The organism is Streptomyces sp. NPDC012794 (assembly GCF_042901085.1).
In the GTDB taxonomy this organism is placed as follows: Bacteria; Actinomycetota; Actinomycetes; order Streptomycetales; family Streptomycetaceae; genus Streptomyces.
The window spans coordinates 57,672-111,853 of the sequence record NZ_JBIBCI010000001.1 but is presented as its reverse complement, the minus strand read 5'-3'; the positions used below and the strand labels follow the sequence as shown (position 1 = coordinate 111,853).

General features: G+C 72.7%; 53 protein-coding genes and 3 pseudogenes (2 of these 56 cut by a window edge). 27 read left to right on the top strand and 29 right to left on the bottom strand.

Annotated features, from left to right (window positions below; translation table 11 throughout):
- The 3 genes in view from ACFY7H_RS00525 to ACFY7H_RS00515 are tightly spaced (each overlapping or abutting the next) and all read right to left on the bottom strand, a layout consistent with a single transcriptional unit that may run on beyond the window.
- Positions 1 to 598: the 5' portion of an iron-containing alcohol dehydrogenase family protein gene (locus tag ACFY7H_RS00525; protein WP_388930976.1), read on the bottom strand. It extends 464 nt beyond the left edge of the window; 598 of the gene's 1,062 nt are visible here — the first part of the coding sequence; its start codon is at positions 596 to 598; its stop codon lies off the left edge, out of view.
- The gene (locus tag ACFY7H_RS00520) at positions 586 to 1,338 is read right to left on the bottom strand and encodes a sugar phosphate nucleotidyltransferase (RefSeq protein ID WP_388930972.1); all 753 of its coding nucleotides are present in this window, start codon (positions 1,336 to 1,338) and stop codon (positions 586 to 588) included. The genes ACFY7H_RS00525 and ACFY7H_RS00520 overlap by 13 nt, the downstream gene beginning before the upstream one ends.
- Positions 1,335 to 3,110 carry a DUF5941 domain-containing protein gene (locus tag ACFY7H_RS00515; RefSeq protein ID WP_388932213.1) on the bottom strand — a complete coding sequence of 592 codons (1,776 nt, stop codon included), beginning with the start codon at positions 3,108 to 3,110 and terminating at the stop codon, positions 1,335 to 1,337. Before ACFY7H_RS00515 ends, ACFY7H_RS00520 begins: the two co-directional genes overlap by 4 nt.
- A gap of 374 nt (positions 3,111 to 3,484) precedes the next feature.
- Here ACFY7H_RS00515 and ACFY7H_RS00510 point away from each other — a divergent pair, with 374 nt between their 5' ends.
- Both ACFY7H_RS00510 and idi read left to right on the top strand, forming a co-directional pair.
- A complete protein-coding gene (locus ACFY7H_RS00510) occupies positions 3,485 to 4,798 on the top strand; it encodes a methyltransferase domain-containing protein (protein WP_388930970.1) in 1,314 nt (437 codons plus the stop codon).
- A gap of 127 nt (positions 4,799 to 4,925) precedes the next feature.
- Positions 4,926 to 5,528: an isopentenyl-diphosphate Delta-isomerase gene (idi, locus tag ACFY7H_RS00505; RefSeq protein ID WP_388930967.1), complete on the top strand. Its 603-nt coding sequence runs from the start codon at positions 4,926 to 4,928 to the stop codon at positions 5,526 to 5,528.
- A gap of 61 nt (positions 5,529 to 5,589) precedes the next feature.
- Here idi and ACFY7H_RS00500 read toward each other — a convergent pair whose 3' ends face one another.
- Entirely contained in the window at positions 5,590 to 6,123 is a 534-nt protein-coding gene (locus ACFY7H_RS00500; RefSeq protein WP_388930964.1) for an ATP-binding protein, read from the bottom strand.
- A 94-nt stretch (positions 6,124 to 6,217) separates the two neighbouring features.
- On the bottom strand, positions 6,218 to 6,853 hold the full coding sequence (locus ACFY7H_RS00495; RefSeq protein ID WP_388930961.1) for an HdeD family acid-resistance protein: 636 nt from the start codon (positions 6,851 to 6,853) through the stop codon (positions 6,218 to 6,220).
- 81 nt (positions 6,854 to 6,934) lie between these two features.
- On the opposite strand from ACFY7H_RS00495, the gene ACFY7H_RS00490 reads away from it, so the two are divergent.
- Positions 6,935 to 7,684: an enoyl-CoA hydratase/isomerase family protein gene (locus tag ACFY7H_RS00490; RefSeq protein ID WP_388930958.1), complete on the top strand. Its 750-nt coding sequence runs from the start codon at positions 6,935 to 6,937 to the stop codon at positions 7,682 to 7,684.
- Here the strand turns inward: ACFY7H_RS00490 and ACFY7H_RS00485 are convergent.
- Together ACFY7H_RS00485 and ACFY7H_RS00480 are read right to left on the bottom strand one after the other, a co-directional pair.
- Positions 7,659 to 8,297, bottom strand: a complete 639-nt coding sequence (locus ACFY7H_RS00485; RefSeq protein WP_388930955.1) for a DJ-1/PfpI family protein — start codon at positions 8,295 to 8,297, stop codon at positions 7,659 to 7,661. The two genes, ACFY7H_RS00490 and ACFY7H_RS00485, sit on opposite strands and share 26 nt — an antisense overlap.
- A gap of 203 nt (positions 8,298 to 8,500) precedes the next feature.
- Positions 8,501 to 9,466, bottom strand: coding sequence for a GlxA family transcriptional regulator (locus ACFY7H_RS00480; RefSeq protein ID WP_388930952.1), 966 nt, complete (start codon positions 9,464 to 9,466; stop codon positions 8,501 to 8,503).
- Positions 9,467 to 9,550: 84 nt separating this feature from the next.
- On the opposite strand from ACFY7H_RS00480, the gene ACFY7H_RS00475 reads away from it, so the two are divergent.
- A complete protein-coding gene (locus ACFY7H_RS00475; RefSeq protein WP_388930949.1) occupies positions 9,551 to 10,849 on the top strand; it encodes an SLC13 family permease in 1,299 nt (432 codons plus the stop codon).
- A 58-nt stretch (positions 10,850 to 10,907) separates the two neighbouring features.
- Positions 10,908 to 12,545 (top strand): ABC-F family ATP-binding cassette domain-containing protein, encoded by a 1,638-nt coding sequence (locus ACFY7H_RS00470; protein ID WP_388930947.1) that lies wholly within the window; start codon positions 10,908 to 10,910, stop codon positions 12,543 to 12,545.
- A gap of 24 nt (positions 12,546 to 12,569) precedes the next feature.
- Here the strand turns inward: ACFY7H_RS00470 and ACFY7H_RS00465 are convergent, their stop codons facing one another.
- From ACFY7H_RS00465 to ACFY7H_RS00440, 6 genes are all read right to left on the bottom strand, one after another.
- On the bottom strand, positions 12,570 to 12,809 hold the full coding sequence (locus tag ACFY7H_RS00465) for a hypothetical protein (protein ID WP_388930944.1): 240 nt from the start codon (positions 12,807 to 12,809) through the stop codon (positions 12,570 to 12,572).
- Positions 12,810 to 12,888: 79 nt separating this feature from the next.
- On the bottom strand, positions 12,889 to 13,671 hold the full coding sequence (locus ACFY7H_RS00460) for an SDR family NAD(P)-dependent oxidoreductase (protein WP_388930941.1): 783 nt from the start codon (positions 13,669 to 13,671) through the stop codon (positions 12,889 to 12,891).
- A 22-nt stretch (positions 13,672 to 13,693) separates the two neighbouring features.
- Positions 13,694 to 14,890: an MAB_1171c family putative transporter gene (locus tag ACFY7H_RS00455; RefSeq protein ID WP_388930939.1), complete on the bottom strand. Its 1,197-nt coding sequence runs from the start codon at positions 14,888 to 14,890 to the stop codon at positions 13,694 to 13,696.
- A complete protein-coding gene (locus tag ACFY7H_RS00450) occupies positions 14,880 to 15,386 on the bottom strand; it encodes a hypothetical protein (RefSeq protein ID WP_388930936.1) in 507 nt (168 codons plus the stop codon). The genes ACFY7H_RS00455 and ACFY7H_RS00450 overlap by 11 nt, the downstream gene beginning before the upstream one ends.
- A 461-nt stretch (positions 15,387 to 15,847) precedes the next feature.
- Positions 15,848 to 18,328, bottom strand: a complete 2,481-nt coding sequence (locus tag ACFY7H_RS00445; protein WP_388930932.1) for a Tex family protein — start codon at positions 18,326 to 18,328, stop codon at positions 15,848 to 15,850.
- 82 nt (positions 18,329 to 18,410) lie between these two features.
- Positions 18,411 to 19,274, bottom strand: coding sequence for a hypothetical protein (locus ACFY7H_RS00440; protein WP_388930930.1), 864 nt, complete (start codon positions 19,272 to 19,274; stop codon positions 18,411 to 18,413).
- 337 nt (positions 19,275 to 19,611) lie between these two features.
- Here ACFY7H_RS00440 and ACFY7H_RS00435 point away from each other — a divergent pair, with 337 nt between their 5' ends.
- Complete coding sequence (locus ACFY7H_RS00435) at positions 19,612 to 21,114, top strand: M1 family metallopeptidase (protein ID WP_388930928.1); 1,503 nt, start codon at positions 19,612 to 19,614, stop codon at positions 21,112 to 21,114.
- 34 nt (positions 21,115 to 21,148) lie between these two features.
- On the opposite strand, the gene ACFY7H_RS00430 is transcribed toward ACFY7H_RS00435, so the two are convergent.
- Positions 21,149 to 22,024, bottom strand: a complete 876-nt coding sequence (locus tag ACFY7H_RS00430; RefSeq protein ID WP_388930926.1) for an oxygenase MpaB family protein — start codon at positions 22,022 to 22,024, stop codon at positions 21,149 to 21,151.
- A 129-nt stretch (positions 22,025 to 22,153) separates the two neighbouring features.
- On the opposite strand from ACFY7H_RS00430, the gene sph reads away from it, so the two are divergent.
- Together sph and ACFY7H_RS00420 are read left to right on the top strand one after the other, a co-directional pair.
- Positions 22,154 to 23,146, top strand: a complete 993-nt coding sequence (gene sph, locus ACFY7H_RS00425) for a sphingomyelin phosphodiesterase (RefSeq protein WP_388932212.1) — start codon at positions 22,154 to 22,156, stop codon at positions 23,144 to 23,146.
- A gap of 335 nt (positions 23,147 to 23,481) precedes the next feature.
- Positions 23,482 to 23,931 carry a spore-associated protein gene (locus ACFY7H_RS00420; protein ID WP_388930924.1) on the top strand — a complete coding sequence of 150 codons (450 nt, stop codon included), beginning with the start codon at positions 23,482 to 23,484 and terminating at the stop codon, positions 23,929 to 23,931.
- A gap of 142 nt (positions 23,932 to 24,073) precedes the next feature.
- On the opposite strand, the gene ACFY7H_RS00415 is transcribed toward ACFY7H_RS00420, so the two are convergent.
- A complete protein-coding gene (locus tag ACFY7H_RS00415) occupies positions 24,074 to 25,897 on the bottom strand; it encodes an AMP-dependent synthetase/ligase (RefSeq protein ID WP_388930920.1) in 1,824 nt (607 codons plus the stop codon).
- Positions 25,898 to 25,981: 84 nt separating this feature from the next.
- Here ACFY7H_RS00415 and ACFY7H_RS00410 point away from each other — a divergent pair, with 84 nt between their 5' ends.
- Entirely contained in the window at positions 25,982 to 26,710 is a 729-nt protein-coding gene (locus ACFY7H_RS00410) for a MerR family transcriptional regulator (RefSeq protein WP_388930917.1), read from the top strand.
- A gap of 10 nt (positions 26,711 to 26,720) precedes the next feature.
- Positions 26,721 to 27,407: a 1,4-alpha-glucan branching protein gene (locus ACFY7H_RS00405; RefSeq protein ID WP_388930915.1), complete on the top strand. Its 687-nt coding sequence runs from the start codon at positions 26,721 to 26,723 to the stop codon at positions 27,405 to 27,407.
- 95 nt (positions 27,408 to 27,502) lie between these two features.
- On the opposite strand, the gene ACFY7H_RS00400 is transcribed toward ACFY7H_RS00405, so the two are convergent.
- The 6 genes from ACFY7H_RS00400 to ACFY7H_RS00375 form a co-directional block, all read right to left on the bottom strand.
- Positions 27,503 to 29,674 carry a 3-hydroxyacyl-CoA dehydrogenase NAD-binding domain-containing protein gene (locus ACFY7H_RS00400; RefSeq protein WP_388930912.1) on the bottom strand — a complete coding sequence of 724 codons (2,172 nt, stop codon included), beginning with the start codon at positions 29,672 to 29,674 and terminating at the stop codon, positions 27,503 to 27,505.
- A gap of 44 nt (positions 29,675 to 29,718) precedes the next feature.
- Positions 29,719 to 30,933: an acetyl-CoA C-acetyltransferase gene (locus ACFY7H_RS00395; protein ID WP_388930909.1), complete on the bottom strand. Its 1,215-nt coding sequence runs from the start codon at positions 30,931 to 30,933 to the stop codon at positions 29,719 to 29,721.
- A gap of 107 nt (positions 30,934 to 31,040) precedes the next feature.
- Entirely contained in the window at positions 31,041 to 32,183 is a 1,143-nt protein-coding gene (locus tag ACFY7H_RS00390; RefSeq protein ID WP_388930906.1) for an acyl-CoA dehydrogenase family protein, read from the bottom strand.
- A gap of 9 nt (positions 32,184 to 32,192) precedes the next feature.
- Positions 32,193 to 33,218 (bottom strand): LLM class F420-dependent oxidoreductase, encoded by a 1,026-nt coding sequence (locus ACFY7H_RS00385; RefSeq protein WP_388930903.1) that lies wholly within the window; start codon positions 33,216 to 33,218, stop codon positions 32,193 to 32,195.
- Positions 33,218 to 34,345, bottom strand: a complete 1,128-nt coding sequence (locus ACFY7H_RS00380) for a CaiB/BaiF CoA transferase family protein (protein ID WP_388930900.1) — start codon at positions 34,343 to 34,345, stop codon at positions 33,218 to 33,220. Before ACFY7H_RS00380 ends, ACFY7H_RS00385 begins: the two co-directional genes overlap by 1 nt.
- 258 nt (positions 34,346 to 34,603) lie before the next feature.
- Positions 34,604 to 34,996: an MmcQ/YjbR family DNA-binding protein gene (locus ACFY7H_RS00375; protein WP_388932209.1), complete on the bottom strand. Its 393-nt coding sequence runs from the start codon at positions 34,994 to 34,996 to the stop codon at positions 34,604 to 34,606.
- A 95-nt stretch (positions 34,997 to 35,091) separates the two neighbouring features.
- Here ACFY7H_RS00375 and ACFY7H_RS00370 point away from each other — a divergent pair, with 95 nt between their 5' ends.
- Complete coding sequence (locus ACFY7H_RS00370; RefSeq protein WP_388930897.1) at positions 35,092 to 36,306, top strand: saccharopine dehydrogenase family protein; 1,215 nt, start codon at positions 35,092 to 35,094, stop codon at positions 36,304 to 36,306.
- A gap of 279 nt (positions 36,307 to 36,585) precedes the next feature.
- The gene (locus ACFY7H_RS00365) at positions 36,586 to 37,086 is read left to right on the top strand and encodes a hypothetical protein (RefSeq protein ID WP_388930895.1); all 501 of its coding nucleotides are present in this window, start codon (positions 36,586 to 36,588) and stop codon (positions 37,084 to 37,086) included.
- A 157-nt stretch (positions 37,087 to 37,243) separates the two neighbouring features.
- On the opposite strand, the gene ACFY7H_RS00360 is transcribed toward ACFY7H_RS00365, so the two are convergent.
- Positions 37,244 to 37,933 (bottom strand): endonuclease V, encoded by a 690-nt coding sequence (locus ACFY7H_RS00360; RefSeq protein WP_388930892.1) that lies wholly within the window; start codon positions 37,931 to 37,933, stop codon positions 37,244 to 37,246.
- A gap of 25 nt (positions 37,934 to 37,958) precedes the next feature.
- On the opposite strand from ACFY7H_RS00360, the gene ACFY7H_RS00355 reads away from it, so the two are divergent.
- Positions 37,959 to 38,258, top strand: coding sequence for a YciI family protein (locus ACFY7H_RS00355; RefSeq protein ID WP_388930891.1), 300 nt, complete (start codon positions 37,959 to 37,961; stop codon positions 38,256 to 38,258).
- A 6-nt stretch (positions 38,259 to 38,264) separates the two neighbouring features.
- Here the strand turns inward: ACFY7H_RS00355 and ACFY7H_RS00350 are convergent, their stop codons facing one another.
- Positions 38,265 to 39,356 carry a WD40/YVTN/BNR-like repeat-containing protein gene (locus tag ACFY7H_RS00350; protein ID WP_388932207.1) on the bottom strand — a complete coding sequence of 364 codons (1,092 nt, stop codon included), beginning with the start codon at positions 39,354 to 39,356 and terminating at the stop codon, positions 38,265 to 38,267.
- A gap of 343 nt (positions 39,357 to 39,699) precedes the next feature.
- Between ACFY7H_RS00350 and ACFY7H_RS00345 the strand changes: the two genes are divergently transcribed.
- The 3 genes from ACFY7H_RS00345 to ACFY7H_RS00335 all read left to right on the top strand — a co-directional run bounded on the left by ACFY7H_RS00345 (position 39,700) and on the right by ACFY7H_RS00335 (position 43,210).
- Positions 39,700 to 40,116, top strand: coding sequence for an SsgA family sporulation/cell division regulator (locus ACFY7H_RS00345; RefSeq protein ID WP_388930890.1), 417 nt, complete (start codon positions 39,700 to 39,702; stop codon positions 40,114 to 40,116).
- 189 nt (positions 40,117 to 40,305) lie between these two features.
- Entirely contained in the window at positions 40,306 to 41,943 is a 1,638-nt protein-coding gene (locus ACFY7H_RS00340; protein ID WP_388930888.1) for an ABC-F family ATP-binding cassette domain-containing protein, read from the top strand.
- A gap of 295 nt (positions 41,944 to 42,238) precedes the next feature.
- Positions 42,239 to 43,210 carry an acyl-ACP desaturase gene (locus tag ACFY7H_RS00335; protein WP_388930886.1) on the top strand — a complete coding sequence of 324 codons (972 nt, stop codon included), beginning with the start codon at positions 42,239 to 42,241 and terminating at the stop codon, positions 43,208 to 43,210.
- A gap of 142 nt (positions 43,211 to 43,352) precedes the next feature.
- On the opposite strand, the gene ACFY7H_RS00330 is transcribed toward ACFY7H_RS00335, so the two are convergent.
- Together ACFY7H_RS00330 and ACFY7H_RS00325 are read right to left on the bottom strand one after the other, a co-directional pair.
- Positions 43,353 to 43,589 carry a WhiB family transcriptional regulator gene (locus tag ACFY7H_RS00330; protein ID WP_388930883.1) on the bottom strand — a complete coding sequence of 79 codons (237 nt, stop codon included), beginning with the start codon at positions 43,587 to 43,589 and terminating at the stop codon, positions 43,353 to 43,355.
- Between the two features lie 45 nt (positions 43,590 to 43,634).
- Positions 43,635 to 44,473, bottom strand: a pseudogene (locus tag ACFY7H_RS00325) (MBL fold metallo-hydrolase).
- A 38-nt stretch (positions 44,474 to 44,511) separates the two neighbouring features.
- Here ACFY7H_RS00325 and ACFY7H_RS00320 point away from each other — a divergent pair.
- Positions 44,512 to 45,594, top strand: coding sequence for a DUF6183 family protein (locus tag ACFY7H_RS00320; RefSeq protein ID WP_388930880.1), 1,083 nt, complete (start codon positions 44,512 to 44,514; stop codon positions 45,592 to 45,594).
- Here the strand turns inward: ACFY7H_RS00320 and ACFY7H_RS00315 are convergent.
- Together ACFY7H_RS00315 and ligD are read right to left on the bottom strand one after the other, a co-directional pair.
- Positions 45,591 to 46,100, bottom strand: coding sequence for an HAD domain-containing protein (locus ACFY7H_RS00315; protein WP_388930877.1), 510 nt, complete (start codon positions 46,098 to 46,100; stop codon positions 45,591 to 45,593). The genes ACFY7H_RS00320 and ACFY7H_RS00315 overlap by 4 nt on opposite strands.
- Before the next feature lie 22 nt (positions 46,101 to 46,122).
- Positions 46,123 to 47,142 carry a non-homologous end-joining DNA ligase gene (gene ligD, locus ACFY7H_RS00310; protein ID WP_388930875.1) on the bottom strand — a complete coding sequence of 340 codons (1,020 nt, stop codon included), beginning with the start codon at positions 47,140 to 47,142 and terminating at the stop codon, positions 46,123 to 46,125.
- A 75-nt stretch (positions 47,143 to 47,217) separates the two neighbouring features.
- Here ligD and ACFY7H_RS00305 point away from each other — a divergent pair, with 75 nt between their 5' ends.
- The 8 genes and pseudogenes from ACFY7H_RS00305 to ACFY7H_RS00270 all read left to right on the top strand — a co-directional run.
- Positions 47,218 to 48,288 carry an ATP-dependent DNA ligase gene (locus ACFY7H_RS00305; RefSeq protein WP_388930872.1) on the top strand — a complete coding sequence of 357 codons (1,071 nt, stop codon included), beginning with the start codon at positions 47,218 to 47,220 and terminating at the stop codon, positions 48,286 to 48,288.
- Positions 48,289 to 48,397: 109 nt separating this feature from the next.
- Entirely contained in the window at positions 48,398 to 48,589 is a 192-nt protein-coding gene (locus ACFY7H_RS00300) for a hypothetical protein (protein ID WP_388930869.1), read from the top strand.
- Positions 48,576 to 49,097, top strand: a complete 522-nt coding sequence (locus tag ACFY7H_RS00295; protein WP_388930866.1) for a DUF6879 family protein — start codon at positions 48,576 to 48,578, stop codon at positions 49,095 to 49,097. The genes ACFY7H_RS00300 and ACFY7H_RS00295 overlap by 14 nt, the downstream gene beginning before the upstream one ends.
- Positions 49,094 to 49,924, top strand: coding sequence for a helix-turn-helix domain-containing protein (locus tag ACFY7H_RS00290; RefSeq protein WP_388930863.1), 831 nt, complete (start codon positions 49,094 to 49,096; stop codon positions 49,922 to 49,924). Before ACFY7H_RS00295 ends, ACFY7H_RS00290 begins: the two co-directional genes overlap by 4 nt.
- A 66-nt stretch (positions 49,925 to 49,990) precedes the next feature.
- Positions 49,991 to 50,203: a hypothetical protein gene (locus tag ACFY7H_RS00285; RefSeq protein ID WP_388930860.1), complete on the top strand. Its 213-nt coding sequence runs from the start codon at positions 49,991 to 49,993 to the stop codon at positions 50,201 to 50,203.
- An 8-nt stretch (positions 50,204 to 50,211) separates the two neighbouring features.
- The gene (locus tag ACFY7H_RS00280; protein WP_388930857.1) at positions 50,212 to 50,430 is read left to right on the top strand and encodes a hypothetical protein; all 219 of its coding nucleotides are present in this window, start codon (positions 50,212 to 50,214) and stop codon (positions 50,428 to 50,430) included.
- Between the two features lie 49 nt (positions 50,431 to 50,479).
- Positions 50,480 to 50,665: a DUF397 domain-containing protein gene (locus ACFY7H_RS00275; RefSeq protein WP_388930854.1), complete on the top strand. Its 186-nt coding sequence runs from the start codon at positions 50,480 to 50,482 to the stop codon at positions 50,663 to 50,665.
- A 77-nt stretch (positions 50,666 to 50,742) separates the two neighbouring features.
- A pseudogene (locus tag ACFY7H_RS00270) lies at positions 50,743 to 50,883 on the top strand (ATP-dependent DNA ligase); the annotation flags it as partial.
- On the opposite strand, the gene ACFY7H_RS00265 reads toward ACFY7H_RS00270, so the two are convergent.
- Entirely contained in the window at positions 50,847 to 52,334 is a 1,488-nt protein-coding gene (locus ACFY7H_RS00265) for an NAD(P)/FAD-dependent oxidoreductase (protein WP_388930851.1), read from the bottom strand. The pseudogene ACFY7H_RS00270 and the gene ACFY7H_RS00265 overlap by 37 nt on opposite strands.
- Before the next feature lie 151 nt (positions 52,335 to 52,485).
- Between ACFY7H_RS00265 and ACFY7H_RS00260 the strand changes: the two genes are divergently transcribed.
- Positions 52,486 to 53,007, top strand: coding sequence for an NUDIX hydrolase (locus tag ACFY7H_RS00260; RefSeq protein WP_388930848.1), 522 nt, complete (start codon positions 52,486 to 52,488; stop codon positions 53,005 to 53,007).
- 2 nt (positions 53,008 to 53,009) lie between these two features.
- Here the strand turns inward: ACFY7H_RS00260 and ACFY7H_RS00255 are convergent.
- Positions 53,010 to 53,757: pseudogene (locus ACFY7H_RS00255) on the bottom strand (IS982 family transposase); the annotation flags it as partial.
- Between the two features lie 103 nt (positions 53,758 to 53,860).
- On the opposite strand from ACFY7H_RS00255, the gene ACFY7H_RS00250 reads away from it, so the two are divergent.
- Positions 53,861 to 54,182, top strand: the 5' portion of a protein-coding gene (locus ACFY7H_RS00250) for a DapH/DapD/GlmU-related protein (protein ID WP_388930846.1). Its footprint extends 221 nt past the window's final position; the window shows 322 of its 543 coding nt (coding positions 1–322); its start codon is at positions 53,861 to 53,863; its stop codon lies off the right edge, out of view.

Here is a 54,182-nt window from a genome sequence, read left to right as displayed (position 1 = left end):
CCATGGCGGCGGCCAGGCCGTCCACGGCCTCGCCGGTGACGCGGTGGGAGAGCTCCCAGTCGGCGATGGCGGAGATGTTGGAGATCGCGTCGCCGACGCCGGCGCGGATGAAGCGGGTGGGGGCCTCGCGGATCACGTCGAGGTCGATCACCATCGCGATCGGCGTGGGGACGCCGTAGGAGCCCCGGCCGTTGTCGTTGTCCAGGATGGACACCGGGGAGCAGATGCCGTCGTGGGAGAGGTTGGTGGCGACGGCCACCATGGGCAGGCCGACCCGCGCCGCGGCGTACTTCGCGACGTCGATGATCTTCCCGCCGCCCAGCCCCACGACGGCGTCGTAGCGGCGGCCCTTTATGTCGTCGGCCAGCTTGACCGCCGAGTCGATGGTGCCGTCGACGACCGGGTACCAGTCGGCGTACGGCAGGGCCGGCTCCAGGCGGGCGCGCAGCGCCTGTCCGGAGCCCCCGCTGATCGCGATCGCGAGCCGGCCGGACGTGGAGATCCGCTGGTCGGCGAGGATGCCGTCCAGCTTGTCCATCGCCCCGCGGCTGATGTCGACGACGACCGGCGAGGGGATCAGCCGCGTCAGTACTGGCATGCGATCGTCCGGCCCTTGGCGAGGTCGTCGTGGTTGTCGATCTCCACCCACTTGACGTCCCCGATGGGGGCGACGTCGATGGTGAAGCCGTCGTTGACGAGCTGCTGGTACCCGTCCTCGTAGTAGAGGTCGGGGTCGCGCTCGAAGGTGGTCTTCAGGGCCTCGGCGAGCTGCTCGGCGGCCTCGGGCTCGATGAGGGTGACGCCGATGTACTCACCGGTCGCGTCGGCCGGGTCCATCAGCTTGGTGATCTTCCGCACGCCCTGTCCGTCGGCGGTGACGACCTTCATCTCCTCCTCGGCCAGGCTCTTGACCGTGTCGAGGGCGAGGATGATCTTCTGGCCGTTGCCGCGGGCGGCGAGCAGGGTCTTCTCGACGGAGACGGGGTGGACGGTGTCGCCGTTGGCGAGGATCACGCCCTGCTTGAGGACGTCACGCGCGCACCACAGGGAGTAGGCGTTGTTCCACTCCTCGGCCTTGTCGTTGTCGATCAGCGTGATCTTGACGCCGTACTTGGCCTCCAGGGCCTCCCGGCGCTCGTAGACGGCTTCCTTGCGGTAGCCGACGACGATGGCGACCTCGGTGAGGCCGACCTCGGCGAAGTTGCCCAGGGTCAGGTCGAGGACGGTGAGGCTGTCCTCCCGGCCCTCCGGGCCGACGGGCACGAGGGCCTTGGGCAGGGTGTCGGTGTAGGGACGCAGGCGGCGTCCGGCACCGGCAGCGAGGACGAGGCCGATCATGCTGGTTCTCCTTCGTCATGTACGGCGGGTGCCCCGGAGGAGACCCAGAAGCGGATGCTCTCGACGAGCACCACGAGTGCCACGAACACGGCCATGGCCGTGAGCGCGACGGGGAACGCGTCACGGGCGAGGACGGCGGCGAGGACCACGGTCAGCAGGACCCGGCCCTCGTGGCCGCCGGTCGTCCGCACCAGCCAGTGCGGCGGGGCGCCCGAGCCGCCACGGATCCGGTAGACCGTGTCGTAGTGATGGTAGGCGACCGCCGCGACCAGTCCGAATGCGGCCGGGAGCGCCCCGGGGACGTCCGCCCGGGCGGCCAGCGCCAGGACCGTCACGTATTCGGCGAACCGGAAGAACGGCGGGATCAGCCAGTCGAGGGGGCCCTTGAGGGGCACGGACACCGCCGCGCCGGCGAGGAACACGTACGCGACGGCGATCGCGATCAGCCAGGGGGTCCCGAAGTCCCGGGTGACCGCCGCGCCGGCCATCAGCACCGAGCCGGCCAGGGCCAGCCAGGGCGCGGCGCGGTTCGGCCGCTTCGTCGGCCGGGGGGAGCCGGTCCAGGCCAGGATGCCGGAGTCGGCGAGGTCCGCGAGGGCCTGGGCGGCCCGGTCCGTACGCTTCGCCTTCCGCGTCACCGAGCGCAGGACGCGGCCGGCGGTGGTGTACAGCGCGCCGAAGGCGCAGCCGATCAGCAGGGCGTAGAAGACGACGCGGGGGCTGGTCACGGCGGTGAGCACCGCGATCATGGCCCAGCGCTCACCGATCGGCAGGATGATCATCCGCCGGACCCAGACGGTCCAGCCGACGCTGTCGAGCCGGCCCGAGAGCGCGGCGGTCGGGCTGGTGTTGGCGGTGGCGTCGTGGTTGGCCTCGTTGAACGAGAAGTCCACCACGTGCCGGCAGGTCATGAGGATCATCGCGCCGAGCGCGAGGGCCCAGACGTCGTCGCCGTTCCTGGCCGCGCCGAGCGCGAGGCCCGCGTAGAAGGAGTACTCCTTCGCGCGGTCGAAGGTCGCGTCCAGCCAGGCGCCCATCGTCGAGTACTGGAGCGAGTACCGGGCGAGCTGCCCGTCGGTGCAGTCCAGGACGAAGGAGACGAGCAGCAGCACACCGGCGGTGACGTAGCCCCAGCGCTCTCCCGTGGCGGCGCAGCCGGCCGCGATCAGCGCGGTGATCAGGGAGGCGGTGGTGACCTGGTTCGGGGTCAGGCCCCGGCGGGCGCACCAGCGGGCGATGTAGCGCGAGTACGGGCTGATGAAGAAGGTGGTGAAGAAGCCGTCGCGGGACTTCACGGCCGTGCGCAGGCGCACCGCCTCGTCGTCCACGGCGGCGACGGCCGCGAGGGCCTGCGCGCGCTCCGCCTCCCCGTCGGGCACGGCCGCGACCAGGCTGCCGAGCTCGGGCCGCTGTACGGCGGTCCCGGCGGCCTCCACGGTCGCGGCGAGCCGGTCCGCGTACGGGCCGGTGCCCGCCGGGGCCAGGCCGGCGGCCTTGTCGAGGGCCGCGCGGGCTCCCGCCTGGACGGCGAAGGCGCCGGTCACCGCGCAGGCGTCGAAGCGCGGGTCGGTCAGCGCGAGGCGCAGGGCGTGCGGATGCCCGACGAAGGCGCTGTCGACGACCGCCACCCGCTCCTGCGCCGGGACTGCGGCGAGGGCGGCGGCGGTGTCTTCGGGACCGGTGGCCGGGCGGACGTCGAACCCGAGCGACCGGAGCTCGTCCTCGAGCGGTGATCCGGGTACCGGCGGGCCGGTGAGGATGACGGTCGGCAGACGAACTCACTCCTTGCGACGGACATTCCCGACGGGCGGGCGCCCCGGGTGGGGGCGGCGGCAGCACGTCGGCAGGGCTGTCGGCAGAGGCTATCGGATGAATGGAAGGGCACATTCACCAGCTCTTCCGGAGCGATCGGACCCCTTCGGAGGCGGGTGTTAGGGTGGACGGCGGCGCGCGCGATCACCGGGCGCGCGGTAAGGATCGGCACGAGAGCCGAATTCCGTGGAGGTGGGTCGATGACCGTCGCAGTGGTCGCCGCCGTGAGCGGCGAACTCCGGTACGTCCCCGTTTCCTCCCGGGTGTCCGGCCGGGTCTGACCCCACACCGGTAAGGCCCCGTCGGCCGGAACCCCCGTCTCCAAGGGTTCACGTTGACCGACCACACCGTTTCTCCTTCCTTCGCCGCCTTCATGGAGCTGCACCGCGGGCTGCCCCGGCGGTCCCCCGGCTCCGACGCCTCCACCCGGCACCTGCTCTCCCTGTGCGGACCGCTGCCCGAGCGACCCCGTGTCCTCGTCCTGGGGTGCGCCCCGGGCCGCGACGCCCTGCTGCTCGCCGCCGAGGCGGGCGGAACGGGCCCCGCCGAGGTGACCGCCGTCGGCCCCTACGGGCCGTTCCTCGACGAGCTGCGCGCGGCCGCCGCGGCACGCGGGCTCGCCGGGCGGGTCCGCACCGTGCCGGCGGACCTCGGCGCACTCCCCCGCGCGGACTTCGAGGACGGCTCCTTCGACCTCGTGTGGGCGGAGGGATCCGCCTTCTCCCCCGGCTTCCGCGGGGAGGTGTCCCGGGGCTTCGACCGGGCGCTCGCCGAATGGAAGCGCCTCCTCGCTCCCGGCGGCCGGCTCGTGCTCAGCGCGTGCGAGTGGACCGTCGAGGAGCCCTCGGCGGGAGCCCGGGCCTTCTGGGACCCGCGGCACCCGCCTCGCTCCACCGCCCGCAACACCGCGGCCGCCCAGGCCGCCGGCTACCGGATCCTGGGTACCCGGCCGCGGCCCGACTCCGGCCCGGCCGAGTACGACGGCCCGCTGGGCGAGCGAGTCCGGGCGGCCAGGGCCGCCTCCGCGCCGGAGGAGGCCGCGCTGGGCCGCGTACACGAGGAGCTCGCCGCACGGGAGCGGTACGGGCACGAGTGCGGGTACACCGGCTACGTGCTGGCCCCGGTGACCGCCGGGGAGGACGGCCGCTGGCGGGCCCGCCCGGAGACCGCGGCCGACTCGATGGCCGTACGGGCCGTCAACCTGGCGGCCTTCGGGACCCCGCTGGAGGCTGATCTGGTGGACGCGCTGCGCGCCGACCCGGGCGCCTGGCTGCCGGGGCTCTCGTACGTGGCGGAGGGCCCGGACGGGTCGGTGGCGGCGCACGCCCTGCTGACCCGCTGCGCGGTGGACGGGGTGCCCGCGCTGGCCCTCGCGCCCGTGGCCGCCGATCCCGCCGTCCAGCGCTCGGGTGCCGGCGGTGCCGTCGTACGGGCGCTGCTCGCGGCCGCGCGGGAGCGCGGGGAGGCGCTGGTGCTGGTGCTGGGGCATCCCTCGTACTACCCGCGGTTCGGTTTCGTGCCCGCTTCGCGGTTCGGGATCAGGGCGCCCTTCGAGGTGCCCGACGAGGCGATGATGGCCCTGGTGCTGGACGATTCGGTTCCGGTGCCGGCGGGCACGATCTCCTATCCGGCCCCCTTCGGGATCTGATCCCCGGCGGACTTCCGCCCCCGCCGCCTACCACGCGGCGGGGGCGGACATGCGTGGATCGCCGAAGTGGGGACAAGCCGCTTTTGTACGGCAGACTGAGGGCCGAAGTCCGAAGCGAAGGATGGGTATGCCGACCACACCAGCCACCGACGCCACCAGCAGCGCGTCCGCCGGCACCGGAGCTCGAGAATCGATCATGCTCGAACTGGTCGACGAGTCCGGCAACACCATCGGCACGGCGGAGAAGCTCGCCGCGCATCAGGCGCCCGGCCTGTTGCACCGGGCGTTCTCCGTGTTCCTCTTCGACGAGCAGGGGCGGCTGCTGATCCAGCGGCGCGCCCTCGGGAAGTACCACTCCCCCGGCGTCTGGTCGAACACCTGTTGCGGTCACCCCTATCCCGGGGAGTCGCCGTTCGCGGCGGCGGCCCGGCGCACCCATGAGGAGCTCGGGCTCTCGCCCTCGCTGCTCGCGGAGGCGGGGACGGTCCGTTACAACCACCCGGACCCGGCGTCCGGACTGGTGGAGCAGGAGTACAACCACCTGTTCGTGGGACTGGCCCAGGCCGCGCTGGACCCGGATCCGGAGGAGGTCGGCGACACCGCCTTCGTCACGGCCGAGGAGCTGGCGAAGCAGCACGCGGAGCAGCCCTTCTCCGCCTGGTTCATGACGGTGCTGGACGCGGCGCGCCCCGCGATCCGCGAGCTGACCGGCGACGCGGCCGGCTGGTAGCCGCTGCGCCGTTCAGGTGCGGAGGCCCGGGTGCGGGCCGTCCGGGGCCGGTCCCCGGGGTTCAGGCCCCGGGCGTCCGGGCGGGGAGCGGCAGCGCCGCCCAGATCACCTTGCCGCCCGTCGCGGTGTGTTCGACGTCGCACACCCCGCCGGCCTCCCGGGTGATCTCCCGGACCAGCAGCAGGCCCCGGCCGCCGGTCTGGCCGAAGTCGGCCTCCAGCGCCTTGGGCCGGTACGGGTGGTTGTCCTCGACGGCCACCCGTACCCACTCCCGGCCCACCGCCACCTCGACGGCGACCTCCGGGGAGAGCAGGGCCGCGTGCCGGACCGAGTTCGTCACCAGTTCGGAGACGATCAGCAGCAGGGAGTACACCAGGTCCTGCTGGGCGGGCACCCCCTGGCGGCCGAGCAGCTCGCGGACCGCGCGGCGGGCCTGCGGAACGGATTCTTCAATCGCGGGTGCGGTGAAACGCCACACCCCCTCGTAAGCAGCGGGAGGGTCGGCCGGAGCCGACACCTCACCTCCCCCGGCCGACGGGATGCTCCCGCTGTCGTTCATCTTCCGGCCCCCGTCTTCACGCTCGATCGTCTCCACGCGTCAAGAGTGGGGAACACCCGGGTGCCGACCACGCTGCTGACCAGAAGTCAGCGTCAATCGGACGCTTTCTGACCACTGGCTTATGACGGAGTCAGTTGTTGGTCTGTTCCTGATCCGGCAGGCTCCGGTTGGCAGCGTCTGTCTCCTCTTCCCTGACCAGTCCGAGGATCCGGCGGGCCCCCAGACCCAGTCCCATCAGGCTGAGTCCGTCGAACAGCAGGGCGAGCGAGAAGAAGGTTCCGATCACGTACAGGCTGTCGCCCGGCCAGCCCGCGAGGATCAGGATGCCCAGCAGGAGCCCGAAGGCGCCCTGGACCAGGGAGATCCCGAAGTTGGCGCCGCGCACCACCAGCGCCCCCACGAGGCGGAAGACCCCGCCGGTGAGGAAGAGCAGGGCCGCGAACATGGTCAGCGCCTCGGCGCTGGCCTCGGGGCGGCGCAGGATCACGAAGCCCGCGGCCAGATTGATCGCGGCGACGATGACGGCCAGCCAGAAGTAGCTGGTCCCGCGCGACTGCACGGCCTGCGCGAGGCCGACGACACCGCCGATGAGCAGCAGCCAGCCGAAGAGGAACATCGAGGTCAGGGTGGCCACGCCCGTGTAGACCAGGCCCACCAGGCCGGCCAGTACGAGGATCACCCCGAGCAGCGCCAGAAGCCCGAAGCTGCGCTTCAGCTCCTTCTTCTCCCGCTGCTGCGGATACGGGTCGCTGCGGTCGGCGCCCATGGACGTGCCACCTCCTCGGCACCCCCCTGGGTCGGATTCCCCTTGATCATAGGATCGGCTGCCCGGGATAGCATCCGGCGCATGGACGCAGCCCTCCACCACACGGTCGCAGACGGGGTCGCCACCGTCGTCATCTCGCACCCCGCCAAGCGGAACGCCATGACCGCCGCGATGTGGCGGGCCCTTCCGGAGCTGCTGGAGCTCCTCGCCGCCGACGAGGCCGTACGGGTGCTGGTGCTGACCGGGGCGGGCCCTACCTTCTGCGCGGGGGCCGACATCTCCTCGCTCACCGGCAAGGAGGACCCCCAGGCCCTGGCGGTGGCCGCGGAGGAGGCCCTGGCCGCCTTCCCGAGGCCGACGGTGGCCGCGATCCGGGGGTTCTGCGTGGGGGGCGGCAGCCAGCTGGCGGCCGCCTGCGACCTGAGGTTCGCGGAGGAGGGCGCGGCGTTCGGGGTGACCCCGGCGAAGCTGGGCATCGTCTACCCGGCCTCCTCCACCCGGCGGCTGGCCTCGGTGGTCGGCCCGGCGTGGGCCAAGTACCTGCTGTTCTCGGCCGAGTTGATCGATGCCGGGACGGCCCTGCGGGCCGGGTTCCTGAACGAGCTGCTGCCGGCGGGCCGGCTGGAGGAGCGGGTGGCCGAGTTCGCGGGGATCCTGGCCACCCGCTCGCTGCTTACGCAGGCCGCCGCCAAGGAGTACGCGGACGGCCGCACCGGACGGGAGGCGTACTGGGCGGGTCAGGCCGCGGCGAGCGGCGACACCGCCGAGGGCGTCGCCGCGTTCCTGGAGCGGCGTGCTCCCGAATTCAGCTGGCGTCCGTCAGGGGATTAGCGGCGCGCAGCCGGGCGACGAGCTCGGCCGGGGCCTTCTCCGGGGAACCGGCGTCGTAGGGCGGCTGGGGGTCGTACTCGCACAGCAGCTGCACCGCCTCGGCGTACGGATCCCCGGCGATCCGGCCGAGCAGGCCGAGCCCCATGTCGATGCCGGAGGACACCCCGGCGGCGGTGACGTACTTGCCGTCGAAGACGACCCGCTCACCGGTGGGCTCGGCGCCGAAGGGGACCAGCCGGTCGAGGTAGAGCCAGTGGCTGGTCGCCCGCCGCCCGTCGAGCAGGCCGGCCGCGGCGAGGAGCAGCGAGCCGGTGCAGACGGAGGTGGTCCAGGTGCTCGTCGCGTCCACGGCCCGCAGCCAGTCGAGGACGGCGGGGTTCTCCATCTCCGCCTCGGGGTCCGGCCCGCCGGGCACGATGACGATGTCCGGCCGGGTCACCTCCTCGAGCGCCTTGTCGGCGACGAGGGCGAGCGCCCCGTTGTCGGTGCGCACGGGGCCCGGGCGCTGTGCGACGAACACGGTCTCGGCGTCCGGCACGCGGCTGAGGGTCTCGTAGGGCCCGACGGCGTCGAGCGCGGTGAAGCGGTCGTAGAGCAGTACGGCGATCTGCATGGCTCCTCCGGAGCGGTAGGCCGCCCCCGGTCGTGGGGCGGAGGTCGATGAGCGGGGCGCTGTGACAACGCCCGTACGGTGCCGGGCGGCACGCCTTCCGCACGCGCCGCGCGTTCTCCCGCGCCGGGGCGCGCGCGGGCAGGGGCGGCGTCAGGAGGGACAGCGGCAGGGGCGCCGCGTCACGAAAGACGGCGGGAACCGCGTCAGGAAGGGCGGCGGCCGAAGCGGCGGCGGTATTCGGCCGGGGGCTGGCCCAGGGTCTTGACGAAGGCCCGGCGCAGCGCCTCCGGCGTCCCGTAGCCGCAGGACCGGGCGATCTGCGCGACGCCCTCGCAGCTGTCCTCCAGCAGCCGCCGCGCGTGATCCACCCGCACCCGCTCCACGTACCTGCCCGGAGTCACGCCCGTCTCCGCCTGGAAGGCGCGCGCGAAGTGTCTCGGCGAGAGGGCCGCCCGTGCCGCCAGGGCCTCCACGCTCAGGTCCCCGCCCGGATGCTCGTTGATCCATTGCTGGACGTCCCGCAGCGGTGCCCGCCGCGCCGTCTGCGCCGCCAGCTGCGCGCTGAACTGCGCCTGGTTGCCGGGCCTGCGCAGGAACACGACCAGGTGGCGGGCGATCAGCAGGGCCGCGTCCCGCCCGAGGTCCTCCTCCACCAGCGCCAGCGCCAGGTCGATCCCGGCGGTGACCCCGGCCGAGGTGGAGACGGGCCCGTCCCGGACGTAGATGGGGTCCGGTTCCACCGACACCCGGGGGTAGTCCCGTGCCATCCGCTCGCAGACCGACCAGTGAGAGGTGGCCCGCCGTCCGTCCAGCAGCCCGGCCTCGGCCAGCAGCAGCCCCCCGGTGCAGACCGACACCAGCCTGCCCGCGCCGCCCCCGTACGCGCGCAGCCAGTCGGTGAGCCTCGGCTCGAAGTCCGCCGTGCGGCGGCCGCCGGGCACCAGCAGCGTGGTCCCGGGGCCGGGGCGGGCGCTCTCCAGGTCCCCGTCGGACAGCAGGGTCAGTCCGCTGCTGGTCCGTACCGGCGCGCCGTGCGGGGAGACGGTACGGATCGCGTACCCCTCCTGCCCCGGAAGGCGGCCGGCTCCGTCGAAGACCTCGACGGGGCCGGTCACGTCCAGGCTCTGCACCCCGTCGTAGAGGACGACGAGCACGTTTCGCGGTGACATGCCTCCATCCTGTGACCACGCTCGCCGTGGCCGCAATGACGGGTGTCCCACCTATACGGACGGGCGTCGGCGCGGGTGCGATCCTTGGGCGTTCCCCGTCCCGCCGTCCGGAGCGCCACCCTGAACACCGTCCTCGCCGAGTCCCTGTCCGTCGTCCTGCTGCTCGCCGTGCTGGCCTTCGCCGTGCTGCGGCCGCGGGGGCTGCCCGAGGCGGCGGCCGCCGCGCCGGCCGCCGGGCTGCTCGTCGCCCTGGGTGTGGTGTCCCCCGCCGATGCCTGGCAGCAGACGCGGGAGCTGCTGCCCGTGGTCGGGTTCCTGGCCGTGATCCTGGCCCTCGCGCAGCTGTGCGCGGACGAGGGGCTGTTCCGGGCCGCCGGGGCGGCCGTGGCCCGCCGGGCCGCCGGGCGCGGGCCGGCCGGGCTGCTGGGCGGGGTGTTCCTGGTGGCCTCGGCGGTCACCGCCACGCTGAGCCTGGACGCCACGGTGGTGCTGCTGACGCCGGTGGTGCTGGCGACGTCCGCCCGGCTGGGCGCCCGGCCCCGCCCGCACGTGTTCGCCACCGCGCACCTGGCGAACTCGGCGTCGCTGCTGCTGCCCGTGTCCAACCTGACGAACTTGCTGGCCTTCACCGCGAGCGGGCTGACCTTCACCCGGTTCGCGGCGCTGATGGCGCTGCCGTGGGCCGCCGCGATCGCGGTGGAGTACGCGGTGTTCCGCCGCTTCTTCCGGGCGGACCTGGCAGCCCCGCCCGAGCACCGGCCAGAGGCGGCGGAACCGGCGCCGGTGCCGCGTTTCGCCCTGGCCGTGCTGCTGCTGACGCTGGCGGGCTTCGCGCTGGCCTCCCTCGTGGGGGCCAGCCCCGCCTGGGCCGCGCTGGCCGGGGCCGTGGCGCTGGGGGCGCGGGCCCTGCGCCGCCGCGAGACCACCCCGCGGCGGCTGGCGGCCTCCACCGCGCCGGCGTTCTGCCTGTTCGTGCTGGCGCTGGGGGTGGTCGTACGGGCCGTGGTGGACCACGGGCTCGGTGACGGGCTCCAGTGGCTGCTGCCCGACGGGGACTCGCTGCCCGCGCTGCTGGCCGTGGCCGGGGTGGCCGCCGTACTGGCCAACCTGATCAACAACCTGCCCGCGGTGCTCGCGCTGCTGCCGCTGGCCGCGCCCGGCGGGGCCGGGGTGGTGCTGGCCGTGCTGATCGGCGTGAACATCGGCCCGAACCTCACGTACGTCGGCTCCCTGGCCACCCTGCTGTGGCGGCGGCTCCTGCACGCGCACGGCGAGGACGTCCGGCTGGGCGCGTTCACCCGGCTCGGGCTGCTCACCACGCCCGTGTCCCTCGCTGCGGCGGTGACGGCCCTGTGGGCGGGGCTGCGGCTGACCGGCCGGTAGGCCCTGTCGTCAGAGTCCCGCCCGGCCCGCGGCGGCGCGCCGATAGGATCGGGGCATCATGACTGCAACCCTCGTCGCCAAGAACCTCACCGCCGCGCACGGTGAGCGCACGCTCTTCGCCGGTCTCGACCTCGTCGTCGCGCCCGGCGACGTCATCGGACTCGTCGGCGTCAACGGCGCCGGGAAGTCGACCCTGCTGCGCCTGCTCGCCGGGCTGGACACCCCGGAGACCGGTGAGCTGCGGCTCTCCCCGCCCGGCGCGGCCGTCGGCCACCTCCCGCAGGAGCCGGAGCGGCGCGACGGCGAGTCGGTGCGGGAGTTCCTCGCCCGCCGCACCGGGGTGGCCGCCGCGCAGGCGGCGCTGGACGAGGCCACGCAGGGCCTCGTGGACGGCACCCCCGGCGCCGACGATGCGTACGCGGAGACCCTCGACCGCTGGCTGGACCTCGGCGGCGCCGATCTCGACGAGCGCGCCCAGGAGGTGGCGGACGAGCTGGGCCTGGCGGTGAGCCTGGACCTGCCGATGTCGGCGCTGTCCGGCGGGCAGGCCGCCCGGGCCGGTCTCGCCTCGCTGCTCCTGTCCCGCTACGACGTCTTCCTGCTGGACGAGCCCACCAACGACCTCGACCTGGCGGGGCTGGAGCGGCTGGAGCGGTTCGTGACGGGGCTGCGCGCGGGCACGGTGGTCATCAGCCACGACCGCGAGTTCCTGACCCGGACCGTCACGAAGGTCCTCGAACTGGACCTGGCACAGCAGCAGATCAACCTCTACGGCGGCGGCTACGCCTCGTACCTGGAGGAACGCGAGCGCGCCCGGGACCACGCCCGCGAGGAGTTCGAGGAGTACGCGGGCAAGAGGTCCGCGCTCGAGGGCCGGGCCCAGATGCAGCGCAACTGGATGGACAAGGGCGTCCGCAACGCCCGCCGCAAGGCGAGCGACAACGACAAGATCGGCAAGAACCTGCGCGGCGAGTCCAGCGAGAAGCAGGCCGCCAAGGCCCGCCAGACGCAGCGGGCGATCGAGCGCCTGGAGGTCGTCGAGGAGCCCCGCAAGGAGTGGGAGCTGCGCATGGAGATCGCGGCGGCCCCGCGCTCCGGGTCGGTGGTGGCGACCCTGCGCGAGGCGGCCGTGGAGCGCGGCGACTTCTCCTTCGGCCCGGCGAGCCTGCAGATCGACTGGGCGGACCGGGTGGCGATCACCGGGGCCAACGGCGCCGGCAAGTCCACCCTCCTCGCGGTGCTGCTGGGCCGACTGGCCCCGGATTCGGGCTCGGCCACGCTCGGCTCGGGCGTGCTGGTCGGCGAGGTGGACCAGGCGCGCGGCCTGTTCCTCGGCGGTGAGCCGCTGCTGGAGGCCTTCTGCGCGGCCGTCCCGGACACCGAGCCGGCGGAGGTGCGTACGCTCCTGGCCAAGTTCGGCCTGAAGGCGGCGCACGTGCTGCGCCCGGCGGCGAGCCTGTCGCCCGGCGAGCGCACCCGCGCGGCCCTCGCCCTGCTCCAGGGGCGCGGGGTGAACCTGCTGGTGCTGGACGAGCCGACGAACCACCTCGACCTGCCGGCGATCGAGCAGCTGGAGTCGGCCCTGGAGGCCTACGAGGGCACCCTGCTGCTGGTCACGCACGACCGCCGGATGCTGGAGGCGGTGCGCGTGACCCGCAGGCTGGAAGTGGCGGACGGGAAGGTCACCGAGCTCTGAGCCGAGAGCTCCGGGGCGGGCACCCTAGAACTCCTTAGGGCCCTTGCCGTGGCTGCGGTGCTTGCGCGGCTCGTCCGGGTCCTGGGCTCCGGGGTGGTCGAGGCGGCTCGCCTCGTCCGTGTCCTCGGCCCGGACGGGGCCGGGCCCCGGCTTCGGCCCGGATCCCCGGGACGTGTGCTGCCGCCCGGGGTGCGGTTTGCGCTGCTGCTGTCCTTCGTCCTCGCCGTGGAGCGGGACGCCTCCGGCGCCGCCTTGCTCGTCCATGGCACGTCCTCCTCTGCCGAGGGCCGCTGTCCCCCTCCTCCGGCGGCTGCCCGGACGGCGGCCCCGCAAACCGGTCCGCTCAGGCCGGCGGGCCGGCCGGGGGGCGCCGGTCGCGGGCCATCCTGCGGGCCACGAAGGTGCGCGGGAGGTGGCGGGCCGCGAAGGCGTACGCCTGGTAGTGGCGGCCCGTGACGCTGATCGGGCGGCGGCGGGCGAGGTCGCGCAGGGCCTTGGCGACCACCGCCTCCGGCTCCAGCCACACCGCGTCGCGCAGGGCGCTGACGTCCATGCCGGCGCGTTCCTGGAACTCTGTGCGGGTGAAGCCCGGGACCACCGCGAGGACCCGGACCCCGTAGGGCTCCATGTCGATCCGGAGGGACTCGCTGAAGGCGGTGATCCACGCCTTCGCGGCCCCGTACGTCCCGGTCGGGAGCAGGCCGGCGACGGAGGAGACGTTGAGCACGGCGCCCCGGCGGCGCTCCCGCAGGCCCGGCAGGAGCGCGTGGGTGAGCCGGAGCGGGACCTTCACGAGGAGGTCGAGCATGCGCTCCTCGTCCTCGACGGGGTTGTACGGGTAGGGCGCGGGCAGGCCGAATCCGGCGTTGTTGACCAGGACGTCGACGGGCCGCGCGGTGTCGGCGAGCCGGCCGGCGACGGTGGCGAGGGCGGCGGGGTCGAGGAGGTCGGCGGGCAGCACCTCGCAGGCGCTGCCGGTCCGGCGGGTGAGTTCGGCGGCCAGGGCCTCCAGGCGGTCCTTGTCCCGGGCGACGAGGACCAGGTCGCAGCCCTTGGCGGCGAAGGCCCGCGCGAAGGCGGCGCCGAGGCCGGCGCTGGCCCCGGTGATCAGTACGGTGGTGGGCACGTGGCGTTCGCTTCCTGCGCGTTCAGGCGGTCCGGGTGGCGGGGGCGAAGGCGGCCGCCGCGGGCGAGCGGTAGGCGCGGGCGACGTCCACGAGGAACCTGGCCTCGTCCTCCAGGCCGCCGCCCTCGATGGAGGTCATCATCGCGGCCGGCAGTTCCAGCGCGGTGGCCCCGGACGCCTGCCCGGGCAGCCCGGCGAGCTTCGTCCTCCGGGCCTCCTTCAGTACGCAGGCCAGCGCGGCGGCCGCGCGCTGCCGCTCGGGGACGTCCGTACCGGCGACGTGGCGGCGTGCGAGCTCGGGCAGCCCCGGGGGGACGTACTCCCCCAGGATCAGGATCGCGTCGCGGGTCTCTATGACCTTGCGGTAGACGAGCAGGTCCCGTGGCACGGGCGGCCAGAGCAGCTCCAGCAGCCGTCCGGTCCGGGGCTCGGTGAACGCCACGTACGGGACGGTTTGGACCAGGTCCCGCCACAGCGGCCACAGCAGCCAGGCGGTGGTGGTGTCGGCGAGGGCGCGGCGCAGCGTGAACAGGGTCGGCACCAGGATGGCGGCGGCGCGCAGCAGGCCGTGCAGGCTCATCAGCAGCGGCAGTGCGGGCAGCGCCCAGGTGCTGCCGAAGAGGGCCTTGAGCAGGTACACGAACCAGAACACCCAGGCGAGCGCGGTGCCCAGGCCGAACAGGCGCAGTCCGAGGGCGAGCGCTCGGCTCTCGGAGCGGCGGCCGTAGCGCCGGCAGACGTGGACGCAGATGGTGTTGGCGATCAGGTGGGCGGAGATCAGCACGAGCCAGTAGGCGAGGGAGGGCACCGGGCTCCCGGCGGGCGGAATGGTGTGCGTGCCGTGCCCGGGCGCGGCGGCGTCCAGGGTGAGGAGGACGCCGATCCAGAGCACGGTGCCCGCCCAGGAGGCGAGCTGGAGCCTGCGGCCGCGGGTGGCGGCGGCGACGAAGTAGAGCACGGCGCCCGCCGACAGGACGCCGATCAGATTGCGGACAAGGCCGACCGTGTGCGCGTACGAGGGCCCGGCGGTCATGGCGTACCGGACGACGGCGGGCAGGTTCAGGGTCATCGCGGCGGCCGCGGTGGCGACCGCGAGCCACAGTCCGCGCTGTTCCGGGGAGCGCAGGGCGCCGGGGGCCCGGAGCAGGACGGCGATCCACAGGCAGACGACGCCGGGGACGGCGAGCCAGTCGCCGAGGGCGGCGAGTTCAGCTGCCATCGCGGTGACCCCGTGCGTAACCCATGGCGGATTCCAGCCGGTCGAGGGAGCTCCGGGGGGCGGTGGCGCGGCAGGGGCGGCCCGGGGCGGAGGTGTGGACGCGGATCATGCTCGCGAGCATCTCCGCCTCCTGCTCCTGGCGGGTGGTGTAGTCGGTGCGGCCGCGGACGACGGGGGCCCGGCCGTCGGTCTCCTCCCCTTCCAGGGAGTGGTGGCCGAAGAGGATGTGCCCGAGCTCGTGGAGCACGATGTGCTCGCGGTGCAGGGGCGTGGTCCGGGCCTCGTAGAAGACGTAGTCCACGGTGTCGGTGCCGACCCACAGCCCGCAGACGCCGGATCCGGCGGCCTCGCTGGGCAGGGGGTGCAGCCGGATGGGCCGGCCGCGCCGGTCGGCCATGTGCGCGCACAGGCCTTCCAGGGAGAACGGGGGCGTCAGATCCAGGTGACCGAGAATCGTCGCGCAGCGTTTGCGCAGACCGAGGTCCCGATAGGGCATGCGATCCCTCTTCGGGCCCTTTCTCGGGCAGCGTCGGTAGGCGTGGGGGGTGGGCATCGGCATGGGGTCCTGTGCCTGGAGGCGGCCTCGGGGGGGGCGGTCCCGGAGGGAGAGCGGGAACGCCCGTCCGCGCGGGCGAACGGGCGAACGGACGTTCCACCATCCCTACAGATCATCCGGGGGAGTTGGCAAGCGCGTCCCCCTGGCGGGGGTGGCTATTCGGCCACCCCTGCCGGTCGCCTGGCCGAGCCGATGCCCGGTGTGCCACTAGGCCGTCTTTTCCGGATCTTGCTCCCCCAGCTACCGCTGGGAGGTGCCCCCAGACCCGCGACGCCTGGCACGGCACCTCGCCGCGTTGTCGGCACAGCCGAGTACGTCCAGTACGCGCGCTGTGCCTTCGTTCTTGCGAGGCACCGCACCAGACGCCGCGGGCTTGACCGGCAAGACCCGAAAGAGACGACCTAGCGGCGCCCCCGGCCTTCCTCCGGTCCGGTCAGGCCGGCCCGGCGAAGGGCGTCGGCCATGGCGCTGTTGGCGGGGGCCGGGGCGCCGGAGCGCTGGCCCGCGCCGCCCTGGCGCCGGGCTCCGCCGCCCTGGCCGCCCTGCCGCCTGCCGTCGCCACCACCCGGGCCCTGGCCCTGCGCCTGGGCCTGGGCCTGGGCCTGGGCCTGGCCGCCGCCGCGCTGCCGCGGGGGCCGGCCGCCACCGCGGCGGTCGCCCTGGCGCTCGTCCCGCTGCCTGGGGGCTCCGGCGCCGCGCTCGGCGCCGGCCTCGTCCTCCAGCCGCAGGGTGAGCGAGATCCGCTTGCGCGGGACGTCCACGTCCATGACCTTGACCCGGACGATGTCGCCCGGCTTGACCACGTCGCGGGGATCCTTGACGAAGGTCTTCGACAGGGCGGACACGTGCGCGAGCCCGTCCTGGTGGACGCCGATGTCGATGAAGGCGCCGAAGGCGGCCACGTTGGTGACCACCCCTTCCAGGATCATGCCGGGCGCCAGGTCGCCGATCTTCTCGACGCCCTCCTTGAAGGTGGCCGTCTTGAAGGCGGGGCGCGGGTCGCGGCCCGGCTTCTCCAGCTCGCGCAGGATGTCGGTGACGGTCGGCAGGCCGAAGGCCTCGGTGACGAACTGCTCGGGCCGCAGGGAGGCCAGGACGGAGGTGTTGCCGATGAGCGCCGCCACCTCGGCGCCCGCCGCCTTGCCCATGGCCCGGACCACGGGATAGGCCTCGGGGTGCACGCTGGAGAAGTCCAGCGGGTCGTCCCCGCCGCGGATCCGCAGGAAGCCCGCGCACTGCTCGTACGCCTTCGGGCCCAGGCGGGCCACGTCCTTGAGGCCCTTGCGGCTGCGGAAGGGGCCGTTGGCGTCGCGGTGGGCGACGATGTTCTCGGCGAGGGTGCCGCTGATGCCCGACACCCGGGAGAGCAGGGGGGCGGAGGCGGTGTTGACGTCCACGCCGACGCCGTTCACACAGTCCTCGACAACCGCGTCGAGCGAGCGGGACAGCTTCACCTCGGACAGGTCGTGCTGGTACTGGCCGACGCCGATGGACTTCGGGTCGATCTTGACCAGCTCGGCCAGGGGGTCCTGGAGGCGGCGGGCGATGGAGACCGCGCCGCGCAGCGACACGTCCATGTCCGGGAGTTCCTGCGAGGCGAAGGCCGAGGCGGAGTACACGGAGGCGCCGGCCTCCGAGACCATCACCTTGGTGAGTCCCAGCTCGGGGTGGCGGGTGATGAGGTCCCCGGCGAGCTTGTCGGTCTCGCGGGAGGCCGTGCCGTTGCCGATGGCGACCAGCTCGACCGCGTGCTCCTTCGCGAGCCGGGCGAGCTTGGCCAGGGACTCGTCCCACCTGTTGGCGGGGACGTGCGGGTGGATCACATCGGTGGCCACGACCTTGCCGGTCGCGTCGACGACGGCCACCTTGACGCCGGTACGGAAACCGGGGTCCAGGCCGAGCGTGGCGCGGGTGCCGGCCGGGGCGGCGAGCAGCAGGTCGCGCAGGTTGGCGGCGAAGACCCGTACGGCCTCGTCCTCGGCGGCGGCGCGCAGCCGGGTCCGCAGGTCGATGCCCAGGTGCACCTGGATCTTCGTGCGCCAGGCCCAGCGGACCGTGTCGGCGAGCCACTTGTCGCCGGGTCGGTCGCGGTCGGCGATGCCGAAGCGGCGGGCGATGAGCCCTTCGTACGTGGAGGGACCGGGCGTGTCGGAGGGCTCCTCGGGCTCCAGGTCGAGGGAGAGGACGTCCTCCTTCTCGCCGCGCAGCATGGCGAGGATCCGGTGGGAGGGGAGGGCGGTGAACGGCTCGGCGAAGTCGAAGTAGTCGGAGAACTTCGCGCCCGCCTCCTCCTTGCCCTCGCGGACCTTCGAGGCGAGCCGGCCGCGGCTCCACATGCGCTCGCGGAGGTCGCCGATCAGGTCGGCGTCCTCGGCGAACTTCTCGGTGAGGATGGCGCGGGCGCCCTCCAGGGCGGCGGCCGCGTCGGCGACGCCCTTGTCCGCGTCCACGAACGCGGCCGCCGCGGCGGCCGGTTCCACCGACGGGTCGGCCAGCAGTCCTTCGGCGAGGGGTTCCAGGCCGGCCTCGCGGGCGATCTGCGCCTTGGTGCGGCGCTTGGGCTTGAAGGGGAGGTAGATGTCCTCCAGCCGGGCCTTGGTGTCGGCCTCGTTGATCCGGGCCTCCAGCGCGGCGTCGAGCTTGCCCTGCTCGCGTACGGAGTCGAGGATCGCGGCGCGGCGGTCCTCCAGCTCGCGCAGGTACCGCAGCCGCTCCTCGAGGGTGCGCAGCTGGGCGTCGTCGAGCATCTCGGTCGCTTCCTTGCGGTAGCGCGCGATGAACGGCACGGTGGAGCCGCCGTCGAGCAGCTCGACGGCGGCCCTGACCTGCCGTTCCCGTACGCCGAGCTCCTCGGCGATCCTGCCTTCGATGGACATGGTCACAGTGCGGTCCCGCCTGCCTTCGTGCGTTTGCGTGGAAGGCTGTCAATTGTGGCAGGTGCCGCGCGCGGACCGGGGGAGCCCCTCAGCCCTTTCCGAAGAGGTCGCGGGGGAAGGCGCCGGCGCCGATGGCCCGGGTGACGAACGCGCCGCCGAGCTCGCCGAGCCGGGCGAGGCCGGCCGCGCCGAGGTGTTCGTACGGGGCGGCGTCGAGGCGGTCGGTCTCGGTCTCCAGGCGCTCGCGCAGCGCGCGGCCCTCCTCGGTGAGCTCGCCGTCGGCGTCCAGGACGCCGCGGTCGCGGAGCCGGCCGGCGGCGGCGTCGAGGTCGGCCTGGTCCCAGCCGCGGATGCTCTTGACCCACTTGGGGGTCATGCCGCGGCCGGTGGCGGTGTGGCTGACCAGGGCCTCCAGCGGGTCCAGGCCGGTCAGCAGCAGTGCGGCGAGGTGTCCGTCGCCGCGGTGCTCGCGCAGCAGGGTGGTGGCGTGCCACAGCCGCAGGTGCGGCTCCTCGGGGACGGGGAGGTCGGCGTGCGCGGCGTACAGGGCCCGGCCGTGGCGGGTGCAGGCCTCGGTGGCGCGCAGGGCGAGGCCGGCGGCTTCGGCGAGTTCGGGTGAGGCGATGACCTCGTCCCCGAGGAGGCGGCGCAGGGTGCTGTCGGCGGCGCGCAGCCGGGCGGCGAGGACCTGTTCGGGGGTGGCGGTGTCCCAGACGGCGGGGAGGTGAGCGGCGACGAGGTCGTGCCGGTAGTTGTAGAAGGCGGCGGTGACCACGCCGGGGCCGACGGCGCCCATGGCGGCGGAGCGGCTGGCGAGGTTGACGGCGACCCGGTGGGTGATGCCGAGGGCGCCGAGCTCGGTGGCCAGGTCCGGGGAGAAGTAGCTGGTGGCGTGGAGGGGGTTGATGGCGGCGTGCCAGACGCGGCGCGCGGCGTGCGGGGGAAGCGTCATGCGCCGCAGGTTACCGACTGCTCAGTATGTCGCGGACGGCAGCCCCTTCCCCGTCCCCCGGCTCTCCGGGAACCGTGCTGTTCCGGCCACTCTGCGCCCTGCCGTCGCCCGCGCATCGGTGCAGCTCGGGCGCTACGCCCGGCCGGCGGCGGGTGGGCTGGGCCGGGTTCGTGACGTCCGAATGGCGATCGTGTGACAGCAGGAGCCATGGACATGACGGGAGCGATCACGGGTGAATACCGTCGAACGACGAACGACGAACGACGTCGCGACGAACGGCGAACCCCGGACGTCGGACCCCGAACCGACGCGCCTCCCCTACCCCTTGGAGCTCTTCGTGCACCGCAAAGTCATCGCCCCGAGCGTCCTGGCCGCCTCCCTCCTGCTGGTGATCCCGGCGTCGGCGGCCGGCGGGGGGCCGGGCGCCCCGGGCATCGGTGACAGCTACTACCCGGCCAGCGGGAACGGCGGCTACGACGTCTCCCACTACGACCTGCGCCTGAAGTACCAGCCCGGGACGGACCTGCTGGAGGGCACGGCCACCCTGCTGACCACCGCGAAGCAGGACCTGTCCCGGTTCAACCTCGACTTCGGCCTCAAGGTCAGCGAGGTCCGGGTCAACGGGGTCAAGGCGAAGTTCGCCACCTCCGGCGCGCACGAGCTCGAAGTGACGCCCGCCCAGCCGCTGCAGAAGGACCGTCAGGCGACTGTCGTCGTCAAGTACGCCGGTAAGCCCTCGGAATTCAAGGTCGACGGCTGGTCGGCCTGGCAGCGGACCCCGGACGGCGGCGTGGCGGCCCAGGAGCCCGACGCGGCCGCCTGGTGGTTCCCCAGCAACGACCACCCCCTGGACAAGGCCACCTTCGACGTGTCGGTCAACGTCCCGGACGGCACTCAGGCCATCAGCAACGGCGTCCTCCAGTCGCAGAGTTCGAGACTCGGCTGGACCCGCTACAACTGGCGCTCCAACAAGCCGCAGGCGACCTACCTGGCCACGCTCGCGATCGGCAAGTTCGACATCACCACCGGCAAGACGGCGAACGGCCTGCCGATCCTGAACGCGTACAGCAAGGACCTCGGCGACAACGCCGGCGCGGCGCGCGCCAGCGTGGAGCGGACCGGCGAGGTCGCGGAGTGGCTGGAGGGGGTCTTCGGCCCGTACCCCTTCAACGCGCTCGGCGGCTACGTCCCGAACGTGCCCAGCGGGTTCGCACTGGAGACCCAGACGCGGCCGTTCTACAGCCCGCGCCAGTTCGCGAACGGCGCCAACGTCTCGGTCGTCGTGCACGAGCTCGCCCACCAGTGGTACGGCGACAGCGTGTCCGTCGACAACTGGAAGGACATCTGGGTCAACGAGGGCTTCGCCCGCTACAGCCAGTGGCTCTGGTCGGAGAAGGAGGGCGAGGGCACCGCCCAGGAGCTCGCCGAATGGACGTATGCCTCCCGCCCCGCCGAGGACCCGTTCTGGCAGGTCAAGCCCGGTGACCCGGGTCCGGACAACCAGTTCCACGGGGCGGTGTACGACCGTGGGGCGCTCGCGCTCCAGGCGCTGCGCAACGAGATCGGCGACGAGAAGTTCTTCACGATCCTCAAGGGCTGGCCGACCGAGCGGGCCTACGGCAACGCCAAGGTCGGGGACTTCGTCCGGTACGCGGAGAAGGTCTCGGGCAAGCCGCTCGCGCAGCTCTTCGAGACCTGGCTGTACACCCCGGGCAAGCCGGCCTTCGCCCCGCCGGCCGCCAAGGCCGGCGTCCGCGCCCTCCAGTCCCCGGCCGGACCGGCCGCCGAGCCCAAGTCCTGGAAGAAGATCGCCGCGACGAACTCGGTCCACGACCACTGACCCACGGCGGTACGCGGACCCGCGCGTCGGCGCCCTAGAAGGCGCCGGCGCGCCACCGCGCCCGCGCGGCGCGGGCCCTCGGCAGGTAGCGCAGCCGCTCGGGCAGCACCGGTACGAGGAGCCGTACGGCGGTGCTGAACCGCCGGAGCCGGCGCTCCTGCGCCGGGGTCCACTCCAGGCCGATGGCGGCCCGGGCGTCGGGCGGCATGTACCCGACGGTGACGAAGGCCCGGAAGCGCAGGTAGCCGACGCGCAGGACCGGCCAGGTCATCCGCAGCAGCAGCCGCAGGACCGGGGAGGCCGCCTCGGGGCGGGGCAGGTCCACCTCGGTGGAGAGCAGTTCCCGGGCGACCTTGGTCGGCTCGATCTCCTCGGCCAGCATCCGGTGGTAGTACGGCCAGAACTCCTCGACGCTCTGCGGCATGTCCCGGTCACGGAGCCCGAGGATCCGGCCGACCCGGAGCCACTCCGCGTACAGCTGCCGCTCCTGGTCGGGGGTGATGCGGCGGAAGAGGTAGCGCCCGGCGTACACGGCGACGGGGAAGCCGGTGGCGTGCACCCAGGCGTAGCAGGCGGGGTCGAGGGCGTGGTAGCCCCGGCCCCGGGTGTCGGTGCCCCGGATGCCCTGGTGCAGGCGGCGCACCCGGCGCCCTTCGGCGGCGGCCTCGGCCCCGCCGTAGACCCACAGCATCACGGACCGCAGGGAGCGCTCGCCGCGCCCCCAGGGGTCGGTGCGGAAGACCGAGTGCTGGTCGACGCCGGCCCCGACGGCGGGGTGGGCGACCTGCAGGGTGAAGGCGGCGGGCAGGGTCAGCAGCGAGCGGATGTCGCCGGTGGTGGTCCACAGCACCCCGCCGGGCGGCGGCGGCTCGGGGTCGAGGCGCCCGGGGATGCGGGCCGTGTCGTTCATGGGTCAATTATGCGAGCGCGAGAAGTCCTCGGTCCGGTCAGAAAGTCTTGTCATGGGTGTTACCCAGAGGTAACCGCGCCTGCTTGGATTACGGCGTCGATCTTCCCCCGCAGGATGACGGAGACCTCCATGCCGCAGATCTCGCACCGCCCGCGCCGCGCCGCCGCCACGGCCGTGGCCGCGACCGCCGCCGCAGCGCTCGCCCTCACCACCGCGCCCGCCGCCACCGCCGCCGAGGGCACCGCCGCGGCCCCGCGGCTGAGCGTCCTCACGTACAACGTGTTCCTGATGAGCAAGAGCCTCTACCCGAACTGGGGCCAGGACCACCGGGCCGCCGAGATCCCCAAGACCTCCTTCTACCAGGGCCACGACGTGGTGGTGCTCCAGGAGGCCTTCGACAACGGCGCCTCGGACGCGCTGCAGGCCAACTCCGCGGCGCAGTACCCGTACCAGACCCCGGTAGTGGGCCGCGGCAAGACCGGCTGGGACGCCACGGGGGGCTCCTACTCCACCACCACCCCGGAGGACGGCGGCGTCACGATCCTGAGCAAGTGGCCCATCCTGCGCAAGGAGCAGGTCGTCTACAAGGACGCCTGCGGCGCCGACTGGTGGTCCAACAAGGGCTTCGCGTACGTGGTGCTGAACGTGAACGGGGCCAAGGTCCACGTGGTCGGCACCCACGCCCAGTCCACCGACCCGGGCTGCGGCGCGGGCGAGGCGGCGCTGATGCGCAGCCGCCAGTTCAAGAACATAGACGCCTTCCTCGACGCCAAGAACATCCCGGCAAACGAGCAGGTCATCGTCGCGGGTGACATGAACGTGGACTCCCGCACCCCCGAGTACGCCTCGATGCTCGCGGACGCCGACCTGGCCGGCACCGACTCGCGCACGGGTCACCCGTACTCCTTCGACACGGCGCTGAACACGATCGCCAGCTACCGCTACCCGACGGACCCGCGCGAGGACCTGGACTACGTCCTGTACCGCAAGGGCAACGCCCGCCCGGCGGGCTGGGAGAACAACGTGGTCAAGGAGGAGTCGGCCCCCTGGACGGTCTCCAGCTGGGGCAAGTCCTACACGTACTCCAACCTCTCGGACCACTACCCGGTCATCGGCCGCTAGGCCGTCTCTTTCGGGTCTTGCCGGTCAAGCCCGCGGCGTCTGGTGCGGTGCCTCGCAAGGCGGAGGCACAGCGTGCGTACCGGACGTACTCGGCTGTGGCGACAACGCGGCGAGGTGCCGTACCAGGCGTCGCGGGTCTGGGGGTACCTCCCAGCGGTAGCTGGGGGAGCAAGATCCGGAAGAGACGGCCTAGGCCGCGCCCCAACCGGCCACCGCGCCCCCTCGTGAGGCGGAGCGGTCACATCTTTTGCGGGCGACGCCGGAACCGTTCCGCCGTCCTGCGTGTCACACCATGCAGGAGCGACCAACTCCCATGACCAGCAGGGGGAAACAACATGAGGTTCACCCGTTCCGTCGTCACCACCACCGCATTCGCCGCCCTGGCGCTGGGGGCGACGACCGCGCTGGCGGCGCCCGCCACCGCCGCGCCCAACACCACGCCGCAGAAGGTCTGCGGAAGCGCCTACAAGACCGTGAACTCGGCCGCCATCGGCTCGCTGGGCACCGTCTACCTGACGTACAACGCCGCGAACGGCAAGAACTGCGTCGCGACCATCCGCAACAACCCGGGTGCGGCCGTGGACATGGCCCTCTGGATCGAAGTTCCCGAAACCTGGGAGCGGGGCGAGGACTACGGCCGGTACACGTCGTACGCGGGCCCGGCCTACGTGTACGGCAAGGGCCACTGCGTCGACTGGGGCGGGGGCATCAGCAACGTGCACGTGCAGGTGTACAACTCCAACTGCGGCGCGCGCAAGGAGCACCGGGTCACCGAGGTCCGCTGACCCGAGCTCCTCCTGACCGCGGCGTTCTGTGCCGTCGTGCGGTCGTCGGGGGCAGCACTACGCCCCGACGACCGCACGGGAACCGCCGTGGTCCGCCGCGCCCCGGCCCCCCGCCTCGTCCCCGAGAGGCCCGTCAGGCCCGTCAGGCCTCGTACAGCCCCTCGATCAGCGCCCCGTACTTCTCCCGGACCACCCTGCGCCGCAGTTTCAGCGACGGGGTGAGCTCTCCCGTCTCCGGGCCCCACTCCTCGGCCAGCAGCCGGTACCGCTTGATCTGTTCGGTGCGGTTGAGGCGGGCGTTCGCGGCGGCCACCGCACGGTCGGTCTCCTCCAGGACGGCCGGGTGCTCTGCCAGCCCGGCGAGGGAGGTGGCCCGGATGCCTCGGGCGGCCGCCCACGCCGGGGCCAGTTCGGGGTCCAGGACCAGCAGGGCGACCAGGTAGGAACGGCCGTCCCCGTGCACCAGGGCCTGGCCGATCAGCGGGTGTTCCTTGACGGTGTTCTCCACCAGGGCCGGCGAGACGTTCTTGCCGTTCGAGGTGATGATCAGCTCCTTCTTGCGGTCCGTCAGCCAGAGGAAGCCGTCCTCGTCGAGCCGCCCGATGTCCCCGGTGGGGAACCAGCCCTCGGCGTCGGCCGCGCTCTCCACCGACCCGTCGGGGCGCAGGTAGCCGTCGAAGACGGTCGCACCGCGCGTGAGGATCTCCCCGTCCGCCGCCACCTTCAGCTCCAGCCCCTCGATGGGCCGGCCCACCGAGCCCAGCCGGAACCCGTCGGGGGTGTCGCTGTTGACGGTGCACACACCGGCGGTCTCGGTCAGCCCCCAGGCGTCCATGATGGTGATCCCCCAGCCGGCCCAGAACCGCACCACGTCGATCGGCATCGGCGCGGTGGCGCTGGCCGTCCAGACGAGCCGGTCCAGCCCCGCCAGCCGCAGCAGCGGATCCAGCACCCGCGCCTTCGCCACGGCGTACGAGGCTTCGAGCGCGGCCGGCACCTCCTCACCGCGCTCCCGGTGGCCGGCGCGGGCGCGCGCCACGTCCCCGGCGTCCTCGATGGCACGCCGCTGCTCCTCGGGCAGGCCGGCCAGGACGGCCCGTACGCCCGCGGCGAGCTTCTCCCACACGCGGGGCACCCCGAAGAACTGCACGGGGCGCAGCTCGCGGACCGCGGCCGCCACGCCGGTGGGGTCGGCGACCAGCCGGACGTGGGCGGCGCGCAGCAGGGGCAGGTAGATGCCGAGGATCCGCTCGGCGATGTGCGCGAAGGGCAGGTAGCAGACGTGCTCGGCGTGCTCGGGGAGCTGGACGTTGCGGTCGAGGCGGACGGACTGGAGCAGGATGTTGCGGTGGGTCAGGCGGACGCCCTTGGGGTCGCCGGTGGTGCCGGAGGTGTAGACGACCGTGAGGGGGTCCTCGGGGCGGGTCTCCTGCCAGGCCTTCTCGAAGTCGTCGGCGCGGTGCGGGCGGGCGCCGCTCGCGTACACGGAGGCGTAGGCGGTGTGCGGGCCGGTCTCGGCGGCCTCCGCGATGACGAGGCGTTCCAGCGCGATTCCGGGGTCGTCGAGCAGCGGCGCCCACCGGTCGCGTTCGCGGGCGCCTTCGACGACGGCCACCCGGGCCCGGCTGTGGCGGGCGATGTGGGCTATCTGTTCGGGCGCGGAGGTCCCGTAGACGGTGACGGGTACGGCGCCGAGGTGGACGAGGGCGAGGTCGCTGAGCCAGTGCTCGGGGCGGTTGCCCATCATCAGCAGGACGTGTTCGCCGCGCTCGACCCCGAGGGCGGCGTAGCCGGCGGCGAGGACGGCGATCCGGCGGCGGACCTCGCCCCAGGTGAGGGTCGTCCAGCCGTCCCCTTCGCGCCAGGAGAGGGCGGGCAGGTCCGCGTGTTCGGCGGCGTTGCGGGCCAGCAGGGCGGGGAGGGTGAGGTCGGAGGGTTGTCCGGGCAGTCGCAGGTTCGTGGTCATGGGCAGCTCCTGGACGTTTCACATCGTTGGTGCGACAGCAATACTGTTGAACCAAGCCGTGGAGCAGAGAGCGAGGCGCAGACGATGGCCGACCGGGCGACCGAGCCGATGCTCACCGTGGACGAACTGGCGTCCAGGGCCGGCGTCACCGTCCGCACCGTACGGTTCTACAGCACGCGCGGGCTTTTGCCCCCTCCTGTGATCGGACCGCGTCGTGTGGGGCACTACGGCCCGGAGCACCTGTCCAGGCTCGCGCTGATCGAGGAGCTCCAGCACCAGGGGATGACCCTGTCCGCGATCCAGCGCTATCTGGACGCCCTGCCGGACGACCTGAGCGCGCACGACCTGGCGATCCACCGGGCTCTGGTGGCGACCTGGGCGCCGGACGCGGCGCAGGAGGTGTCGCGGGCGGAGCTGGAGAAGCGGGCGGGGCGGAGCCTGTCGGACGGGGACCTGTGCCGGCTGGCCGCGATGAACGTGGTGTCGCCCTCCGGGGAGGGTTTCCGGGTGGACGTGGGTCCGCTGCGGCTGGGGGTCGCGCTGCTGGACGTACCGATCGCCCACGAGACGCTGCTGGTGGCGCGGGGCATCCTGCTGGAGCACGCGCGGACGGCGGCGCACCAGCTCACGGCGCTGTTCCGGGACGAGGTGTGGGGGCCGTTCACGCAGGACGAGGACGACCCGGAGCGGGTGGAGTCGATGAAGGCGCTGTCCGCGCACATGCAGCCGATGGTGGTGCAGGCGCTGGTGACGGCCTTCCAGCGGTCGCTGAAGGAGGAATTGCGGGCGGCGTTCGCCTCGGAGGGAGGGTAGGTTCGGCCGTATGGCGATCATCCACCACACCACGCTGTCCCCGACCAAACTCGAACTCCTGGCCGACTGGCTGCCGTTGAGGCCCTGGTACCGGGGCACGGAGAAGACCGCACCGCTGGCCAAGGCGGGCGGCTTCCGGCTCGACGACCCCGAGGGCGAGGTGGGCGTCGAGTTCATGGTGGTCACCGACTCCTCGGGCTCCGGCTCAGACACCGAATCCAACGCGGAGCCCGTCGCCTACCTGGTGCCGCTCACCTACCGGGGCGCCCCGCTGGAGGGCGCGGAGGCGGGCCTGATCGGCACCCTGGAGCACGGGGTGCTGGGCAGGCGCTGGGTGTACGACGGCGCCCACGACCCGGTCATGGTCGAGCAGTTGCTGGCGCTGCTGGCGGGCCGGGTGACGGCCCAGGCCCAGAGCGAGAGCGACACCCCCGACCCGACGGTCGAGGTCCGCTCCGAGGGTTCCGGCGCACCGGCGGGCCTCACCGGCCCCGGGACGGTGACGGACGCCGCCGGGCACACCGAGGTCGTGGTGGGCCCGGCGGGCCTGGACGCCCCGACCCTGACCCTGGCCCTGAACCGGGTGCTGCGTCCCGGACCCGCCCCCTCGGACGGCCTGCTCGCGCAGGTGCTGGCCGGCTGGTCCGCCCCGGACGGCTCCGGGCGGCGCGGGGCGTTCGCGTACCTCCGGCCGTAGGCCCGGTTCCCGGGCCCGCCTCCGCGGGCCCGGTCGGGCAGCGCCGGCAGCCAGCGCCGGCCGGCGTACGTCCTCGCCGGCCGGCGTACGTCTCGCTAGTCGGCGTACGTCTCGCCGCGCTCGGCCTTCGCCACGAGGGAGGCCGGCGGGGTGAAGCGCTCGCCGTACGTGGCGGCCAGCTCACGGGCGCGGGCCACGAAGCCGGGCAGGCCGCCCTCGTAGCCGTTGATGTACTGGATCACGCCGCCCGTCCAGGCGGGGAAGCCGATGCCCATGACGGAGCCGATGTTGGCGTCGGCGATGGAGGTGAGCACGCCCTCGTCGAGGCAGCGGACTGTGTCCAGGGCCTCGGAGAAGAGCATGCGCTCTTTCATGTCCTCGAAGGGGATCCGGGCGTCCGGCTTGGCGAAGTGCTCGCGCAGGCCCGGCCAGATGCGGACGCGCTTGCCCGTCTCGTCGTACTCGTAGAAGCCGGCCCCGCCACTGCGGCCCGGCCGGCCGAACTCCTCGACCATGCGGTCGATGACCCGGTCGGCGGGGTGCTCGGTCCACTCGCGGCCCTCGGCCTCGAAGGCCTTCCGGGTCTCGTTGCGGATCTTGCGCGGCAGGGTGAGGGTGAGCTCGTCCATCAGCGAGAGCACCTTGGCCGGGTAGCCGGCCTGGGCGGCGGCCTGTTCGACGGAGGCAGGCTCGATGCCCTCGCCGACCATCGCCACGCCCTCGTTGATGAACTGGCCGATGACGCGCGAGGTGAAGAAGCCGCGCGAGTCGTTGACCACGATCGGGGTCTTGTTGATCTGGCGGACCAGGTCGAAGGCGCGGGCGACGGCCTCGTCACCGGTGCCCTCGCCCTTGATGATCTCCACCAGCGGCATCTTGTCGACGGGCGAGAAGAAGTGCAGCCCGATGAAGTCGGCGGGACGCGCGACGCCCTCGGCCAGTCCGGTGATGGGGAGGGTGGAGGTGTTGGAACAGAGCAGCGCGTCGGGGGCGACGACGTCCTGAATCTCCTGGAACACCTTGTGCTTGAGGGCGGTGTCCTCGAAGACCGCCTCGATGACGGCGTCGCAGCCGGCCAGGTCGGCGGCGTCGGCGGTCGGGGTGATCCGGGCGAGCAGCTCGTCCCGCTTGGCCCCGGTGGTGCGGCCCTTGGCGAGGGCCTTGTCGAGCAGTTTCTCGGAGTACGCCTTGCCCTTGGCGGCGGCCTCGGGGGTGACGTCCTTGAGGACGACCTCGATGCCCGCGCGGGCGCAGGAGTAGGCGATGCCCGCACCCATCATCCCGGCGCCGAGGACCGCGACCTTGGTGACCTTGCGCGGTTCGGTGCCCTGGGGGCGGCTGCGGCCGGCGTTGACGGCCTGGAGGTCGAAGAAGAACGCCTGGATCATGTTCTTGGCGGTCTGCCCGGTGACCAGCTCGGTGAAGTACCGGGCCTCGATGGTCAGGGCGGTCTCGAAGTCCACCTGGGAGCCCTCGACGGCGCAGGCCAGGATGTTGCGCGGCGCCGGGTACGGGGCCCCGTTCAGCTGCTTCTTGAGGTTGGCGGGGAAGGCCGGGAGGTTCGCGGCGAAACGCGGGTTGGACGGGGTACCGCCCGGGATCTTGTAGCCGGGGACGTCCCAGGGCTGCTTCGACTCGGGGTTGGCGTCGATGAACGCGCGGGCCTTGGCCAGCATCTCCTCGGGGGTGGCGGCCAGTTCGTGGACCAGGCCGTTCTCCAGGGCTCGCCGCGGGTCGTACTGGGTGCCCTGGAGCAGCACCTTGAGCAGCGCGTCGGCGATGCCCATCAGGCGCACGGTGCGGGTGACGCCGCCGCCGGCGGGGAGCAGGCCGAGGGTGACCTCGGGCAGGCCGATCTTGGAGCCGGGCGCGTCGAGGGCGACGCGGTGGTGGGAGGCGAGGCAGATCTCGTAGCCGCCGCCGAGGGCGGCGCCGTTGATGGCGGCGACCACGGGCTTGCCGAGGGTCTCGATGCGTCGCAGCGAGCGCTTGATGGCGTTCCCGGTCTCGAAGGCGAGTCCGGCGTCCTCGGGGCGCAGCCGGATCATGTCCTTGAGGTCTCCGCCCGCGAAGAAGGTCTTCTTGGCGGAGGTGTAGATGATGCCGCGGATGGAGTCCTTCTCGGCCTCGGCGCGGTCGGCGACCGCCGCGATGGAGTCCTTGAAGGCCTGGTTCATGGTGTTGGCGGACTGGTCCGGGTCGTCGAGGACCAGGGTGACGACGCCGGTCTCGTCCTGTTCCCAGCGGATCGTGGTGGACTCGCTCATGTTCGCTACTTCCGTGTGAGGGGCGGATCGGGGATCAGGACGGGTCAGACGCGTTCGACGATGGTGGCGACGCCCATGCCGCCGCCGACGCAGAGGGTGACGAGGCCGTAGCGCTTGTCCTGGCGCTCCAGTTCGTCGATGACGGTGCCGAGCAGCATGGCGCCGGTGGCGCCGAGCGGGTGGCCGAGCGCGATGGCGCCGCCGTTGACGTTGACCTTGTCCAGGGAGACGCCCATGTCCTTGACGAAGCGCAGCACGACGCCGGCGAAGGCCTCGTTCATCTCGATCAGGTCGATGTCGTCGATGGTCAGCCCGGCCTTGGCGAGGGCCTTGCGGGTCGCCGGGGCGGGGCCGGTGAGCATGATGGTGGGCTCGGATCCGGAGACGGCGGCCGAGACGATCCGGGCGCGCGGGCGCAGGCCGCCCCGCTCTCCCGCCTCGCGGGTGCCGATGGCGACGAGCGAGGCGCCGTCGACGATGCCGGAGGAGTTGCCGGCGTGGTGGACGTGGTCGATCTTCTCGATCCAGTGGTACTTCTGGAGCGCGACGGCGTCGAAGCCGCCGAGGTCGCCGATGTCGGCGAAGGAGGGCTTCAGCTTGGCCAGGGTGTCGGCGGTGGTCCCGGGGCGGACGAACTCCTCGTGGTCCAGGACGACCAGGCCGTTGCGGTCGGTGACGGGGACCACGGACTTGGCGAAGCGGCCCTCCTTGATGGCGGTGGCGGCCCGTTCCTGGGAGAGGGCCGCGTACTCGTCCACGTCGCGCCGGGAGAATCCCTCGATGGTGGCGATGAGGTCGGCGCCGATGCCCTGCGGGACGAAGCCGGTGTCCCAGTTGGTCATGGGGTCGGCGAACCAGGCGCCGCCGTCGGAGGCCATCGGGACGCGGGACATGGACTCCACGCCGCCGGCGAGGACCAGGTCCTCCCAGCCGGAGCGGACCTTGGCGGCGGCCAGGTTGACGGCTTCCAGGCCGGAGGCACAGAAGCGGTTCTCCTGTACTCCGGCCACCGTGTCCGGCAGGCCCGCGGCGATGGCCGCGATGCGGGCGATGTCGGAGCCCTGGTCGCCGACGGGGCCGACGACGCCGAGCACGATGTCGTCGATGGCGGCCGGGTCCAGATCCGGGTTGCGCTCGCGCAGGGCGTGGATGAGGCCGACGACCAGGTCGATCGGCTTGGTGCCGTGCAGGGCGCCGTTGGCCTTGCCGCGGCCGCGCGGGGTGCGGATCGCGTCGTATACGTAAGCTTCGGTGCTCACTGGTCAAGCCTTTCGGAGGTGTCCAAGGGGTGGGCCGGGGGTGGTCCAGGGGATGGTCCGCGGGGAGGCCCCGGGGGAGGTCCCGGGACCGGTGCGCCGGAGGGTGGTCAGCCGAGGAGGGAGCGGCCGATGATCTCCTTCATGATTTCGGTCGTGCCGCCGTAGATGGTCTGGATGCGGCCGTCGGTGAATGCCCGCGCGACCCGGTATTCGGTCATATAGCCGTAACCGCCGTGCAGTTGGAGGCAGCGGTCGGCGACCCGCTTCTGGAGTTCGGTGGCCCACCACTTGGCCATCGAGGCGTGGACGTGGTCCAGCTCGCCGTGGGCGTGGTCGGTGATGCAGCGGTCGAGGAAGGTACGGGTGACCGCGCACTCGGTGGCCATCTCGGCCATCTCGAAGCGGACGTGCTGGAGTTTGGAGAGCGGCCGGCCGAAGGCCTCGCGCTCCTTGACGTACGTGGTGGTGATCTCCAGCAGGTGTTCGGCGGCGGCGATGGCGGCCATCGCGATGCCGAGGCGCTCCTGCGCGAGGTTGGTCATCAGGTGGAGGAAGGCACCGTTCGGCTCGCCGAGCAGGTTTTCCTTGGGGACGCGTACGTCGTTGAAGAAAAGTTCGGCGGTGTCCTGGGCCTTCTGGCCGATCTTGTCGAGGTTGCGGCCGCGTTCGAAGCCCTCCGCGCCGCGCTCGACGACGAGGAGGGACAGTCCGTGCGCCCCGCCTTCGGGGGTGGTCTTCGCGACGACGATCACCAGGTCGGCGAGGATGCCGTTGGAGATGAAGGTCTTGGAGCCGTTGAGCAGCCAGTGGTCGCCCCGGTCCTCGGCGCTGGTGCGGATCCCCTGGAGGTCGGAACCCGCGCCCGGCTCGGTCATCGCGATCGCGGTGACGGTCTCGCCGGAGCAGAAGCCGGGCAGCCAGCGGCGTTTTTGCTCCTCGGTGCCGAGCGAGGTCAGGTAGGGACCGATGATGTCGTTGTGCAGGCCGATCGCCAGCCCCGGGGTCCCGGCCCGGGTGAACTCCTCGGCGAGCACCGCCGCGTAGCGGAAGTCCGGGTTCCCGCCGCCTCCGTACTCCTCGGGGACGGCCAGGCCCAGCAGACCCTGCCGGCCGGCGGCCCGCCAGGCGTCCCGGCTGACGATGCCGTCCTTCTCCCACTGCTCGTAGTGCGGCAGCACCTCCTTGTGGAGGAAGGTGCGTACGGTCTCGCGGAACGCCTCGTGGTCGGCGTCGTAGATGCGTCGTCGCATCGGGGCCCCCTACAGCCAGCTCTTGACGGTTTCGATCAGCCGGGCGGGCTCCGGGCCGACCGGCGTGACGTTGAGCATGGTGACCCCGGCCTCCCGGAAGGCCTCGACGCGCTCGCGCACGTACCCCTCGGGGCCGCAGAGGGTCATCAGCTCGCAGAACTCGTCCGGGACGGCCGCCGCCGCGTCGCGCTTGCGGCCGGCGAGGTACAGCTCCTGGATCCGGCGGGCCTGCTCCCCGTACCCGTAGGCCACGGCGAGGTCGTTGTAGAAGTTCTTGCCGACGGCGCCCATCCCGCCGACGTACAGGGCGATCTGGGGCCGCGCGAGGTCCCGTACGGCGGCCGCGTCCTCGCCGATGGCCAGCAGGCCGCCCGCGACGGTCCGGAGCGGGCCGAGCTCCGGCGGCCGCTTGGCGGTGCCCTCGGCGAGGGCGCCGCCCCACACGGCGCGGGCCTTCTCGGGGATGAAGAGGGTGGGGAGCCAGCCGTCGGCGATCTCGGCGGTCAGTGCCACGTTCGCCGGGCCGAGGGAGGCGACGTAGACGGGGATGGCGTCCCTGACGGGGCGGGTGAGGATCTTCAGGGGCTTGCCGTGCCGGCCGCCCTTGGCGGCGGGCAGCGGCATGTCGGTGATGCCGTGGTGGTCGATGGTCTCGCGGCGCCAGATCCGCCGGCACAGCTCGACGGTCTCGCGGGTCCGGCCGAGCGGCTTGTCGTACGGCTTCCCGTGCCACCCCTCGATCACCTGCGGGCCGGAGGCCCCCAGACCGAGCAGGGCCCGGCCGCCCGACACCGCGTCCAGGCCGGCGGCGGTCTGGGCGATGAGGGCGGGGGTGCGGGAGTAGACGTTGACGATGGCCGAGCCGATCTTCATCCGCTCGGTGCGGGCCGCCAGGTAGCCCATGATCGTCGGGGAGTCGAAGCCCCAGGCCTCGGCGACCCACACGGCGTCGAGACCGGCGGACTCCAGCGCGGCCGCCTCGTCGGCGGCCCGGCGCGGGTCACCGGCGTAGTCGAGCAGCATGGACAGTTCCATCAGGCCTCTTTCGGGAGCAGCGCGGGTACGCCCCAGTCGGCGGCCACCGACGCGGTGTCCGCGCCGGGCAGGGCGGGTCCGGAGGTGACGCGGGTCGGGGTCGCGGAGAAGCGCGGGGCGGGGGCGGGCTGGGTGATCCCGCCGTACTCGGTGAAGGTCCCCCGGGAGGCGAGGTGGGGGTGGTGCGGGGCCTCGCGCAGCGAGAGCACGGGCGCCACACAGGCGTCGGTTCCCTCGAAGAGCGCCGTCCACTCCTCGCGCGTACGGGACTTGAAGCGGGCGGCGACGGCCTCGCGCAGCTCGCCCCAGCGGGCGAGGTCCTTGCGGGCTGGTGCCCGGTCCCCGATGCCGAGCAGTTCCACGAAGGTGTCGTAGAACTGCTGCTCCAGCGCGCCGACCGCCATGTACCCGCCGTCGGAGGTCTCGTAGGTGCCGTAGAAGGGGCAGCCTCCGTCGAGGAGGTTGGCCCCGCGCCGGTCCTGCCAGCCGCCGGCCGCGAGCATGCCGTGGATCATGGCGGTGAGGTGGGCGGTGCCGTCGACGATGGCGGCGTCCACGACCTGGCCGGCGCCCTGCGGGGTGCGGGCGTGCTGGAGGGCGGCGAGGATCCCGATGACGAGGTAGAGCGAACCGCCCGCGTAGTCGCCGACCAGGTTGGCGGGGACGGCCGGGGGCTCGCCGGGGCTGCCGATCATGCCGAGCGCGCCGGTGACGGCGATGTACGCGATGTCGTGCCCGGCGGTGTGGGCCAGCGGCCCCTCCTGGCCCCAGCCGGTCATCCGGCCGTAGACCAGCTTCGGGTTGCGGGCGAGGCAGTCGTCCGGGCCGACGCCGAGCCGCTCGGCGACCCCGGGGCGGAACCCCTCGATCAGTACGTCGGCACGCTCGGCCAGGTCCAGCACCCGGGCGGGACCCCCGGCGGCCTTCAGGTCGACCAGCACGGAGCGCTTGTTGCGGTTGGTCACGTCGTGGACCGGGTCAATGGCGAGACCGCCGCCGCCCGGCCGGTCCACGCGGACGACGTCGGCGCCGAGGTCGGCGAGGAGCATGGCGGCGAACGGGCCGGGGCCGATGCCCGCCAGTTCCACGACGCGTACTCCCGCGAGCGGGCCTGCTGTCACTGCCATCGAGCCCCCGGCATCCTGGTGTGAGGGTGGGTGGGTGTGCGTGTGTGTGACACAACTGATGTAACACCAGTGATGCTAGGAACGCGTACCACTCAGCACAAGAGCAAGCGCTTAGCCGGTTTCGCCTATGGCTCGTTCGCGCCGGGAGCGCGGGCGCCGTTGGAGCGGGCGGCGTTCGAGTGGGGAGTTCCCGCCCGGCTGCCACCGGAAGTCCCGGCGCCGTTCCGGCCGGGAGTCCCCGTACCGTCCCCGGCTCCGTCAGGCCCCTTCCGCGGTCCGGGCGTCGAGGAGCGCGACGTGGCGTTTGAGGGCGACGGACCGGTAGCTCTCCTCCACCCACTCGCACAGCACCTCCACCGACGGCGCCCCCTTCTCCCCCAGCGGCACGGAGACCCAGCCCGCCCTGCCCAGGCCGTACCCGGTGGGTTCGGCGCCGGGGGCGGTCATCGCGTGCCCGTGCAGGTCCTCGTCCTTCAGCTTGACGGACAGGCCGGGCGGGCGGGGGCCGTCCGCGTTCCCCAGGAAGACGAAGATCTTCTTGTTGACCTTCACGACGCCGTCCTCCGGCCCCCAGGGATGTTCCTCCACCGCCTCCGGGAGCCCCAGCGCGAACGCGCGCACCGCCTGCCACTTGCGCACCGCAGCCTTCATCGACACCTCCGGTTTCCGCCGGTCACACCTGCTCGCACGGACAGTCGGCTCCAACGCTAACCTCAGCCACCGACACCAGCTGGGAGGAGCGGTTCATGACCGAGCACGTCCACGAGGAGCCCGTCCGCGGGGGCCGTCCGGGGCGGGGCTTCGACCTCGTGCTCTTCGGCGCGACCGGGTTCGTCGGCGCGCTGACCGCCGAGTACCTCGCCGAGCACGCGCCCGCCGGCTGCCGGTGGGCCCTGGCCGGACGCGACCCCGGCAAGCTGGAGCGGCTGCGCGAGCGGCTGGCCGCCCTGAACCCGGCCTGCGCGGACCTGCCGCTGCTGCGGGCGGACGCCGGGGACGCGGGGACCCTGCGCGAACTGGCCGCGAGCACCCGGGTGGTGGCCACCACGGTCGGGCCGTACGTCTGGTACGGGGCGGAGCTGGTCGCGGCCTGCGCCGAGGCGGGCACCGACTACGTGGACCTCACCGGCGAGCCGGAGTTCGTGGACCGGATGTACGTCGAGCACGACGCGCGGGCCCGGGAGACGGGGGCGCGGCTGGTGCACGCGTGCGGGTTCGACTCGATCCCGGCCGATCTCGGGGCGTACTTCACGGTGGGCCTGCTGCCCTCCGGGGTGCCGCTGCGGGTGGACGCGTTCCTGCGGGCCGGCGCGCTGGCCTCCGGCGGCACCCTGGCCTCCGCCGTCACCGCGCTGGGCCGGGGGCCCCAGACCCTGGCGGCCGCCCGGGCCCGCCGGCTGCACGAGCCCCGGCTGCCGGGGCGCCGGGTACGTGGACCCGTGGGCGCCCCGCGGTTCAGCCGGGAGACCGGGACCTGGGCGCTGCCGCTGCCCGTGCTGGACCCGAGGATCGTGACCCGGTCGGCGGCCGCGCTGGAGCGGTACGGGCCGGACTTCCGCTACCGCCACTACGCCTCCGTACGGCACCTGCCGGTCGCGGTGGGCCTGACTGCGGCGGTGGGCGCGACAGCGGCGCTGGCGCAGGTCCCGGCCGCCCGGCGGTGGCTGCTGAGCCGGTGGGAACCGGGCCGCGGCCCGGACGCCGAGCGGCGCGCCCGCAGCTGGTTCACCGTCCGCTTCGTCGGTGAGGGCGGCGGCCGCCGCGTGTTCACCGAGGTCTCGGGCGGCGACCCGGGCTACGGGGAGACGGCGAAGATGCTGGCGGAGTCGGCGCTGTGCCTGGCCCACGACTCCCTCCCGGACCGCTCCGGCCAGCTGACGACGGCGGTGGCGATGGGCGACGCCCTGCTGTCCCGGCTCCAGAAGGCCGGCATCCGCTTCCGGGTGGCGGCGGAGGCGTAACCCCGCACGACGGCGCGGCCCGGGCGCCCCTTCCGGCCCGGGCCCGCCGCCTCCCGGCCACCCGGGTCGCTCCCGCGGACGCGAGCGAGAACGACCTGATGAACGCAGTGGACGAGATCCTCGAACGGGCCGCCGGGAACGACGGCGCGGTGGACGCGTGGCTCGGGGGCCCTGGCGCTGCGAGGGACGCTGCCCGCGTCCGTCCTGGGGCGTCTGCCGGCGTTCGACGAACTGCCCGTGTGGCAAGGGTGGCTCACGAGCCGGCCGCTGGACCGGGAGATGACGGAGCTCCTCGTGGCCTCCGGGGATGTCGGCCACCGGCTGGCGGTCCTGGACAAGGGGAGCGCGGACGCCGCCGCCCTCGCTCCCCTGGCGCACGACGAGAGTTGGCGGATCCGCAGGCGGTACGCGCTGCCGCTCACCGATTTCGGGCGCTCCGTCCCACCGGGCGTGGCCGAGGCCATGGCCGTGGACCCGGAGCCCGTGGTCAGGCGGTCGCTGCTCTTCGACCCCGGCCCCGCCGCTCTCCTGCAGGACGTGCTCGTCGACGACCCGGACCCCGTCGTACGGGCCCTGATGGCGAAGCCGGACGTGTGGGAACTGCTCGCCGGCCCGGTACGGGAAAACTGCGGGCCGACACCGGCCCGGAGGTCCGCCGGGCGGTGGCCGCCCTGGACGCCCGTCCGGAACCGGAGCCCGAACGGGAACGGGATCGGGAACCGGAACCCGTACCGCCGGCGAAGCCGGAGCGCATCACGCACGCCGACGCCCTGCGGCTGACCCGCGACCCCGACGAGAAGGTACGGCGCTTCCTGGCCCCCCGGACCCGAGCTCCTGCTGCGGCTCGCGGACGACCCCGATCACCGCGTCGCGAACAGGGCGGTGGCGGACCGGAGGTTCCCCGCCGACGAGTTGCTCCGGCGCCTCGCGGTACCGGTCACCGAGCGGCGTCGACCGCCTCGCGCAGGGCCCGGCGGCACAGGGAGTCGGCGTGGCGGGTGGTTTCGGGGATGCGGAAGCGGGGGCTCAGCGCGAGGGCGTGGGCGCAGGCGTTGTCCAGGGAGATCCGGTGGCCGACGGACACGTACACCGGCTTGATCCCGTGCTGGGTGCGCAGGGCCCGGCCGACGACGGTGCCGTCGGGCGCGAGCAGCGGGGAGGCTTCGCCGCGCGGGGCGCCCGGCTCCTCGTGGGTGAAGGTGAAGGGGTTCTTGGCGACGCCCATGCTGGGCAGGCCGGTGACCACCCCGAGGTGGCAGGCCAGGCCGAAGCCGCGCGGGTGGGCGAGGCCGTAGCCGTCGCAGACGACGAGGCCGGGGGTGACGGGAAGGGCCTCCAGGGCGGAGAGCAGGGTCGGCAGCTCGCGGAAGGCGAGCAGGCCGGGGACGTAGGGGAAGCTGACGTGCCCGACGGCGGTGGACTCGGCCACGACCTCCAGGGTCGCGGCGTCGAGCACCACGGCGGCGGCCGCGACCAGGTCGCGTTCGTCGTCGTAGGCCACGTCCACCCCGGCGACCAGCCCCCGCCCGGGCGGGGGGCCGGCCTCGTCGAGCACGACGAGGTCGCGCAGTTCATCCTGTATCGCCCGGGCCTCGGCCTCGTCGGCGGGGGTCTTCACAGTCGTCATGGGGTGCGAGAGTAGCCTGGCGATCATGTTCGTCATGGAGCTCACCTACACCGCGCCCGTCGAAGCCGTCGAAGCGCGGATGGACGCGCACGTCGCCTGGCTGGACGGTCACTACGCCTCCGGCGTCTTCCTCGCCTCGGGCCGCAAGGTCCCGCGCGACGGCGGGATGATCCTGGCCCGCGGGGTGTCCCGGGCCGAGATAGAGAAGATCGCTTCGGAGGACCCCTTCGCGGTGGCGGGCGTCTGCGCGTACCGCATCACGGAGTTCATCGCCTCCCGGACCTCGTCCCACCTCGATCCGGTCCGCGAGACCCTGCCGTCGTAACCCCCCTCAGCGCCTCTCCAGCCGTGCCACCCGCCCCTTCTCCCCCGCCGCCCAGCAACCCCCGTCGGCGGCGCAGTCGACGGTGTCGAACGACCCCGTCTCCAGCGGCCGCCAGGTGCGTCCCGCGTCCGTGGTGACGTCCGTGCCGGTCGGTCCGACCGCCAGGGCCGTGGCGTGCCCGTACGGGTACCAGGCCGCGCCCGAGCGGTAGGCCGGCGGCGGGGTCGCCGCCTGGGTCCAGCTCCCGCCCCCGTCGGCGGAGCGGGCCGCGGCCCGGGGCGAGGCCTGGCCCGTGCGGTAGTCGCCGCCGACCGCGAGGCCGGTCGTGCGGTCGCGGAAGGCCAGGGCGAACACCCCGCGCGCCGGGTCGCCGCCCGGCACCGTGGAATCGGCGACCCGCCAGGTCAGGCCCCGGTCGGCGGAGTGCAGCACCCGCGCGGTGGGACCGCCGCCGGTGGCCAGCCACACGTCACGCGGCCCGGCGGCCGTCAGGCACTGGCCGCTCGCCGCGAATCCGGCCTCGCCGGGCAGTGCCGGCGGCATCCCGGCGTCCGGGAGCACCCGCCAGCTGCGCCCGCCGTCGTCGGTGGCCAGCAGGCGGAACCTGCCGTCGACCGGGTCGCTCACGGCGAGCCCGTGCCGGGAGTCGAAGAAGGTCAGGCAGTCGTAGAAGGCACGCGGATCGGGATTGCGGAAGGTCTCGGTCCAGGTGGCGCCGCCGTCCTCGGTGCGCAGGATCCGGGAGGCCTCTCCCTCCCCGATGGACAGGGCCACGGCACGCCGGCCGTCGAAGGCCTCGATGTCGCGCAGCTCCAGCCCCTCGGCCACCGCTTCGGGCGGCGAGACGTCCCGCCAGCCGCGGCCGCCGTCGCCGGTGCGCAGGACCCTGCCCTTGGATCCCGCCAGCCAGGCCGTGCTGCGGCTGACCGCCGCCAGGCCGCGGAAGCGGACGCCCTCGGCGCCCTCCTGCCCAGTGTCCTTGACCGCCCAGCCGGCGCCCCGCGGGCCCGGTCCGGGCATCGCCGGGGACGGGTCCGCGGGGGTGTCCGCCCAGGCCGGCGCCACGGCGACACCGACCAGCAGGGCTGCCGCGCACATGCCAACTCGCAGAAGTCTCATGGCGCGGGAAGCTAACGCACCCGGCATGCCCCGTCCAGGGCGCCTCCCCCGCCCCTCCGGCCCCTTCCGGCATCCGCTTACGCCTCTGGAGCGATCGAATACCGGACGTATTGAAATCGCCGCGCGCGACTCGGAGCCGTACGGCACCCTTTACCCATACGGCACATACGCTCACTCTGTGCGATCAGACGGGTGAGATCCCGCCAATCGGTGACCCAGCTCACGTCATCCGCCATGCACGGATGTGCCGATTCCGGCGTCTATCCGGTTGCCGGGCTCCACCCCAGGGCCCGGCAGCAGATCCGCCGCAAGGGAGCGAGCCTTGATCACTGTCATCGAGCAGGCCGTGCAGGCCCGACTGATCGCCACCGCACCGAAGGTCGAGACCGTCCCCGTCACCCTCTGCTACGACCGCTCGGACCCCTTCGCCGTCCGCATGGCCTTCCCCGCCCTGGCCACGCTGGAAGGCGTCGAGGTCTCCTGGACCTTCGCCCGGGAGCTGCTGATGTCCGGGCTCCGCCACCCGGCCGGCTGCGGCGACGTACGGGTGCGGCCGTACGACGGCGACCGGACGACGGTCGAGTTCCACGCCCCGGAGGGGGTGGCGATCGTGCTGATGACCACGGGCGAGCTCCAGCGGTTCCTCGAACGCACCTCCGCGCTGGTACCGCCAGGGCTGGAACACCGCTACCTCGACATGGACCACAGCCTCGCCGAGCTGATGCGCGGCTCCTGCTGATTTATTCGTTTGCGGGCGGCTCCCGCCCGTCCGTACCTTCGTGAAGGCCCTGTAGTCGCCGAAACGGAGTAGGACATTGCTCTTCTGAGGTCCGAGACACCGACCACCACCACCGCATCCTCGCGATCCCCGTGACAGTCGGCTGTCTCCCCGCGTTGCACGCACCTTTCACGCAACCTGGAGGCCTCCATGAGTCATGCCCCTGTTTTCGCCACCTGCTCCGACCTCTCCTTCGACTGGCCCGACGGCACTCCCGTCTTCGACGGGTTCCACCTGTCCGTCGGGCCCGGCCGGACCGGCCTGGTCGGACTCAACGGCTGTGGCAAGTCCACCCTGTTGAAGCTCCTCGCCGGCGAACTGACCCCGTCCTCGGGACAGGTGTCGGTCACCGGAAGCATCGGCTACCTGCCGCAGGACGCCACCCTCGACACCGCCCTGCGGGTGGACGACGCGCTCGGCATCCGCACCGCCCGCACCGCCCTGCACGCCATCGAGGCGGGTGAGGCCACCGAGGCCAACTTCGCCGCCGTCGGCGACGACTGGGACGTGGAGGAGCGCGCCCTGGCCGCGCTCGACCAGCTCGGCCTCGCCGGGATCGGCCTGGACCGGACCGTCGGCGAGCTGTCGGGCGGCCAGTGCGTCCTGCTGCGGCTGGCGGCGCTGCTGCTCGCCCGGCCGGACGTCCTGTTCCTCGACGAGCCCACCAACAACCTGGACCTGCGGGCCCGACGCCGCCTCTACGCGGCCGTCGAGTCCTGGTCCGGGGTGATGGTGCTGGTCAGTCACGACCGCGAGCTGCTGGAGCGGGTCGACCAGATCGCCGACCTCCGCGGCGGCGAAGTCCGCTGGTACGGCGGCAACTTCACCGACTACGAGCGGCTGCTCGCGGCCGAACAGGAGTCGGCCGAGCGGATGGTCCGGGTCGCCGAGGCCGACGTACAGCGCCAGAAGCGCGAACTGGCCGAAGCCCAGGTCAAATTGGCCCGGCGCAAGCGGTACGGCCAGAAGATGAACGAGAACAAGCGCGAGCCGAAGATCGTCATGGGCGCCCGCAAGCGCGCCGCCCAGGAGTCGGCGGGCAAGCACCGCATCATGCACGCCGAGAAACTGGCGGACGCCCGGGATCGACTGGACCAGGCCGTCGACGCGGTACGCGACGACGCCGAGATCCGGATCAAGCTGCCGGCCACCCAGGTCCCACCGGGCCGGCGGGTGCTGACCCTGAGCGACCTGCGCCTGGCCCACGGCGCGGGGGCGGCGGGCGAGTGGGAGGTGCGCGGTCCGGAACGGATCGCCCTGGTCGGCGCGAACGGCTCGGGCAAGACGACCCTGCTGCGGACCATCGCCGGGCTGCTGCCGCCCGCGTCCGGGGAGGCGATGGCGCACGTTCCGGCCCGCTTCCTGCCACAGCGGCTCGACGTCCTGGACGACGAGCGCTCGGTGGTGGAGAACGTGGCGCGGTTCGCCCCGCACGCCACGGACAACGTGATCCGGGCGCGCCTCGCGCACTTCCTGTTCCGGGGCGGGCGGGCGGACCGGGCGGCCGGGACCCTGTCGGGCGGCGAGCGCTTCCGGGCGACGCTGGCGGCACTGCTGCTGGCCGAGCCGGCTCCCCAGCTGCTGATGCTGGACGAGCCGACGAACAACCTGGACCTGGCGAGCGTACGGCAGCTCGGCGGGGCGCTGGAGTCCTACGAGGGCGCGCTGCTGGTGGCCAGCCACGACGTGCCGTTCCTGGAGTCGATCGGCATCACGCGGTGGCTGGCGCTCGACGGCGGGCTCCGGCCGACCACGGCCGAGGAGGTGCGGGCGGCCATGGGGCAGTAGCGCCGCCCGGTCCTGACCCGCCCCAGGCGGGGTCAGGACCCGGGTGGGCGGGGTCAGGACCCGGGTGGGGCCCGCGCCCCCGTGGCTTCCGCCGTCAAGGCGGGAGCCGGCGACCACCTTCTTGCGTGATTCTCACCGCTGTGGAGCGGCCTGGGACCCCTTCCAACTGCATAGATAACCGGATGTAGCCGGGCAGAACGATGCCTGGGACTTGGCGCTCCTTGATGTCGCGCTTAACCTACGACTCCGTAGGCTACGGAACCGTAGGTAATTCGCTTTGTCCCCAGGAGTACCCGTGACGATCACCTCTCCCCACCTCGGCAGCTCGGAGGCGTGGACCGACGCCAAGCTGCTGTACGCGCTGGAAGAGGTGGTCGAGAAGGAACTCAACCGCCATCTGAAGGTCACCAAGGACTGGATGCCCCACGAGTACGTCCCGTGGAGCGACGGCCGGAACTTCCCGGGCTTCTTCGAGGACGGGGAGGCCTGGGACCCTCAGCAGTCCAAGGTCACCGACATCGGCAAGATCGCCCTGGTCGTGAACCTGCTGACCGAGGACAACCTCCCCAGCTACCACCACGAGATCGCGACCCTTTTCGGCCGCAACGGCGCCTGGGGCACCTGGGTGCACCGCTGGACCGCCGAGGAGGGCCGCCACGGCATCGTGATGCGCGACTACCTGCTGGCCTCGCGCGCCGTGGACCCGGACAAGCTGGAAGCCTTCCGGATGCAGCACATGTCCGAGGGCTTCGAGTCCGACAACAGCCACTCGATGCTGCACTCGGTCGCGTACGTCGCCTTCCAGGAGCTCGCGACTCGCATCTCGCACCGCAACACCGGCCACCAGTCCGGTGACCCGGTCTGCGACCGGATGCTGGCCCGCATCGCGCAGGACGAGAACCTGCACATGATCTTTTACCGCAACCTGCTCGCCGCGGCCTTCGAGATGGCCGCCGACCAGACGATGCAGGCCGTGCGGGACGTCGTCGTCAACTTCCGGATGCCGGGTCACGGCATGCCCGGCTTCGAGCGGATGGCCGCGCAGATGGCGATCGGCGGGGTCTACAACCTGCGGATCCACCACGACGACGTGCTGAGCCCCGTGATCCGCTTCCTCAAGATCATGGACATCCAGGGCCTGGGTCCGGAGGGGCAGAAGGCCCAGGAGGAACTCGGGCTCTTCATGAACGGCCTGGACGGCGAGGCCCGCAAGTTCGACGAGCGCCTGGCCGCGCGCGCCGCGCGCCTGGCCGCCCGCAAGGGCTGAGCCGCGCCACCCGAGCCCCCGGCCGAGCCGGGGGCTCCGCCGCGTCGGGGGGTTTCTGTCCGGCCCAAGGTTTCCGCCGGGCCGGGGGTCTCCGTCGGGTCCGCGCGGCCGGCCGTCCCGGTCAGCGGGCTCAGGGCGACGGTCAGCCGCGCGGGCGCAGCGCGTACCGCTCGGCCTCCGACAGTCCGCCCCACACACCAAAGCGCTCGTCGTTCGCCAGCGCGTACTCCAGACACGCCGCCCTGCCCTCACACGCCCCGCAGAGCCGCTTCGCGTCCTGGAGCGAGGACCCCGGCTCCGGGAAGAAGAAGCTGGGGCCGGTCTGGGCACACAGGGCCTGCTCGTACCAAGCGGGGGCGGCAGTGGAGTTCATCGACATGTGCCGATCGTGAACGGGCCGGATGGACGTCCGATCAACACCTCATCAACACCGGGCCACGGCCTCGGGCGCCCTCCGGCCGCCGGTGCGGCCGGCACGGGCGCCCCCGCCGTTCAGGCGATCGGGAAGGCGGCCCCGGGGGGCGGCGTAGACACAGGACCTTCGAAGCGTGCGGCGGCCCGAGCCACCGCCTGTGCGGGGGGTGAGGGCGTGGCCGACGTGGGTGAGGATCAGCCGGGCCGCCCGGGCGGCGGTCGCCGTGTCGCCGGCGTCCTCCGGGGTGTGGTGCATCTGCTCGCCGTCGGTGGGCGGCCGGTCGCTGTCCGCCTCGCACAGCAGTACGTCACAGCCCTCGGCCAGCCGGGTCAGGGCGGGGCACGGCGCCGTGTCCCCGGAGTAGACCAGCGACCCGCAGGCGCCGTCGGCCCGGAGGGCGAAGGCCGGGACGCCGTGCGCGACGGCCCGGCTGGTCAGGGTGAGGGCCCCGATCCGGGCCCGGGGCCCGTCGGCAGTTCGTGGACGGCGAAGGCGGATTCGACCGGGCTGCGGGTCGAGCCGTTGGTGAAGAAGTGGGCCAGCCGGTCGGCGGTGCCCGGAGGGCCGTACAGGGGGATGGGAGCGGTCAGCCGCATGTCCGCGTACAGCGCGGCGTAGTACGCGGTGAGCAGATCAGCGCTGTGGTCGGCGTGCGGGTGCGAGATCCAGATGGCGTCCAGGCCGTCCAGCCGGACGGAGCGCTGCAACCGCGCCAGCGTCCCGCTGCCCGCGTCCACCCACACCCGTGTGCCGCCGCCGGTCACCAGGTAGCCGGAGCACGGGTTGTCCACGCGGGCGTAGGGCGTCGCGGAGCCCAGGAAGGTGAGCTTGAGGAAGTCGCTGGTCATCCGTGGAGTCCAAGAACGCGGGGACTAGGCTGACGATCATGGAAGAGACTCAGGACGATCCCGGCGGCGCCTTCGTATGGGGCGAGGCCGAGCGCCGGGCCGCGCTGGGCGACGTCGCGTACCTGCGGGAGCTGGGGGCTCGGCTCAGCGACCAGTACCAGGACGCCACGGAACGGGCACGGACGTACGCGCACCAGCTCGGGCACGTGATACGGGTACTCGCCCTCACACCGGGCCGGCAAAGCCTCGTGGAGCTGATGCGGCTCGTCGACGAGAAGCGGCGTCCGTCCCACCCCCGCGAGCTCGCCTCCCTCCTCGCGGAGCACCAGCGGCCCGCCGACCTCGCCGCCACCGTCTTCGGCCGTCCCGGCGCCGGGACGGCGGACGAGCTGGCCCCGTGCCTCTTCCACGAGCTGCTGCTCCGGAGCGCGGACATGCAGGGGATCCCGCAGCCGCGTTCTTCGCACACCCTGGCCTGGCTGCCTGCGCGGCTGCTCGATTTCGAGGCCGGCGCCGCGTTCCCGCACCGCACGGTCAACGGCTCCGCCGGCGGCTCCGGGACCGCGATGCCCGCCGAGGGACGCCTCGACCCGCCGGTGCCGCGTACCACCGAGCGTTCGGCCCTGCGGAACACGGCCACCGTGGAGGTCCACGAGAGCATCGTCTCCGCTCCGCAGGCCGGCGACTGGGGGCACTTCGACGCCTGGGTCTTCCGGCTGGACGAGGACCTCGACCCCGTGCTGGTGCCCGCTCTGCTGCCGGCGCTGCCGATGCCCTGCACCGAGGTCGGGCCGACGGGCCGCTTCGAGGTCGCGCTCAGCCCGCTCGGCGAGGTCTGGCGGCTGCTCTTCGCCACCGCCTCGATGGGCGGGGTGTACGGAGGGGGCGTCGGAGGAGCCTACGGACGGATGTGGGCGTGGCGCTCGATGGCGGGCCTGGCCGGCGCCCCGGCGGGCGCCGGCGCGGAAGAGGCGGAGCGCCTGGCACGCGAGACGACCTGGTTCCGCTTCGAGGCCGACTCGGAGTGGTTCCACAACGAGATCGGCTGCGACTTCGGCATCGCCGCCCTCTCCCCGGACCACCGCCGCCTCGCGGTCCTCGCGGCCACCGACACGGACTAACGGGCCGGGGCCGCGGCCCGCTCGAGCCAGCGGGCGAGGGTGTCGAAGTCCGCGTCCGTCAGACCCGTGCGGGGGTCGACGCGGTGCAGGAGGGCGGGGGCCGGGTGACGGGCCGCCGCCCAGGCCCGGTCGGCGGTGGTGATCTCGTCGTCCGCCCAGGCGAACGGGCGCCCGGCCGCCCGGGCCAGGAGCGGCCGGGTCTTCCAGTGGAGGCCGTCCCGGCCCTCGTCGTCGGAGGGCTCGGGCCAGTCGACCACCGGCAGGCGGGGCAGGCCCAGGCGCGGGGAGAGGATCTCGTTGGCCTCGTCCGCCCAGGTCGTGGCCCACACCAGCTCGCACGGCAGGGCGAGCAGCCGGGGCCCGAGGGCGGGGTCGAGCCTGGCCAGCAGGGGGTTGCCGGACCCCTCCCAGGGGTCGGCGGCCGTGGGGTAGCCCGTCCCGCCGAAGGGGATCAGCGGGCCGTCCACATCGAGGAAGAGCAAGGGGTGCGGGGAAGGAGCGGACATGCCGCCAGGCTAAGGCCAGCCTTCAGTCCTCGTGCTTCGCCCGGCTCGGCTGGACCCGTTTCGGTTCGCCCGGCATCTTCGGGTAGTCCGGCGGATACGGCATGTCCCGAAGGCCGTGCTCGTGCTCGTCCCGGGCCGCGAGTTCCAGTACGGCGTCCAGGCTGAAGGCGTGCTCGTCCATGTCGGCGTGCAGGTCGCCCAGTTCGGCGAAGCGGGCCGGCATCGTCACGATGTCGAAGTCGCGCGGCTCCGCGTCGTCCACCTCGTCCCAGCGCAGCGGCGCCGAGACCGGGGCGTGCGGGCGGGGGCGGACCGAGTACGCCGAGGCGATGGTCCGGTCACGCGCCGTCTGGTTGTAGTCGACGAAGATCCGCTCGCCACGTTCCTCCTTCCACCAGGCCGTGGTGACCTTGCCGGGCATCCGCCGCTCCAACTCCCGGCCCAGGGCGATCGCGCAGCGGCGGACCTCGGTGAAGGTCCAGCGCGGTGCGATCGGGACGAAGACGTGCAGGCCCCGGCCACCGGAGGTCTTGGGCCAGCCGCGCAGCCCCAGCTCGTCCAGCAGCGCCCGCAGTTCGTGCGCGGCCGCCACCGCGTGGTGGTAGTCGGTGCCCGGCTGCGGGTCGAGGTCGATGCGCAGTTCGTCCGGCCGGTCGGTGTCATCCCGGCGCACCGGCCAGGGGTGAAAGGTCAGGCAGCCCAGGTTGGCGGCCCACAGGACGGCGGCCGGCTCGGTCGGGCAGATCTCGTCGGCCGTACGGCCGCTTGGGAAGGCGATGTGCGCGGTGGGAATCCAGTCGGGCAGGTTCTTCGGGGCCCGCTTCTGGAAGAAGGACTCCCCCTCCACTCCGTCCGGGTACCGCTCCAGGGTGGTGGGACGGTTGCGCAGGGCGCGGGTGATCCCGTCCGCGACGGCCAGGTAGTACTCGGCGACGTCCCGCTTGGTGAGGCCCCGCTCCGGGAAGTACACCTTGTCCGGGCTGGACAGCCGTACCGCCCGCCCGCCCGCCTCCAGCTCGATCGCACCACCCGAAGCACCCATGTGCGCCACGGTAGGCGTGCGCGGCCGGCCGCGCACACCGGGCGGGCCCGGACGTACCGCCGCAGAATCCTGTGTATGGATCTGCCGGTGATGCCGCCCGTGAAGCCGATGCTCGCCAAGTCGGTGAGCGCGATCCCGCCGGGCATGCAGTACGAGGCCAAGTGGGACGGCTTCCGGGCGATCGTGTACCGCGACGGGGCGGAGGTGGAGATCGGGAGCCGTACCGGCAAGAGCCTGGTGCGGTACTTCCCCGAGCTGGTGGCGGCGCTGAAGGAGAGCCTGCCGCCCCGCTGCGTGGTCGACGGGGAGATCGTGATCGTCCACGGCGGCCGGCTCGACTTCGACCGGCTCAGCGAGCGGATCCACCCCGCGGCCTCCCGGGTGAAACTGCTGGCCGAGACCACTCCGGCCAGCTTCGTCGCCTTCGATCTGCTCGCGCTCGGCGACGACTCCATGCTCGCCACCCCGCTCGCCGAACGCCGCAGCGCCCTGGTCCGCGTACTCTCCACAGCTCGGCCCCCCGTCCACGTCGCGCCCGCGACCACGGATGCCGCGCTCGCGCGGGAGTGGTTCGAGCGGTTCGAAGGCGCCGGGCTCGACGGGGTCGTCGCGAAACCCCTCGATCTCCCCTACCGGCCCGACGCCCGTCTGATGTTCAAGATCAAGCACGAGCGTACGGCCGATGTCGTCCTCGCCGGTTTCCGTTTCCACAAGAGCGGTCCGATCGTCGGATCGCTGCTGCTCGGCCTGTACGACGACCACGGCGCCCTCCAGCACGTGGGCGTCTGCGCGGCCTTCCCGATGAAGCGCCGGGCCGAACTGGTCACGGAGCTCGAATCCCTGCGGATGCCGGACGTCGAAGGCCACCCGTGGGCCTCCTGGACCGAGGAGTCCGCGCACGAGAGCGCCCGGCTGCCCGGCGCCCAGAGCCGCTGGACCGGGAAGAAGGACCTCTCCTGGGTGCCGCTGCGCCCCGAGCGGGTCTGCGAGGTCCGGTACGACCACATGGAGGGCGACCGCTTCCGCCACACCGCGCAGTTCGCCCGCTGGCGCCCCGACCGCACCCCCGAGAGCTGCACGTACGCCCAGCTTGACGAAGTGGCGGGCTACGACCTGGACGAGGTCCTCGGCTTGAAGGACACGTAGACACGCCCGGTTTCCCGTTCTCTCAACCGTGATCGCTTGACCCCGGGGTCGCGGACTCGGGAGCATCGAACGCGGCGCTCCACCGCACGGGAGAGGGGAACCGGAAGCCATGAAGGTGACCAAGCTGATCAGCACCTGTGACCTCAAGGACTGCCCGACGCTCTACGCGACCGACAGGGGCACCTTCCTCGTCCAAGGGGAGACCCCTACCGACCACGGACTCCAGATTCCCGCTCATGAAACCCTCGTGGAGATCCCCGTCGAGTTGATCAAGAAGGCCATTGCCGATGGCCTCATCTAGCACCCTCGCCGAACTCTTCGAGCGGTTCCGGCACGAGGCGTTCCGCCTGGAGACCCTGGACGACTACAGCGGCTCCGGGAACGTGGACGTCTACCGGGCGTTCCAGGCCGGCCAGCCGCAGCCGGAGGGATACAACGCCGGTTGGGTCGAAGAACTCCGGGGACTCGTCCACGAGGGCAAGCGGGTGTACCGCGTGCACGTCCTCAAACGGCCCCTCACGGACTACCTCCGCTTCGAACTGGGGTGGGGCTACCGGACGAACATGACCGGCGGGGAAGAGTTCTTCATCCTCGACGTGACGGAAGCACCGAACCCGCTCGAAGGTGCTCCCGACTTCTGGCTCTTCGACTCCACGGACACGGCCGTCATGAGCTACGACGGCCAAGGCGCTTTCCAGGGCGCCCAGGTGCTGCCAGCCACCGAAGCGGAGCGGTTCGTCGCCTACCGGGAAACGGCACTCGCGCACGCGGAGCCGTTCACCGACTGGTGGGCCAAGTACGGCGAGTGAACAAAGTACAGCTTGGGGCCACGCTGCGGGCACTGCGAGAAGCATCCGGAAAGGAAGCCAAAGCGGTAGCCCGTAGCGCCCTCATGTCTCCGTCCAAGCTTTCCAAGATTGAGAACGCCAACCTCCTGCCGAGCGCCACGGACGTTGAACGCATCCTCACGGCCCTCGGAGTATCCGACGCCATCAAGGCTGAGTACACAGAAGCAGCCCGCGCAGCCACCACAGAGGCCACCGCATGGCGCCTCCTCAAACGGGCCGGCATTCACAAGGGCCAGCAGGCCACGAAGGCCCTCGAAGCTCAGATGGCCACGCTCAAACTCTTCCAACCCGCCCTGGTCCCCGGACTACTTCAGACACCCGAGTACATCCGGGCCATCCTTCAGCGCCACAACCTGAGCGAGGACGCCCTCACCCGCACCATCAGCGGACGGCTTGAACGGCAAGCCGTGCTGTTCGACAGCACGAAGAAGCTCCGCTTCGTCATCACCGAACCCGTGCTCCGGTGGCGGATCGTCTCGCCGCAGATGATGGCCGCACAACTCGACCGGATCGTCTCCGTGTCCCGCTTGGCTCACGTAGACATCAGCGTCGTACCGCTATCCGCCCCACAGACGGACATCGCCAACCACGCCTTCGTCATCCGTGACGACCGGATGGTGACCGTCGAAACGGTGCACGCTGAGATAGTCGTAACCGATCCGCGAGACGTAGAGGTGTACGTCCGCAAGTTCGAGGGGTTCGAGGAAACAGCCCTGTCGGGGGACGGAATGCGGAGCCTCGTCGAGAGCGTCCGAGACGGATTTTTGACGGAACAGGAAACAGGCTAGGAACGTTGATCTCCACTGGTCACTATTGCTGCCGACGCAGCGACGGCGGACCGCGAGGGGTGCGACATGGCAAAGGCGAAGCAGGAGCAGGTTCCGGAGTTCGACCGGGACGAGTGGGAGTACCTGACCTACGCCCCCGGGCGCACGTGCTCCGCCTGTTCCCGGACGGTGAAGCCGCTCGAACCCGTCCGCCGGGGAACGGTCGATCGCTCCTCGGGTGCACCCGCCGTCGTCTACCGGCACAACAAGTGCCCCAGCGCTCGGAGCGCGGTGGCCTGACAGTGGACATGCAGACCTGGCGAGACGGCCGCACCAAGGCCACGGGCGCCGCCGAATCCATACGCGCCGCCCTCGCCGCTCTCGGCATCCCTGAGGCCGCATGGAGCGGCATACGCCCCACGGTCACCTACAACGGCCTCCCGTACGTGCATCTGGGGATGTTGCCCGCTGACGTGGTGGAGCAGATCGCCGAGGCCATGAGGGTCACGGAGACTTCCGCCCACTGAGGGCGGGAGACGGCCTCACGGGGCCGTCAGATGATCAGGAAGGGCAACGATGACCGACCTGTACGCGCTCGACATCGACACGGCCGCCTTCTCCAAGGCGTGCGGCGGCAGCACCCACCCGGACGGCGAGGCGTGCGTGACCCTCGCCAAGATCGGCCCGGACGCGTGGGAAGCATTTCGATCATCCGGTGAGGGACATCGACCGGCGACCAAGTCCTACGGTCGGCGACGTTAGAAACGAGCGGCACCGTGTCGGGCACTGGCCGCCAGTTGCCCTTGCTTCCCGTGACCCGATAGCCGTACGGGATCGTCCACATGGAGGGCGACCGCTTCCGCCACACCGCGCAGTTCGCCCGCTGGCGCCCCGACCGCACCCCCGGGAGCTGCACGTACGCCCAACTGGAGGAGGTCGTCGGCTACGACCTCGCCGAGGTGCTGGGCACTCCCGGCTGAGGGGCCGTCCCCAGGTGAGCCGCCCGCCCGCCGCGGGGCGGCGCGGTGAGCTCCTCCCACTCCGCACGGCACGGCCCCACCGCGTGCGGCACCCAGCCGGGCCGGTCCGCGAGCCAGCGCGCCACCCGCGCCCGGACCGCGGGGTCCGCGTAGGCCCGCCCGGGCGCCTCGGCCAGGTGCCGCACCCTGGCCCGCGCCCGCATCACCTCCGGGTCCTCCAGCGCGCACTCGAACAGCGCGGCCGCCTCCCGCGCCCTGGCCGCCGCCCCGCACGCACGGCCCGCTCCCCCGGCCGCGAGCCGCTCCCCGACCGCCGCGTCGGCCCCGACCTGGAGGTCGAACCAGGGCTTCAGCGTGCGCAGCGCCCAGCCGTGGTACCCGGCGGCAAAGTCGGCGGACCCCGTGTTCCGGTGCGCCGTCCGGGCCACCCGGTCGGCCGCCCACAGCGCGAGTGACGTCCCCTGCCCCAGGGTCGGGTTGGTGTGGGTGAGCGCGTCCCCGACGGGCACCATCCCGGTCACCACCGGGCCCCGCCCGTCGGCGAGGGGGCTCCACCGGTTGTCCAGACCGGCGGTGGCCAGTACCCCCGACAGCGGCTCGGCGCCCAGCTCCAGCCAGGCCGCGCCGGGCGGGAAGGTCCGGGCGGCGGCCTCGAAGACGGCCGGGTCGCGCAGGGCGGCTCGGGTGGGGTCCCCGGTGTGCGCGAACACGGTGACGGCGAAGACCCGGTTGTCGGACGGGAAGACCGCGCAGCCCGCGAAGGCCCCGCCGGTCACCGTCCACGGCCGGCGCGGCCCCTCCTCGGTCCCCCCGGGCAGCCGGTACCAGCGGCAGAAGTACGCGAGGCCCGTGCGGTGCCGCTCGACGGGGGCCGGGCGGCAGCCGGCCCCGGCCAGCAGGCCGCAGGAGCCTCCGCGCCGGCCTGCCGCGTCCACCACGAGGTCACCCGCGTAGGTGCCGCCCGGGGTGGTGACGCCGGTGACCCTGACCCACGGCTTCGCGCGGGTCTCCCGCTCCGCGGTCAGGCCGGCGACCGGCTCCCCGTACCGCACCAGCACGCCGGGCTCCGCGCGCAGGGCGCCGGCCAGGGCGCTCTCCAGCACGATACGGCGGGCCTGGACCGTGACCAGGTCCTCGTCGCCCGGGCGCGCGGGAGGCCGTACGTCGAACCAGTCGAGCTCGTGCCGCTCGCGGGCGCCGAGCCGGAGCATCTCGGCGTGTACGTCGGGCAGTTCGGCGCGCAGCAGCTTGCGGGCGGCGCCGAGCAGGACGTGCGGCTGGGCCGCCTGGGGTACGGAGGGGCGGCGCCAGCCGAAGAAGTCGCGGTCGAGGGCGGTGCCGGGGGCGCGGGTGTCGCGTTCGAAGACCTCGGCGGTGTGTCCCCGGCGGGCCGAGAGGAGGGCGGTCGCGAGCCCCGCGATGCCCCCGCCGATGACCAGCACATGTGCCATGGCGTCCCCCGTACCGGCGTTCCGTATGACGATCTGACCGTGCAGAGCTTGCACGAGCACACCCCGGCCGAAACTCGCACACGCGTCCGGGACCGGCCGGAAGGGGCCGTCCCGCGGGCAGCCCCGCCACCCGACCGGCGAAAATGACCCCATGGCCAGCCCACACGAGCACGCACCCGCCGCCGCGTCCCGTACCGAAGCCGGATCCCCGCCCCAGCGGGCCGTCCCGCAGCCCAACGCGATCGTCGGCGTCGGCCTGATCGTGCTCGGCCCCGACGGCCGCGTCCTGCTCGGCCGGGCCCACGACGGCAACTGGGAACTGCCCGGCGGCAAGGTCGATCCCGGGGAGGACTTCGAGCGGACCGCCGCCCGGGAGCTCGCCGAGGAGACCTCCCTGCGGGCCGACCCCGCGGACATCGAGCTGCTGGCCGTCCAGATCTCCGCGCACCCCACGCCGCCGACCCGGGTGACGGTGGCCGCGCTCACCCGCTCGGCGCAGGGCAGCCCCGCCGTCACCGAACCGCACAAGATCGCCCGCTGGCGGTGGTTCGCCCCCGAGGAGATCCCCGGCAGCCTCTACCCGCCCTCGGCGGCGGTCCTGCGCGCCTGGCGCCCCGACCTCGCATCCCTCCCCCACGTGCCCTCGCACGACTACCCCACCCACCGGCGCTAGATGATCGACTCGATGATCTGCCTCAGGGGTTTGAACAGGCGGGCGCCGGGCCGATGGCGTCCGCCCTTGCGTGCCGGTCGCAGCAACTGGACTCTCTGTTCGGCGAATTCGCGTTCGAATGCTCGGCCGAAGTAGTTCTTGTCGCCGATCAGGGTCTGTCCGGGACGGCGGGTGATGAGGTCCGGTTCGGCGGCCAGGAGGTCAAGCAGGGTCTCGCGTTCGTTGGCCTTGGCTCCGGTCAAGGCAAAGGCGATGGGCACGCCCTGAAGGGTGCATACCAGGTGCAGCCGCAGGCCCCAGAAGAATCGGCTGTGGCTGGCGCAGTATCCGTGCTAGGCCCATCCGGCCAGGTCGGAGCGTTTGACGGTCTCGCGTGAGCGGCCGCACTCCACCGGTGTGGAGTCCACGATCCACACGTCGTCACTCCATACCGAGGTCTCGGCGGCCAAGAAGCGGGCGACATACCGCAGCAGCCCGGCGGACTTGCGCAGGCGTTTGTTGTAACCGGGCTGCTGGGGCAGGTACGGGAAGAGCTGTCGCAGGTGGGAGCGGGCGTGGCTGAGCCACTTGGCCTCGGAGGTGAAGCCGAGCATGGCCTGCATCATCGCCAGCGTGACCAGCTCGTTCGTCGGTGAGCTGCGGGGCGATCCCCAGGGCCGGACGCCAAAGCGCCAGATGCGGAGACGCTTTCAGCAGGTCGTCGGTCTTCACATAGAGTGCCGTTGCGAGGGTGTCCAGGTTGTTCGTCACAAAACGATCTTGGGCGCCCTCGTTCTCGTCTCCGCCGGCACCCTGTGACTCCGATCGTCGGGTGAGTCTTGTCCAGTCACCGGTTCACAGAAAGGATCACGGCATGTCCAGCGACCGTCTCATGCGCATCCACAGCGCCGAGTTCCAGGCCATGGCCGCCAGGGTACTGCGAGTCACCGAGCTCACCTCCCGCTTGAACGTCCTGCCCTTCGAAGACGAAGCGGGCAAGGCGGAACTGTTCGAACAAATCCTTGGCAGGCCACTGCCGCCGAGAGCCACGATCTATCCGCCCTTCTACACGGACCACGGCCTGAACCTCGACCTCGCCGAGCGCGTCTTCATCAACCAGAACTGCACGTTCCTGGACTACGCCGGCATCCGGCTCGGCGAGCGCGTGATGATCGGGCCGAAGGTCACGTTCATCA

Coding starts and splice junctions, on each gene's coding strand:
- idi (WP_388930967.1), top strand. CDS start 4,926: ATGCCGACCACACCAGCCACCGACGCCACCAGCAGCGCGTCCGCCGGC.
- ACFY7H_RS00355 (WP_388930891.1), top strand. CDS start 37,959: ATGTTCGTCATGGAGCTCACCTACACCGCGCCCGTCGAAGCCGTCGAA.
- ACFY7H_RS00480 (WP_388930952.1), bottom strand. CDS start 9,466: ATGTCACCGCGAAACGTGCTCGTCGTCCTCTACGACGGGGTGCAGAGC.
- ACFY7H_RS00490 (WP_388930958.1), top strand. CDS start 6,935: ATGGACGCAGCCCTCCACCACACGGTCGCAGACGGGGTCGCCACCGTC.
- ACFY7H_RS00470 (WP_388930947.1), top strand. CDS start 10,908: ATGACTGCAACCCTCGTCGCCAAGAACCTCACCGCCGCGCACGGTGAG.
- ACFY7H_RS00455 (WP_388930939.1), bottom strand. CDS start 14,890: ATGGCAGCTGAACTCGCCGCCCTCGGCGACTGGCTCGCCGTCCCCGGC.
- sph (WP_388932212.1), top strand. CDS start 22,154: ATGCCGCAGATCTCGCACCGCCCGCGCCGCGCCGCCGCCACGGCCGTG.
- ACFY7H_RS00350 (WP_388932207.1), bottom strand. CDS start 39,356: ATGTGCGCGGCAGCCCTGCTGGTCGGTGTCGCCGTGGCGCCGGCCTGG.
- ACFY7H_RS00260 (WP_388930848.1), top strand. CDS start 52,486: ATGGCCAGCCCACACGAGCACGCACCCGCCGCCGCGTCCCGTACCGAA.
- ACFY7H_RS00495 (WP_388930961.1), bottom strand. CDS start 6,853: ATGGGCGCCGACCGCAGCGACCCGTATCCGCAGCAGCGGGAGAAGAAG.
- ACFY7H_RS00330 (WP_388930883.1), bottom strand. CDS start 43,589: ATGTCGATGAACTCCACTGCCGCCCCCGCTTGGTACGAGCAGGCCCTG.
- ACFY7H_RS00520 (WP_388930972.1), bottom strand. CDS start 1,338: ATGATCGGCCTCGTCCTCGCTGCCGGTGCCGGACGCCGCCTGCGTCCC.
- ACFY7H_RS00390 (WP_388930906.1), bottom strand. CDS start 32,183: ATGCGACGACGCATCTACGACGCCGACCACGAGGCGTTCCGCGAGACC.
- ACFY7H_RS00450 (WP_388930936.1), bottom strand. CDS start 15,386: ATGCCCTATCGGGACCTCGGTCTGCGCAAACGCTGCGCGACGATTCTC.
- ACFY7H_RS00295 (WP_388930866.1), top strand. CDS start 48,576: ATGGCCTCATCTAGCACCCTCGCCGAACTCTTCGAGCGGTTCCGGCAC.
- ACFY7H_RS00340 (WP_388930888.1), top strand. CDS start 40,306: ATGAGTCATGCCCCTGTTTTCGCCACCTGCTCCGACCTCTCCTTCGAC.
- ACFY7H_RS00420 (WP_388930924.1), top strand. CDS start 23,482: ATGAGGTTCACCCGTTCCGTCGTCACCACCACCGCATTCGCCGCCCTG.
- ACFY7H_RS00405 (WP_388930915.1), top strand. CDS start 26,721: ATGGCGATCATCCACCACACCACGCTGTCCCCGACCAAACTCGAACTC.
- ACFY7H_RS00375 (WP_388932209.1), bottom strand. CDS start 34,996: ATGAAGGCTGCGGTGCGCAAGTGGCAGGCGGTGCGCGCGTTCGCGCTG.
- ACFY7H_RS00415 (WP_388930920.1), bottom strand. CDS start 25,897: ATGACCACGAACCTGCGACTGCCCGGACAACCCTCCGACCTCACCCTC.
- ACFY7H_RS00275 (WP_388930854.1), top strand. CDS start 50,480: ATGACCGACCTGTACGCGCTCGACATCGACACGGCCGCCTTCTCCAAG.
- ACFY7H_RS00360 (WP_388930892.1), bottom strand. CDS start 37,933: ATGACGACTGTGAAGACCCCCGCCGACGAGGCCGAGGCCCGGGCGATA.
- ACFY7H_RS00380 (WP_388930900.1), bottom strand. CDS start 34,345: ATGGCAGTGACAGCAGGCCCGCTCGCGGGAGTACGCGTCGTGGAACTG.
- ACFY7H_RS00265 (WP_388930851.1), bottom strand. CDS start 52,334: ATGGCACATGTGCTGGTCATCGGCGGGGGCATCGCGGGGCTCGCGACC.
- ACFY7H_RS00385 (WP_388930903.1), bottom strand. CDS start 33,218: ATGGAACTGTCCATGCTGCTCGACTACGCCGGTGACCCGCGCCGGGCC.
- ACFY7H_RS00300 (WP_388930869.1), top strand. CDS start 48,398: ATGAAGGTGACCAAGCTGATCAGCACCTGTGACCTCAAGGACTGCCCG.
- ACFY7H_RS00365 (WP_388930895.1), top strand. CDS start 36,586: ATGACGGAGCTCCTCGTGGCCTCCGGGGATGTCGGCCACCGGCTGGCG.
- ligD (WP_388930875.1), bottom strand. CDS start 47,142: ATGGGTGCTTCGGGTGGTGCGATCGAGCTGGAGGCGGGCGGGCGGGCG.
- ACFY7H_RS00305 (WP_388930872.1), top strand. CDS start 47,218: ATGGATCTGCCGGTGATGCCGCCCGTGAAGCCGATGCTCGCCAAGTCG.
- ACFY7H_RS00285 (WP_388930860.1), top strand. CDS start 49,991: ATGGCAAAGGCGAAGCAGGAGCAGGTTCCGGAGTTCGACCGGGACGAG.
- ACFY7H_RS00315 (WP_388930877.1), bottom strand. CDS start 46,100: ATGTCCGCTCCTTCCCCGCACCCCTTGCTCTTCCTCGATGTGGACGGC.
- ACFY7H_RS00280 (WP_388930857.1), top strand. CDS start 50,212: ATGCAGACCTGGCGAGACGGCCGCACCAAGGCCACGGGCGCCGCCGAA.
- ACFY7H_RS00400 (WP_388930912.1), bottom strand. CDS start 29,674: ATGAGCGAGTCCACCACGATCCGCTGGGAACAGGACGAGACCGGCGTC.
- ACFY7H_RS00370 (WP_388930897.1), top strand. CDS start 35,092: ATGACCGAGCACGTCCACGAGGAGCCCGTCCGCGGGGGCCGTCCGGGG.
- ACFY7H_RS00320 (WP_388930880.1), top strand. CDS start 44,512: ATGGAAGAGACTCAGGACGATCCCGGCGGCGCCTTCGTATGGGGCGAG.
- ACFY7H_RS00440 (WP_388930930.1), bottom strand. CDS start 19,274: ATGACGCTTCCCCCGCACGCCGCGCGCCGCGTCTGGCACGCCGCCATC.
- ACFY7H_RS00485 (WP_388930955.1), bottom strand. CDS start 8,297: ATGCAGATCGCCGTACTGCTCTACGACCGCTTCACCGCGCTCGACGCC.
- ACFY7H_RS00430 (WP_388930926.1), bottom strand. CDS start 22,024: ATGAACGACACGGCCCGCATCCCCGGGCGCCTCGACCCCGAGCCGCCG.
- ACFY7H_RS00465 (WP_388930944.1), bottom strand. CDS start 12,809: ATGGACGAGCAAGGCGGCGCCGGAGGCGTCCCGCTCCACGGCGAGGAC.
- ACFY7H_RS00410 (WP_388930917.1), top strand. CDS start 25,982: ATGGCCGACCGGGCGACCGAGCCGATGCTCACCGTGGACGAACTGGCG.